This is a genomic window from Flavobacterium sp. (assembly GCF_040402955.1).
In the GTDB taxonomy this organism is placed as follows: Bacteria; Bacteroidota; Bacteroidia; order Flavobacteriales; family Flavobacteriaceae; genus Flavobacterium.
The window spans coordinates 1-51,976 of the sequence record NZ_JBBALQ010000010.1; the positions used below are offsets into that span (position 1 = coordinate 1).

The following is a 51,976-nucleotide window of genomic DNA, read 5'->3' on the forward strand; positions in this document are numbered from 1 at the left end:
ACTGTAATCCAGAAACGGTTTCCACAGATTTTGATACGGCTGATAAATTGTATTTCGAACCTGTTTTTTGGGAACATATATACGATATTATTCAGCACGAAAAACCAGAAGGTGTGATTGTGCAATTAGGTGGACAAACGGCTTTAAAATTAGCTGAAAAATTATCGAAATATGGAATTAAAATTTTAGGAACTTCATTTGATGCTTTAGATTTAGCAGAAGATAGAGGAAGGTTCTCTGATTTATTAACGGAATTAAAAATACCATTTCCACAATTTGGAATAGCTGAAAGTGCTGAAGAAGCCACGCTGCTTGCTGACACATTAGATTTTCCATTATTGGTTCGCCCTTCTTATGTGTTAGGAGGTCAAGGAATGAAAATTGTAATTAATAAACAAGAATTGGAAGAACACGTAATTGATTTATTAAAATCAATACCAGGAAATAAACTTTTATTAGATCATTATTTAGATGGCGCCATTGAAGCTGAAGCCGACGCTATTTGTGATGCAGATGGAAATGTTTATATTATTGGAATTATGGAGCATATTGAGCCTTGTGGCGTCCATTCTGGTGATAGTAATGCTACCTTACCTCCTTTTAACTTAGGTGAGTTTGTAATGCAGCAAATTAAAGATCATACAAATAAAATTGCAGTAGCTTTAAAAACGGTTGGATTAATTAATATTCAATTTGCGGTTAAAGACGATATTGTTTACATTATTGAAGCAAATCCTAGAGCATCTCGTACCGTGCCTTTTATTGCAAAAGCGTATGGAGAACCATATGTGAATTATGCAACGAAAGTAATGCTTGGCGCAAATAAAGTAACCGATTTTACTTTCAATCCGCAATTAAAAGGATATGCGATAAAACAACCGGTTTTCTCTTTTAGCAAATTTCCAAACGTAAACAAAGCTTTAGGTCCAGAAATGAAATCAACAGGTGAGAGTATTTTATTTATTGATGATTTAAAAGATGATCAATTTTATGACTTGTACGCAAGACGAAAAATGTATTTAACGAAATAAATAAAAAAATCCCAATCGAAAGATTGGGATTTTTAGTTTATGCTATTTTTTCTTTATTCTATTTTCTAACTGGAATATTCTCTAAAATTTCTAATACAAATTTCCAATATTTTTGAGCGGATGCAATACTTGCTCTTTCATCTGGACTGTGTGCGCCTTTTATGGTTGGTCCGAAAGAAATCATATCCATTTCTGGATAATTTATCCCTAAAATTCCACATTCTAAACCAGCATGACAAGCTACAACGTGAGCTTTAGTTCCGTTTTGTTTTTCGTATATTGAAGTTAAAACATCTAATATTTCTGAGTTGGCATTTGGCGTCCAACCTGGATACGAACCACCAAAAGTCACTTCGCAACCCATTAATTCAAAAGCGGAGCGTAAAGCGTTTGCTAAATCAAATTTTGAGGTTTCCACAGAAGATCGTGTCAAACATTGCACAGTTAATTTCCCATTAGCAACTGTGATTTTTGCGATATTATTTGAGGTTTCGACTAAATTATCAAAATCGGCACTCATTCTATATACACCATTATGTGCTGCATAAATGGAACGAACCATATAAAACTGAGCCATTGGAGGCATCACTTTAGTTGGAGTCGTCGCCGATTTCTCAATCACAATTTCTAAATTGGGTTCTGTAGTTTTAAACTCAGCTTTTATTTCATTGATAATTTCTTGCATATCAAATGTAAATGCTTCATCGTAAATAGGAGCAATGGCTACTTCAGCTATACTTTCTCTAGGAATGGCATTGCGCAAACTACCACCATTAATAGTTGAAATTTGTAAGCCAAAATCTTCAAAACCATTAAATAATAAACGGTTCATAATTTTGTTTGCATTACCTAAACCTTTGTCGATATCCATACCTGAATGTCCGCCATTTAAACCTTTTACGGTAATGGTATAACCAACAGCATCAGTAGGAGTATCTTCTTCATTGTATTCTGCAACTGCCGTAACGTCTACACCGCCTGCACAACCAATATCAATTTCATCGTCTTCTTCGGTGTCTAAATTTAAAAGGATTTCACCTTCTAATAAGCCACCTTTTAATCCCATTGCGCCTGTCATACCAGTTTCTTCATCTATCGTAAACAAAGCCTCAATGGCAGGGTGAGGAATTGTAGTGCTTTCTAAGATTGCCATAATTGTGGCAACACCTAATCCGTTATCGGCACCTAAAGTAGTTCCTTTGGTACGAACCCATTCGCCATCAACATACATTTCAATACCTTGTGTGTCGAAATCGAAATCCGTATCATTGTTTTTTTGATGCACCATATCTAAATGCGATTGCATTACAATGGTTTTACGATTTTCCATTCCAGCAGTAGCCGGTTTTTTTATAATTACGTTTCCAACTTCGTCTTTAATGGTTTCAAATCCTAATTTCTGACCAAATTCCATCATAAATGCAATAACACGTTCTTCTTTTTTAGATGGACGTGGTACAGCATTTAAATCGGCAAATTTGTTCCAAAGTACTTTTGGTTCTAAATTTCTTACTTCTTGACTCATTTATGAATTATCTTTTTATATTATTTAATAAGATTTTTTTTGAAATACAAAGTTACAAAGTTTAATTTCTTAATAAATGAAATTGTAGTTATATTTACAATTTAAATTCAATCTGTGAATAAGTTATACTTTTTAATTATTCAAGTTATTCTGATTAACGTGCTTTCACTTTTTCCAGACTTTACAGAGCGCTTTTATAGCAATGGTTTGTATTTGTACATCTCTAAAAGTAGTCGAATTATTTTTGGTTGGATTCCTTTTTCTGTGGGCGATTTATGTTATACGTTATTGTTTTTCTTTATTTTTAGATGGATTTATAAAAATAGAATTGGCTTTTTTAAAAATTGGAAAACAAACGGCTTGACTATTTTGAGTTTTATTTCGATTTTGTATTTCTTTTTTCATTTTTTGTGGGGATTGAATTATTACAGAATTCCGTTGCATAAAAAAATAGGTATTGAAAAAGAATACACCATGGAACAATTGCAAAATTTGACGTTAAAATTAATTGCCAAAACAAATCAGTTGCAGCTTCGAATAGAAAAAGAACAGTATAAAAAAGTAGTTTTTAATTATTCGGAGCAACAAATGTATGAAATAGCACCAAACGGATATGCTAATTTACCTAAACCGTTATCGCATATTCAATATCAACATAAAAGTATCAAATCCTCAATTTTTAGTTTGCCATTGAGTTATATGGGATTTGGTGGATATTTAAATCCGTTTACCAATGAAGCGCAGGTAAATTATTTAAAACCAAAATATACTTCACCATTAACAATTTGTCACGAAATGGCGCATCAAACCGGAATTGCATCTGAAAGTGATTGTAATTTTGTTGGATTTATAGCCGCTTCGCAAAATAAAGATGTGTATTTTCAATATTCGGCGTATGCTTTTGCTTTAAATTATTGTTTGTATAATTTAGAGCTTTTTGAAGAAGGAAGTAGTAAAATGTATAAAGTATTTATAAATAAAGGTGTTTTGGAAAATTTTAACGAAAACAAAACCTTTTGGAAACACTATCATTCGTGGATTGATACTTTTTTTGAATACATTTACGACACATTTTTAAAGATGAACCAACAAAAAGACGGAATGGAAAGTTATAGTAAATTTGTAGGTTTGTTAATTAATTACGATTTAAAACACCAGATAATTCATGCAAATTAACCCATCAATTAACGGTTGGATTGAAAAGTTCCTAAATCAGTATGGTACAGATGTGTCAGATTACACAACTGATGAATCCTTTTTTTTGGCATGCCAGAAAAGTGGTTTAATCTATGGTTATGTCGTATATTATCATCTAGAAACAGAATTAGAAGACTCAAAATGGGATACTGAAGAAAAGATGAAAGTCGGTTTTTTAGCTACGCTTTTTGCTTTGTATAAAACAAAAAAAGAAGCGGATTATCAACTATTTATTGAAGATTTATTTCAATTTTATAATATAGTATCAAAAGGAAATTTTAGTTTTTTAAATATTGTTTTGCCATATTCTAATACCTATCAAAAATTAGAAAGCATTATCAATGAACGTTTACAAACTAATGATAATATTGTTACCAAAAATTTCACACATATGGTTACCAATTCCATGTTGTATATAGATATTTTGGCTTTTGAATATTATTTGAATTATAAAACAATTAATCTTGATTTTTTTAAGAATTTAGAACGTAAATGTTTGGCATTAATTATGTTTTCATTGAATGTGAAAAAACATAAATCGGAGTACGATATAATGCTTCTAAAAATGTTCGAAAATTCGTTGCGATATTCTAAGGTTTCTAAAATAAATAATAACGAAATTATTGATATTGTTTTTGAAGGAAGTCGGTCTGAATTAGAAAGTTTATATCTATACGAAATTGCTCACATGACCTTGTTAAGCGATGGTGTAGTATATGAAAGCGAACAGGCTTTTCTTACTGAATTTACTTTAAAATTAGGTTTAAATAAAAACAATCAAAATACTGGTTATGAACTAGTTGAATTTATTAATAAGTATAAAAAAAACCTGCCTTTTTATAATTTGAATCATCCCGTAAAACAGTTTTATACAAACACCCAAGATAATATTGCAAAGTTAGTAAGCAGAAATAAAACTAGGTTACTTAAAGAACTTTCTGAAAGTAAAGAATTGGTAAAATTATTGGGAAAATCAACTCAAAATGAATTGAGTTTTGAAGAAAAAAAGAAAGTAAAAAAACAGTTATTAGACATCTGCAAAAGCATTCCTTCGCTTACTATTTTTTTACTTCCGGGGGGTGGTTTATTATTGCCAATTTTAATAAAGTTTATCCCACAATTATTGCCTTCTGCTTTTAATGAAAATTTAAAAGATTAATAATTCGAAATCCAAGAAAAATATTCGTTTTTAATTTCTTCGTGGGCGGCATTTATGTGTTTTAGATAAGCATTTGCGACTGGACTAAATTTTTTCCCTTTTAACCAAATTAATCGCCAACTAGAAACAATTGGTAATTTTTTTACTGGAATTATTTTAAGATCACCTTTGTCTAATTCATTCTTCAGTCCAATTAATGGCATTATCGAAAGTCCTAATCCTGCAATTACAGATTGTTTTACTGCTTCATTTGAAGTTAATTGGAGTTTCATATTTGGTTTAATTCCGTTTTGATCTAAATAATTTTCCATTGTAATTCTTGTTGCAGATCCAGCTTCCCTATATATAAGCGGGTAATTTGCAGCGTATTCAGCTAAATCATTTTTAGGATTAATATCTACATATTTATTTCCAATCAAAAACAGCTTGTTTTCTAAAATAATTTTCGATTCAACTTCTATATCTTTTGGAAGTATTGAAACTAAAGCAAAATCAATTTCATTATTTTTTAACGATTTTAAGACTTTTGTTTTGTTTGTTACATCCATTTCTAGTTCTACTTCTTTGTTGTTCATTAAAAAATCACTCAAAAAATAGGGGATAACATATTTTCCTGTAGAAACTACTGATAACTTTAACCTACCTGATAATTGTCCTTTGTAAGCTTGTGTTTTATAGTTTATTGCATACACTTCATTAAGTATAACTTCAGCGGCGGCTGCAATTTCTTTACCAAAATCCGTAATATAAATTTGTCTGCCGACAATTTCTGTTAATGGAATATCAAACTGGTTTTGAAAATTTTTTAATTGTATTGAGACAGCTGGTTGAGTAAGAAACAATTCTTCAGCAGCTTTAGTAATACTTAAAGTTTCTGTTATTTTATAAAAAACCTGAAGTTGATGTAAAGTATATTTCATAAATATATTTTATGGTTTACATTACAAATATAAATAAAAATTTATGAATTAAAAGTTTCAATTTTGCAACGTAAAATAATTTTAATACATAAAACAATAAAACATGGAAAAAGTACAAGATTACAAATTTATTGATGGCGTTTTTACTATAGATGACGCGGACAAACTTTTAATTGCTTTATTAAATTATAAAATTGACTATCATAACAGAGAAGATTTTAGTAATCATATCCGATTTAATCATGAAATAGCACATTCGAAAGTTCGTATTCAAGAGCTGTTGGCAACTAAAGATGAAGTAAAACATCTTATTGACAGTGCAAAAGAGAAAAATAAAAAATTGGTAATTAATAGTACGCTAACCATTCGTTTAGAAGAATAATATGTTTGCAGGTCGAAAAGTACTAATTGCTACAAAGCATAAAAAAGAGCTTGTTATGGCTCCCATTCTTAAGAAAGAACTTTCGATTTCTAGTTATGTTTCTGAACAATTTGACACGGATACTTTAGGGACATTTTCAGGTGAAATTGAGCGTAAAGATGATGCCTTAGTCACATTAAGAAATAAATGTATCCTTGCTGCAAATACTACAAAATCTGATTTTGTAATTGCTAGTGAAGGTTCTTTTGGAGCACATCCATCGATTTTTTTTGCGCATGCCAATCAAGAATTAGTAATGCTTAAAGATTTTAAAAATGATCTTGAAATTATAGCCAAAGAAATTAGTTTGGAAACCAATTTTAATGGTCAAAAAATTTCTAATGAAACAGATTTGCTGACTTTTGCTAAAAAAGTAAATTTTCCGTCTCATGCACTAATTTTAAAATCAGATGAAGTAAATTTTTCAACTATTTTCAAAGGCATACAATCTGAAAAAGAATTATTAGAAAAATTTTATGAAATACAAAAAAAGAATGGTTGTGTTTATGTAGAGACGGATATGCGAGCAATGTATAATCCAACACGTATGAAAGTAATTGAAAAAGCAACTTGGCAGTTAATTGAAAAAATAAAATCACTTTGTCCAACTTGTCAAACACCGGGTTATGATATTATTGATGCTGTTTCAGGTTTACCGTGTGAGCTATGTAAAAATCCAACCCGCTCCACTTTATATTATTTGTACCGATGTAAAAAATGCCAATATAGTAATAAAAAAATGTTTCCTAGAGGAATTACTTATGAAGACCCAACATATTGTGACACGTGTAACCCATAATTTATGATTCAAATATCAAAAGATTTAGATTTAGCCAAAAATCTGTTAGAGAATGATGAAGTAGTAGCTATTCCAACAGAAACGGTTTATGGTTTGGCAGGAAATATATTTAGCGAAAAGGCAATAAAAAAAATATTTGAAACAAAAAAAAGACCATTTTTTAATCCGTTAATCGTTCATGTGCATTCCTTAACTTGTTTAGAAGCGGTATGTTCAGAAATTCCTTTAAAAGCGAAATTATTAGCTAATAATTTTTGGCCTGGTCCGCTAACGCTTGTATTAAAAAAACGAAATTCTATTTCTGATTTGGTTACTGGCGGAAAAGATACAGTTGCGGTTAGAATCCCTAATCATTATTTAACTTTAGAATTATTGTCTAAACTTAATTTTCCATTAGCAGCTCCAAGTGCAAATCCTTTTGGTTCTATTAGTCCGACTACTGCAGAACATGTAGCAAATTATTTTTCAAATACACTTTCATTGGTTTTAGATGGCGGTAATTGTTTGAATGGTATAGAGTCTACAATAATTGGATTTGAGAATGAAGAACCAATTTTGTACAGACTAGGGGCTATTTCAAGAGAAGAAATCGAAAGCGTTATAGGTTCGATTTTAATTAAAAATAAAAATGAGAAAGCACCAGTAGCACCAGGAATGCTAACCAGACATTATGCGCCCTTAACAAAAACTATATTAGTTAGTGATATAAAAAAAGAGTTTGAAAAACATCCAACCAAAAAAATCGGTTTTCTATTATTTAAGAACCAAGTCTTAAAAAATGAAAATGTAGTAAAAGAAATTCTTTCTGAAAAAGGAAGTTTAAAAGAAGCTACAGCTAATTTATATGCGGCAATGCATAGGTTAGATTCTCAAAATTTAGACCTAATTATTGCTCAAAAGTTTCCTGAAATCGATTTAGGAAACTCTATTAATGATCGTTTGGAACGAGCTACTAAAAACTAAAAAATGAATTTAGATTTATTATTTGAAAACCTTACAAACCCAGCGTTACTTTTTTTTATTTTAGGAATTATTGCTGTTAAAGTAAAAAGTGATTTAGAAATACCACCCAATTCTTCTAAGTTCATCTCGTTATATCTTTTATTCTCTATCGGATTTAAAGGCGGACAAGAGTTAGCTCATAGCGAATTTACATTGGAAATTGTTTGGTCTGTATTGTTAGGTGTAGTTATCGCATTGATTATTCCGATATATTCCTTCTTTATTTTGAGAAGAAAATTTAATGTTTTTGATGCCGGTGCAATTGCCGCCGCTTATGGTTCAGTAAGTGCAGTAACTTTTGTAACTGCTGCTTCATTTTTAGAGATTCAACACATGGCGTTTAGCGGGCATATGGTTGCTGTTATGGCGTTGATGGAAGCACCAGCCATTATTGTAGGTGTAATATTAATCCGAATGTTTGATAAGAAAAAAGAAACGAATACATCGATTTTGTCTTTGGTAAAACATTCGTTTACCAATGGAAGTGTACTCTTAATTTTAGGAAGTTTAGTAATTGGCTTGTTAGCTAGCGAAGAACAAGCTTTAGGTATTAAACCATTTACAAATGATTTGTTTAAAGGTTTTTTAGCTATATTTCTTTTAGATATGGGTATTGTAAGTGGTAAAAAATTAGGAGACTTTGTAAAAAGCGGCTGGTTTGCCGTATTTTTTGCTCTTATTATTCCTCTATTTAACGGTTGTATAGTGGCTTTATGCAGTCAAATAGTTACTGATGATATAGGAAATCGATTTATTTTAGCAGTTTTAGCAGCAAGCGCCTCATATATTGCTGTGCCTGCTGCTATGAAAATTGCCGTACCAAAAGCAAATCCAGGGTTGTTTTTGCCCATGGCATTAGCAGTAACATTTCCTTTAAATATTACTATAGGTATGCCAATTTATTTAACGCTAATTAAATGTTTGTAACTATTTTTAGTTCGAAAACTTCAATTGATAGACTTCATCTAATTCTTCATTAGAACTCATGTTTACACCTAAATCGGTTACATAACCTGAATTTAAACCGTAGGTCCAACCATGAAGTGTAAGTTCTTGTCCATTTCTCCATGCATTTTGAACAATTGAAGTTTTTGCTAAATCAAATACTTGTTCTTGTGCATTAATTTCAACAAACTTATTAAAACGTTCTTCTTCATCTTCGATTGAATTTAAATACGTATCATGTAAACGATATACATCTTTAATATGACGAATCCAGTTATCAATTAATCCAATAGATTGATTACCCATAGCAGCTTTTACTCCACCACAGCCATAATGTCCACAAACAATAACGTGTTTTACTTTTAATACATTTACAGCATAATCTAATACACTCAGCATATTCATATCACTATGAATAACCATATTTGCAATATTTCTATGAACAAAAACTTCACCTGGTTTTGCTCCAATAATTTCGTTAGCCGGCACACGACTATCTGAACAGCCAATCCATAATAAAGGCGGTTGTTGTCCTTTAGCTAAATCTTTAAAATATTCTACGTCAATTGCTAATTGATTTTCAACCCATTTTTTGTTGTTGTCTAAAATCTTTTTGTAAAAATCACTACTCATTTTTCTATATTTTAATTATTATTTCTTATTATTTCTACTTTTCGTTTCAATGCATTGTATTTTTTTTCAAAAGTTACAGTGCTTTTAAAATATTCATTATTTTCTAAATTATATGCTTTTTTAAAACCTTCTAATTTCACATCAATCTTTAATTCTTTTGCATTAACTTCTGCAAATTCTGTAATCATAGTTAAAATATCGTGTGCAATATAAACAGTATTTGATGCATTAATGGTTACAAAAGCATTTTCTGGTATTTCAGATAATGTTGTTTTTATAGCCGCTTTATTCAAAAACGAAACTTCCTGTGCTAAATCGATATGAATAATGTCGCCATCCTGATATTCTTCTTTTTTGAAATGATAGGCACGTTTCATATTTCCTTTTAAAACAAATATAACACTAATAATCATTCCCAAAGCAACACCTTTCAATAAATCAGTAAAAACTACTGCACCAAAAGTAGCTATAAATGGAATAAATTGGTATTTTCCTTTCTCCCAAAAATGTTTAATTGTTGCAGGATTTGCCAATTTATAACCCACTAATAATAAAACTGCTGCCAAAGTTGCTAACGGAATTTTATTCAATATTGTTGGAATTGCTAAAACGCTCACTAATAAAAGCACACCGTGAATTATTGCTGACATTTTTGATTTTGCTCCAGCAGTATTATTTGCAGTAGTTCTAACTACTACAGAAGTCATTGGTAAACCACCTAAAAGTGAACTTAAAATATTACCAATTCCTTGTGCTTTTAATTCCACATTTGTATTGGTATATCTTTTTAAAGCATCCATTCTGTCAGAAGCTTCAATGCATAATAAAGTTTCAATTGAGGCAACGACAGCAATAGTTATCGCAACAATCCAAACTTTTGAATTTGAAATTGCAGTAAAATCTGGAGTTACAATGATATTTTTGAATTCTTCTAAAGTCGTTGGAACGGGTAAACTAACCAAATGCTCTTTTGTAATTGCGAAATTACTTCCAGATTGTATAAAAAATTCGTTTAATAAAATACTTACAATAACTGCTACTAAAGCTGGTGGAATTAGTTTTATTTTCTTTAAAACATCAACTTTATTCCATAAAATTAATATCGCTAACGAAATTGCAGCTATAACTATCGAACCCAATTGAATATGATTAAATATATTGAAAATTTCAGAAAAAGTATTTTGTCCATCCGGTTGAAAAAAAGATTCATCACCTTCAAAATCTGGATCATAACCAAATGCGTGAGGAATTTGTTTCAATATAATAATCACTCCAATTCCAGCCAACATTCCTTCAATAACATTGTTTGGGAAATAATTTGAAATACTTCCAGCTTTAATAAAACCTAGTATTAACTGAATTATTCCAGCAAGTAAAACCGCTAAAAGAAAAGTATTAAATGAACCTATATCTGTTATGGCGGTTAAAACAATTGCAGTTAATCCTGCAGCTGGACCAGAAACACTTAAATGCGACTGACTTAAATATCCCACTACAATACCGCCAACAATACCCGAAATAATACCTGAAAATAATGGTGCTCCACTTGCTAATGCAATACCGAGACACAATGGCAATGCCACAAGAAAAACCACTAAACCTGAAGCAAAATCAGATTTTAGGTTTGCAAAAAGATTGATTTTTTTTGACATACTAAAATATAAATTTAATAAATTATTTGTACGATGTTAATTTAAAAACATCGAAAAGCAAAAATATATTAAACTATATCTGGAGGTGGCGAAAAAATTTCTCTAAATTGAGAAGTATGATTACTTAGAAAATGAAATAAATTTACTACATCATCATTAATTGAAGTTTTGAAATAAATTTTTTCTGTAAATATTATTTTGTCAAAAAAATCCAGTTCATTTTTATCTAATTCTTTTTCTTCAGAATTATCAAGCTCTTTTTCAGATTTATCGATGTCACAAAATGAATAGCATTTTTCAACATCCTTAACAAACCAACTAAGTGTAGGCATCGTTAATGATGTTACGAAAATAAAAATTACTATTTGTGCTATGATTTTCAATGTATTAAATAAATTTATAGCAAATATAAGCAATTATTATGCATTTGTTTCATTTTTATAATAAAACATATTGCAGGTTTGTAACTTCTCAATTAAATTATTTATACTTTTGTAATCATAAAACAAACAAAATGACTACTTCACAACTTATTGAGCAAATTCGAACTAAAAAATCGTTTCTATGTATTGGCTTAGATGTTGATTTAAGTAAAATCCCAGCACATTTATTAACAACAGAAGATCCAATTTTCGAATTTAATAAAGCGATCATTGATGCTACGCACGATGTATGTGTTTCTTACAAACCAAATACGGCTTTTTATGAAGCTTATGGCATCAAAGGTTGGCAATCGTTACAGAAAACAATCGATTATATAAACAATAACTATCCAAATATTTTCACAATAGCCGATGCAAAACGAGGTGATATTGGAAATACATCAACAATGTATGCTAAAGCTTTTTTTGAAGATTTAAATTTTGATTCAGTTACTGTTGCGCCTTATATGGGAAAAGATTCTGTAGAACCTTTTTTGGCTTTTGAAAACAAACATACTATTATGTTAGCTTTAACGTCAAATGAAGGTGCTTTCGATTTTCAAACGTTAGATACAAATGGGCAAGAATTATATAAAACGGTTTTAGAAACGTCTAAAAATTGGAAAAACAGTCAAAATTTAATGTATGTTGTAGGGGCTACAAAAGCAGAATATTTTACAGAAATTAGAAAAATTGTACCAAATAGTTTCTTATTAGTTCCAGGTGTAGGAGCTCAAGGCGGAAGTTTAGCCGAAGTTTGTAAATATGGAATGAACGAAAATGTGGGCTTATTAATTAATTCTTCAAGAGGTATAATTTACGCTTCTAACGAGACTGATTTCGCAGAAAAGGCAAGGGAAGAAGCGTTGAAGTTGCAACAAGAAATGGAGCAAATTTTGTTCCAAGTTTAAAGTTTCAAGTTTTCCAAAGAAACGAATAAGTAAATTGAATTTTTAAACCTGAAACTTGAAACTAAAAAAATAAAACTTGAAACAAAAAACTTTCACAGACCAACTTGGCACCATTCACTCTTTCGAAAACGCACCAAAAAGAATTATTTCTTTAGTGCCATCACAAACGGAGTTGCTTTACGATTTGGGTTTGGAAGATGAAATTGTTGGTATTACGAAGTTTTGTGTGCATCCCTTTCGTTTTAAATCAACTAAAGAAATTATTGGCGGTACGAAAACCATTAAATTCGATAAAATAAAAGCCTTACAACCAGATATAATTATTGCCAATAAAGAAGAAAACACCAAAGAAATTGTAGAGCAATTAAGAACTATTTGTCCAGTTTGGGTGACAGATATTGTTACTATTGCCGACAATAATAAAATGATTGAAGATTTCGGAAATCTGTTTAATAAAAGAACCAATGCACAAAAGTGGATTGATAAAATTAACTTCGGATATCAAAAACTCCAAACTCTTGTAGCTTCAAAATTTGAAGAAAATGCCAAACAAAAAGTAGCCTATTTTATTTGGGCAAACCCATATATGGTTGCTGCTGGCGATACATTTATTAATGAGATGCTAAAATTGAATGGATTAGAAAATATTTATGATACTAATCCAAAATATGAAGGAAGATATCCTGAAGTGGTTATTAATAAAATGCGAATACAAGGTGATCCCGATTTTGTGTTTTTATCTTCTGAACCTTTTCCTTTTACAGATGAACACGCTTTCGAGTTAGGAAGACATACACACCACGCAAAAACTATTTTTGTTGATGGCGAAATGTTTTCTTGGTATGGAAGTCGTTTAGTTAAAGCATTCGATTATTTCACTTTGTTGCAAGAAAAGCTTTACATTTACAAATAAAAATGATAGCTTATACCACATACGAAAATAAAAACACGACTGAATGGGTAACGTTTGTCCATGGCGCAGGTGGTAGCTCCTCAATTTGGTTTAAACAGATAAAGGAATTTAAAGTGCATTTTAATGTTTTATTATTAGATCTTCGTGGTCATGGCAATTCCAAAGAGAAAATTACTAAAAAATATACATTTAAAGCCATCGCTAATGATGTTTTAGAAGTTCTCAATCATTTAAATATTCAAAAATCACACTTTATCGGAATATCTTTAGGAACTATAGTTATCCGACAATTTGCAGAAATGTACGAAAACAGAGTGCAAAGTATGATTATGGGCGGCGCTATTTTAAAAATGAATTTTCGTTCACAAATTTTAATGCGATTAGGCAATATGTTTAAATATGTTTTGCCTTATTTGGTTTTGTATCGTTTTTTTGCGTTTGTAATTATGCCAAACAAAAACCATAAGCAATCTAGATTGTTATTTATCAATGAAGCAAAAAAACTCTATCAAAAAGAATTTATAAAATGGTTTAAGCTAACTGCTGAAATTAACCCAATTTTAAAATGGTTTCGTCAAGTGGAATTGTCTGTTCCTACACTATATATAATGGGTAATGAAGATTATATGTTTTTACCTTCCGTAAGAAAAGTAGTGGAAAGTCATTATAAAACATCTCAATTAGTAGTTGTTGAAAATTGTGGACATGTTGTAAATGTTGAACAATCAGATATATTTAATTCTGAAGTGATTCGATATATAAATAATCAGAAAAAACAAAAAAAAAACAACTGAAAACTAAATCTCAGTTGTTTCTTAACTAAAAACTAACCTTAAAAAACTATTTATTTATATGCAAATATCAGTATAATAGTTATTTCATACTGTTAAGATTTTGTTATAATTACACAAATTATTTTTTATCTTGCAAGGCGAAAACTTTTTTTAACAAATCAGAGTTTCTTGAAGTTAAATTAGTTCTAATTTCCTTTTCTTCCAAAGCAATCATTTTATAAACTCCTACTAAGGTTTTATTAGTTGTGTACTCTGCTAAATCCGGATTTATTTTTTTAACCAATGGAATGCCGTTGTACTTGGTAATAATTTGATTCCAAATTTTCTCTGCGCCCACTTTTGCAAGTGAATTTTTAATAACAGGATTAAATGAAGCATACAAAGCGACTGAAGTAGTACTTTGCAAATAATTTGTAGCTGCATTTTCTTGACCTAAAACAATATTTTTTGCATCAGTAAATGTCATATTTTTTATGGCATCTACAAAAATTGGTGTTGCTTCTTTTACTGCATCTTCGGCAGCTCTGTTTAATAATAAAATGCCTTCATCGGCTAAACTTGACAACCCAATTTGTCTTAATCGAGTATCCACTTTTTGTAATTCTTCAGGTAATACTATTTTAACTAATTCATTTTTGTAAAAACCATCTTCTTGAGTAAGTTTTACAACTTGTTTTTTAATTCCTTTATCTAAAGCTTCTTTTAGAGCATTAGAAATATCAATTGCAGAAACTGTAGGTGTTTTTGAAATTGCTTTTTTAATTGTGTTTTTTAATTGAGCACTACTGATGGCTGGCATAATAAGTAGCAATAAAATAATTTTTTTCATTTAAATAAGTTCAGTTTCCTTTCTACCACACAAAATGCATACCACATCTTTCAAATTTGCTATTTTTTTAAATTTTGTTGATTTTTTACATCATTTAAATAGAAATAAAAATTATTAAATTCGTAAATTGCACTCTTTAAAACGAATTAAAATTACAGATGGAACCACAAATACCCTATATTCCTATTAATAAAGTAAGAATTGTAACTGCAGCCTCACTTTTTGATGGACACGATGCAGCCATAAACATTATGCGTAGAATCATCCAAGCAACAGGTGTAGAGGTAATTCATCTTGGACATGACAGAAGTGTTGAAGAAGTTGTAAATACTGCCATTCAAGAAGACGCGAATGCGATTGCAATGACTTCTTATCAGGGAGGTCATAACGAGTATTTTAAATACATGTACGAGTTACTTAAGGAAAAAGGAGCTGGTCATATCAAAATATTTGGCGGAGGCGGAGGTGTAATCTTACCTTCAGAAATTTCAGAATTACACGAATACGGCATCGAAAGAATTTATTCTCCAGATGATGGTCGTGCTATGGGATTGCAAGGGATGATTAACGATTTGGTCAAACGTTCAGATTATCCAATTGGAGATAAATTAACTGGTGAATTATCGCACATAGAAGAAAAAAATCCAACTGCAATTGCACGATTGATTTCTGCAGCTGAAAATTTTCCTGAAATTGCTAAGTCGGTTTTCGAAGAAATTCATAAAAAGAATGAAACGTCCAAAATCCCAGTTCTAGGAATTACCGGAACGGGTGGGTCAGGAAAATCATCTTTAGTAGATGAATTAGTACGTAGATTTTTAATTGATTTTCCAGAAAAAACTATCGGATTAATTTCGGTTGACCCTTCTAAACGTAAAACAGGCGGGGCTTTATTAGGCGATAGAATTCGTATGAATGCGATTAACAATTCTCGCGTATATATGCGTTCGTTAGCAACACGTCAATCGAATTTAGCCTTGTCAAAATATGTGGCTGAAGCGATTGAAGTACTGAAAGCCGCTAAATACGATATCATTATTTTAGAAACGTCTGGAATTGGACAATCGGATACGGAAATTATGGACCATTCTGATGTTTCGTTATATGTAATGACACCTGAATTTGGAGCAGCAACGCAGTTAGAAAAAATTGACATGCTTGATTTTGCGGATTTAGTGGCGCTGAATAAATTCGACAAACGTGGTGCTTTAGATGCGATTCGTGATGTGAAAAAACAATACCAACGCAATCATAATTTATGGGATGTAGATACCAATATCATGCCTATTTTCGGGACAATTGCATCGCAGTTTAACGATCCAGGAATGAATACACTCTACAAATCAATTATGGATAAGATTGTAGAAAAAACAGGAGCTGATTTAAAATCGACTTTTGAAATCACACGTGAAATGAGTGAGAAAATTTTTGTAATTCCTCCACATAGAACACGTTATTTATCTGAAATCGCAGAAAACAATAGAAAATACGATGAAACGGCACTTTCTCAAGTAGAAGTGGCGCAAAAATTATACGGAATTTTTAAAACGGTTGAATCGGTTTCGGGAACCAAACCAATGTTAACCAAAGCTGGAATTGACCATAATTTTGTCATTCCGAAGGAATCTCAAGTTTTTATGAATTTACTTTTAGATCAATTCGATAAAGTAAAAATGAACTTAGATCCTTACAACTGGGAAATCATTTTAACTTGGGACGAAAAAGTCAATAAATACAAAAATCCGAATTACAGTTTTAAAGTTCGAGATAAAGAAATTAAAATTGCTACGCATACTGAATCGTTATCGCATTCGCAAATTCCAAAAGTAGCGTTACCAAAATACCAAGCTTGGGGCGATATTTTAAAATGGAATTTACAAGAAAATGTTCCTGGAGAATTCCCTTTTACTTCCGGATTGTATCCGTTTAAAAGAGAAGGCGAAGACCCAAGTAGAATGTTTGCAGGAGAAGGCGGACCAGAACGAACCAACAAGCGTTTTCATTATGTTTCTGCCGGATTGCCAGCAAAACGTTTATCTACGGCTTTTGATTCGGTGACTTTATATGGAAATGACCCGCACATTCGTCCTGATATTTATGGAAAAATTGGAAATGCAGGAGTTTCAATTTGTTGTTTAGACGATGCGAAAAAATTGTATTCAGGTTTCGATTTGAGTCATCCTATGACTTCTGTATCCATGACGATAAATGGACCAGCACCAATGTTGTTGGGATTCTTTATGAATGCAGCTATCGATCAAAACTGTGAAAAATACATTATTGAAAATGGTTTACAAGCTGAAATCGAAGCTAAAATTAATGAAATTTATAAGAAAAAAGGGGTTACCCGCCCATCTTATCAAGGCGATTTACCAGAAGGGAATAATGGTTTAGGTTTAATGCTTTTAGGGGTGACAGGTGACCAAGTTTTGCCATTAGATATTTATAATGATATCAAAGTTAAAACGTTAGCACAAGTTCGTGGAACGGTTCAAGCGGATATATTAAAAGAAGATCAAGCACAAAATACGTGTATTTTTTCTACGGAATTTGCTTTACGATTAATGGGCGATGTGCAAGACTATTTCATTAAAGAAAACGTTCGTAATTTCTATTCAGTTTCTATTTCAGGATATCATATTGCTGAAGCAGGAGCGAACCCAATTACGCAATTGGCGTTCACTTTATCCAACGGATTTACTTATGTAGAATACTATTTGAGTAGAGGAATGAACATTAACGATTTTGGACCGAATTTATCGTTCTTTTTCTCCAACGGAATCGATCCTGAATATGCTGTTATTGGTCGTGTTGCCCGAAAAATTTGGGCGAAAGCCATGAAAAACAAATACGGAGCCAACGAAAGAGCGCAAATGTTGAAATACCACATTCAAACGTCTGGGCGTTCGTTACATGCGCAAGAAATTGATTTTAATGATATTCGTACGACGCTTCAAGCTTTGTATGCGATTTACGACAACTGTAACTCGTTACATACGAATGCGTATGATGAAGCTATTACTACACCAACCGAGGAATCCGTGCGAAGAGCTATGGCGATTCAGTTGATTATTAATAAAGAATTAGGTTTAGCGAAAAACGAAAATCCAATTCAAGGTTCGTTTATTATTGAAGAATTAACCGATTTAGTGGAAGATGCTGTTTTACAAGAATTTGACCGAATTACAGAACGTGGCGGTGTATTGGGTGCGATGGAAACCATGTACCAACGTTCTAAAATTCAAGAGGAAAGTTTGTATTATGAAACCCTGAAACATACGGGTGAATTCCCAATTATTGGAGTAAATACGTTCTTAAGTTCAAAAGGTTCTCCAACAGTTATCCCAGCTGAAGTCATTCGTGCAACAGAAGAAGAAAAAGCGTATCAAATAAAAATGCTTACGAATCTGCAACAAGCAAATGCAGATACAGTTTCTAATCAAATTGAATTATTACAAAATGCAGCAATTAAAAACGAAAATATATTTGCCTTATTAATGGAAGCTACAAAAGTGTGTTCGTTAGGACAGATTACTAGTGGATTGTTTGAAGTAGGAGGTCAATACAGAAGAAATATGTAATTTCAATAAATAATTTGAGATTTAAAATAAAAGAAATCTTTCAGAAATGGGAGGTTTCTTATTTTGCTTTTTGTTTTTTATGATAAAGAATTGTCAGTATTGTCAGTAAGACAAATGGAATTGTAGAAATTACAATCTTATAGTTTAAACTTATTAATCCAACAAAAAGCAAAAAGTATACTAACAAGCCTAATCCAAAAATACTAATATAAGTTAATTTTTTGCTGGCTGATTTTTGGAACAAAGTAACCAATAATAAAAATTGCGAAATTATAGGTAAAATTATAAATGGATGAATTACAGGTTTTACAAATAATTTAGATAAAATTTCAATTTCTGCTTCAAACAAAAATGTATGATTATTTCCACTCCATTCCAAATAGCCAATTAGTGAGAAAATGATTAGAAGAAAATTTAGTATTTTACTTTTCATTTTATTAATTATTCATTCGGTTCAATATGAATTAAAACATGACCTAATTCTAAAATCTTAGTTCTTAACGTGTCTTTTAATTTGTGAGCCAAATCGTGTCCTTCTTTAACGGAAATTTTCGCATCTACAATAGCATGTAAGTCAACATGATATTTCATTCCAGCTTTTCTGATAAAGCATTTCTCTGTACCGATAATTCCATCAACTTTTAAAGATTCCTTACGAATATTTTCTACCAAATCGTCATACCGATGTTCGTCCATAATTTCACCTAAAGCCGGTCGGAAAATTAAATAACTATTGTAAAGAATAAAAAAAGAAGCAAATAAAGCTGCCCAATCATCAGCTGCTTCGTAGCCTTTTCCTAAAAGTAAAGCAATAGAAATTCCTATAAAAGCGGCAATTGAAGTAATAGCGTCGCTTCTATGGTGCCAAGCATCTGCTTTAAGTGAAGAACTATTGGTAATAATACTTTTTTTCATTACGGTTTGAAACGAATATTCTTTCCAACAAATTATTAATACTAAAACAATTAGTGTCCAAGATTTTGGTAAATCATGAGGCGTCCCAATATTTAATATACTTTCATAGGCAATAATTGTAGCAGAAGTAATTAAAAATCCAACTACAAGAAAAGTAATTAAAGGTTCGGCTCTTCCATGTCCGTAGGGATGATTTTCATCTGCAGGTCGGTTAGAATATTTAATACCAAATAAAACTAAAAACGAAGCAAAAATATCAGTTGTAGATTCTATAGCATCCGCTAATAACGCATAAGAATTTCCAAAAAAACCAGCCAAGCCTTTAATAATCGCCAAGCTTGTATTCCCAATAATACTAAAATAAGTGGCTTTTATAGCCGTTTGTTCGTTTGTCATTTTTTAGTTTTTGTTAAAAAGTTACGTTTACCTTATTAGTTTTTCCGTCTCTAATAAAAATAACTTCTTTCGTTTCACCGGAGTTAATTTTGGATAAACATTCCATATAACTGTAAACTTCTTTTACTTCGCAATCTCCAATTTTTGTAATAATATCACCTTCTTTAATTCCAGCTTTAATGGCTGGACGGTCTTCAGTTACGCCATCTACGTGTAAACCATCTCCATGTTCAGCATAATCAGGCATAATACCAAGTGTTACTTTGTATTTTGCCATTTTCTTTTCGCTGTTTATTTTGGTTTTGGTAAATTCAATATTTTCTTTATCGGCCAATTCATTTGCAATTCTAAACACATAATTTACAATATTGGTTACGCCATAATAATTAATTTTTTCTTCATCATCACTTGGTTTATGATAATCTTCATGCGTTCCTGTAAATAAAAATAGTACAGGAATATCTTTTAAGTAAAATGAAGTATGATCAGATGGTCCAACTCCGCCAGTTTCTTCTGTAACTCCAAATCCCGCAGGTTTGTTACGTTGAATTAATTCTGAGAAAACAGGTGAGGTACCGGTTCCGCCAACTATAAGACTTTTCTTATCGTCTAATCTTCCAATCATATCCATATTAATCATAGTAATTACATTTGGATAAAGTGTTTTTATTGATTCAGCCATATGTTTCGAACCAATTAAACCATCTTCTTCACCAGAAAATAGAGCGAAAATGAAATTCACTTTTTCTTTTGTGTTATTTTTTGCATAGATACGAGCCAAATCTAACACACCAGCAACACCAGAAGCATTATCGTCTGCACCATTATGAATCATTCCTTTTGAAAAAGGTTTGGTAGAATTATTATGTTCGTTTCTTCCTAAGTGGTCATAGTGTGCACCAATTACAATGGTTTTATTTGCACCATTATCTAAATAAGCAATTACATTATTTGAATTTAATAAATCACCTACAACTGTTGAATCTGCATGTGGATTGGTTTTGTAGCGATATGAAAAAGGTTGTAAATATGTTTTGTTGTATGGTTGTAAACCTAATTTTTTAAATTCACTTTCAATGTATTTTGCTGCTGTTTTCTCAGCTTTACTTCCAGAAAGTCTTCCTTCTAAAGCATCAGAAGCTAAATAGGTAATGTGTTTTTTTAAGTTTTTACTATCCGCATTTTCAACTTCATCTGTTTCAACCCAATCCGCAATAAAAACATTTGTTTCACGCGCTTTATCTTGTTGACGATTACTTGAAAATACTAATTTTTTTCCGTCAGGCGAAAATTGTGGAAACGCATTAAATTCACTTTCATAGGTTATTTGTTTCAATCCCGTACCATCGATATTAATCATATATAATTGAAAATCATATCCTTTAGTAGCGTGATGGTTCGATGAAAAAATAATTTTTTTGTCTGATGGATGAAAAAAGGGCGCCCAATTGGCCTTTCCTAATTTGGTGATTTGTTTTAAATCTGAACCATCAATATTACACGTATAAATTTCCATATTAGTTGGCATCACTAAATTTTCTGCCAATAAATCTTTGTATTCTTTAATATCTTTTTCAGTGGTAGGACGAGAGGAACGAAAGACTAATTTTTTACTGTCGTGTGAAAAGAAACATCCGCCATCATAACCCAAACCAAACGTAATTTGTTTCAAGTTACTTCCGTCAATATCCATGGTGTAAATTTCTAAATCACCAGAACGAATACTTGTGAAGGCTATTTTTTTTCCCTCAGGAGAAACCACCGCTTCCGCATCATAACCTGGAGAATTAGTTAATTTTTTTACAATTCCACCAGATTTAGTTGCCATATAAATTTCAAATTCTGGATAAATCGCCCATAGGTATTTTCCGTCTTTTGGTTTTGGTGGGGCAGGACAAGCTACATTTGCTTCATGTGTAGAAGCATAAATAATGTGTTTTCCATCTGGCATATAATAAGAACATGTGGTTCTTCCTTTACCTGTAGATACTAATTTCAGATTGTTAAAATCAGTTATGGGTTGTGTCAAATCTAAAGAGTAAATTTGATCGCAAGGCACACCAAATTGAGTATTGGTAACTTGCATGGTTAAGTTTTTACTATCTGGACTAAAATAAGCCTCAGCATTATCACCCCCAAAAGTTAGTTTTTTAATATTTTGTAAGTTTCTTTCTTGTCCTTGAACGGTTAATGAAAGAAATAGAAACGAAAGAAATGCGTATTTTTTTATTGCCATTTTATTTTTTATTTATTTTTTAAGATTCTATCTGCTTTTGACTTTTAACTTTTAGCTTTTAGCCATGTACAGTAACACCTTCACCATATTTAGCGATTACACTCGCTTCGAATGCTAACCAAGCTTTCCAGCGTTTTTCTACATCGATATTTCCAGCGTATTTTCTGGCTAAGTTTATAAAAGTGGTATAATGAGCGGCTTCACTTTCCATTAAATCTCTATAAAACTGAGCTAATTCTTCGTCTTTTAAATTTTCAGAAAGTACTTTAAATCGTTCGCAACTTCTGGCTTCAATCATAGCTGCAAAAAGCAAACGTTCTATTAAGCCACACGCCCGACTTCCATCAGAAGATTGCTTCATAAATTTGGCTAATTCGTTTACATAATCGTCTTTTCGTTCTCTTAAAAATTCGTAACCACGTGCCTTAATAATATCATGAACCATTTGAAAATGTTGCATTTCTTCAATAGAAATCGCAGTCATTTCTGTAACCAAATCTTCTTTTTCTGCATTGTTAATAATAAGCATTATGGCATTTGTGGCTGCTTTTTGTTCGCACCAAGCGTGGTCACTTAAAATATCTTCTAAGTTTTCTTCTACTATATTTGCCCAACGAGGATCTGTTGGTAATTGCAATCGTAAAATAGACATATTGTTGAAGGTTATGAGGTTTATAATGTTTAATAAAGGCATTATGATTGCTACATAACACCTTTTTTATTTAGTTTACTATATATCTGTCAATTAAAAAACAAACATGGCTCTTTCGCCCATAAGTTCGTTAACTTCTTCAGCTACTTCTTCTATTATAGCTTCATTAGTGTAATTCATTAATACTTTATCAATTAAAGCAACAACTGTTTCCATATCTTCTTCAACTAATCCACGAGTTGTAATTGCTGGTGTTCCAACACGAATTCCTGAAGTTACAAATGGAGATTTGTCATCAAACGGCACCATATTTTTATTTACAGTAATTTCAGCTTTTACTAATGCATTTTCAGCATCTTTACCCGAAATATTTTTGTTGCGTAAATCAATCAACATCATATGATTATCAGTTCCTCCAGAAATTAACTTATACCCTCTTTTATTGAATGCTTCTGCCATAGCTTTTGCATTTTTTTGCATTTGCAACGCATAACGGAAAAATTCATCTGTTAACGCTTCACCAAACGCAACTGCTTTAGCAGCAATAATATGCATTAACGGACCTCCTTGATTTCCAGGGAAAACAGACATATCTAATATATGACTCATCATTCTAATATCACCTTTAGGAGTAGTTAGTCCCCAAGGGTTTTCAAAATCTTTTCCCATCATAATTAATCCCCCACGAGGACCACGTAATGTTTTATGAGTTGTAGTAGTTACTATATGGCAATATGGAATTGGGTCGTTTAATAATCCTTTCGCAATTAATCCAGAAGGATGAGAAATGTCAGCTAATAAAAGTGCCCCTACAGAATCTGCAATTTCACGGAAACGTTTAAAATCCATATCACGAGAATAAGCGGATGCACCTGCAATAATCATTTTAGGTTGCTCCTTTGTTGCTATTTCTTGAATTTTATCGTAATTTAATAATCCAGTTTCTTCTTCTACACCATAAAAACTTGCAGTATATAATTTACCTGAAAAATTTACTGGAGATCCATGCGTTAAATGCCCACCGTGAGCCAAATCGAATCCTAAGATTTTATCTCCTGGTTTTAAACATGCTGCAAAAACAGCTGTATTTGCCTGCGAACCAGAATGTGGTTGTACATTAGCATATTCAGCTCCAAATAATTCTTTTACTCGATCAATAGCAACTTGTTCTACAATATCTACTACTTCACAACCGCCATAATATCTTTTTCCAGGATATCCTTCCGCGTATTTATTGGTTAAACATGAACCAGCAGCTTCCATTACCTGGTCGCTCACAAAGTTTTCTGAAGCAATTAATTCAATTCCATGAATTTGTCTGTCTTGCTCGTCTAAAATAAGGTCAAAAATAAGTTCGTCGCGTTGCATTTGAATGTAAATATTAAAGTTTTGTCAAAAATACAAAAAATGTTTGGTAAATTGAATCTATAGTTTAATTTTGATTGCTCAATTATCAACAAAATAATTTAAGAAATAGATATGCCAAATTTAGCTAATGACCCAAGTAGAAAATCTTGGTTAGATATTAAAAAAGATAGCGATTTTCCAATCCAAAATATTCCATTTGGAGTTTTTATTACGAAAGAAGATGTAATAACTATCGGAACAAGAATAGGTGATTGTGCTATTGATATGGGAGCTTTACAACAATTAGGCTATTTTGAAGGCATTGAACTAACCGACGATATGTTTATGCAAGATACGCTTAACGATTTTATTTCTGATGGTAAGAAAACTTGGCGTTTAGTAAGAAATAGATTATCTGATATTTTTTTAGATACCAATCCAAAATTAAGGGATAATGATTCACATAAAAATATTGTTATTTTTAAAATAGATGATGTTGAAATGTTATTACCAGTTCAAATTGGTGATTATACCGATTTTTATTCAAGTAAAGAGCACGCTACTAATGTAGGAAAAATGTTTCGCGATCCAGAAAATGCATTATTACCAAACTGGTTGCATATTCCAGTAGGTTATCACGGAAGAAGTTCTACAATTGTTCCAAGTGGAATTCCAGTTCACAGACCGTACGGACAAACGTTACCAAATGGCGAAACTCAACCTGTTTTTGGACCTTCAAAATTGGTAGATTTCGAATTAGAAACTGCTTTTATTACTACGGATGCAAATTTGATGGGAGAACCTGTTTCTGTAGCAGATGCAGAAGAATGTATTTTCGGAATGGTTTTGTTTAATGATTGGTCGGCAAGAGATATTCAAAAATGGGAATACGTGCCACTAGGGCCATTTTTAGCGAAAAACTTTGCTTCATCCATTTCACCTTGGATTGTTACTTTAGATGCTTTACAGCCTTTTAAATGCTCATCACCCGAACAACAACCAACACCATTGCCTTATTTACAACAAACCGGTAATCATTCTTACGATATTAATTTGCAAGTAGCTATTCAGCCAGAAAATGCTGTTGAAACTATTGTGTCAAACTCTAATTTTAAATACATGTATTGGACTATGAGTCAGCAATTGGCACATCATACAATTAATGGTTGTAGAGTAAATTCTGGAGATATGATGGGAAGTGGAACGATTTCAGGGCCAACACCAGATTCTTTCGGTTCGATGTTAGAATTGTCTTGGGGGGGTCAAAATCCAATTAAAATGAATGATGGTTCAGAACGTAAATTTATAAACGATAATGACACCGTAATTATAAGAGGATATTGTCAAAATGACCAAATTAGAATTGGTTTTGGAGAAGTATCAAGCAAATTACTTCCAGCAATTGAATTGAAATTTTAAGCTTAAGAACTAATATTTATAAAAAAATACTCCTAAATTTATTAGGAGTATCTTTTTTACGTAAATTGTTTCAAATCTTCTGCAGAGATACTATCGTGTGATTCATTAAAAACAGCTTTTCCATTTCTGATCACTACTATTTGTGGCGATTGATGTACTACGTTATATCTGCTTGCAATTTCATTAGATAAATCTCTGTGATTTAACAAATCCAATAAATACCAATCAATTTTTTCTTCAGGATAATTAAATTCGGCATCAAATTGTTTTAAAGCCATTCTACTGATGCTACATCTTGTACTGTGTTTGAAAAGGACAACCGGTTTCGTTTGAGAAATTTCATCTATTTTATCAAATTGTTCTATTTTATCTAAGGTATAAAATTTGGCTGTCTCATTTACTTCTTCCTTTGAAGAATTTACATTTTCTTTAAAGATATTTTTGAAAAAACTCATATTTGTTTGTTTTATTAGACAATTTGTCTTTATAATTTACATTAACTTATTTTTACAAATATACTACAACTTAAGTCGAATTAAAAAGTTATAAAATAATAGTATATTTGAAAATAATTTTTCATCATATTTTGAATAAAATTAATGAACCTACTCGAACTCTTCTCACAACACGACATTTCAATACTTATTTTTATGGCTATTGCCTCGCTTTTCGCAGGTTTTATTGATGCTATCGTTGGCGGTGGCGGATTAATTCAATTTCCAACTTTTATGATTTTATTTCCAAATTCAAGTATTCCAACTGCTTTTGGAACGAATAAAATCGCTGGATTTTCAGGTACTTCAATAGCCGCGGTGCAATATGCTAAACGAGTAAAATTTAATTGGAAATTATTATTCATTACTGCTTTTAGCTCTTTTGTTTTTTCTTTTATTGGCGCTAAATTAGTGAGTCGAATCGATGTGAATATTCTGAAACCTTTTATCTTTTTTATGTTAATTGCTATTGCCATTTATACGTTTAAAAAGAAAGATTTTGGTTCGTTTGCTACAAAAGTTTTATCCGATAAAAAAAAGTATTTATTTGGATTTTTATTAGGTGTTACCATTGGTTTTTATGATGGTTTTTTAGGTCCAGGAACAGGAAGTTTTTTAGTTTTAGGATTTGTAGCACTTTTAGGATTTGAATTTTTAGAAGCTTCCGCATATGCAAAAGTAATTAATTGTATTACCAATATTTCTGCCCTTTATGTGTTCCTTTCGCAAGGAAATTATATTTTAGAAATTGCAATTATTATGGCAGTTTTTAATGTTTTGGGAAGTATAATTGGTACCAGAATGGCTATTTTAAAAGGCAATCAGTTTATTCGAAAATTATTTTTATTGGTTGTAGTCCTAATGATTTTTCGTTATGGATATGATGTTTTTTTTAGTTAGATTTGTTTTTCATTATAAAATCCCAAATTTATGAAGAACATTTTAATCCTTTTCGGTACGCTATTTCTATTTTCTTGCCAATCTACCAAGAAATTTAATCAGCTATTAACACAACCTATTGCAGTAGCTCAGCTTCAAAAAGACGTTGATTATTCGTATAAAAAACTCAAACAATTACATCCAAAATTGTATTGGTACATTTCTAAGGAAAAATTAGATTATAAGTTTGATAGCTTAAAAAAATCTATTCAACAACCTATGACGGGTTTGGCTTTCTATAAAGAATTGAGCCAAGTGGTTAAGAATGTTGGACAAGGGCATTTAAGCGTTTCACCAAGTTTGCTGAAATCTACAAAAAAAGAAGCAAAGGCACTAAATAAAAAAGGAAAATCACCTTTTTCACAATTTGATTTTGAATATATCGACAACAAATTAATAATTTTAAAAAATCGCTCGCGTCATACTATTTTAGCGAATACCGAAGTTGTTTCCATAAATTCTGAAAAACCATCCGATTTAATTTCATTATTTTCTAAAAGAATAGCTTCGGATGGTTATAATACAACTTTTATTAATAGATATTTAGGAAAATATTTTGGTGCGTTTTTTAATTTAGATAAAGGAAAAGTACACGATAGTTTACATCTACTCCTAAAACTTGAAGGTAAGGATTCTCTTTTTGTTGTGAAACGAGACACATTTGGTTCAAATTCAAATCAAAAAAAGCCGAAATTATCAAAAAAAGAAAGAAAAGAGAAAGCCAAATTTAATAGTAAATACGGTTTTAATAGTGATACTAAAACATTTACAAGAGAATTAAAATTTTTGGATAAAGATAGTATCACAGCAATGATGTCAATAAAAGGGTTTTCAAATGGTAATTCGCACGATTTTTATGAAGATACTTTCAACGTATTATCTGTAGCAAATACTAAAAATTTAATTATTGATTTACGTTATAATGGTGGCGGAAGATTGAATGAAATTGCTGATTTATATAGTTATTTAGTTTCTGAACCTTTTGTCTTTATTGACGATTACGAAGTGGTATCAAAAACCAGTTTTTTGCATATGAATTATTTTAAAGGAAGTGGTTATGTTACTAAGTTTTTTAAGATTTTAGGCGCGCCTATTTTTTATCCTTTATTTTATTTGAAAACAAGAAAAGAAGCAAGTGGTACCTATTTAAGTAATCGTCATTCTAAACAAAGTAAGCCAAAACCGAATAATTTTAAAGGAAAAATTTACGTGTTAATTAATGGTGGTAGTTTTTCGGCATCAAGTATTATTTCTTCAAATTTAAAGTCAAATCAACGTGCTTTCTTTGTTGGTGAAGAAACTGGAGGTGCTTATAACGGAACGGTTGCTGCTCAAATGCCTTTGGTGCAATTGCCAAATAGTAAAGTGAATTTACGAATAGGTTTAGCTTTGGTAAGTGCCGCGGGTAAAACAAATATTGAAGGAAGAGGTGTTTTTCCTGATAAAGAAATTTTGCCTACTTTAGAAGATAGAAAAAACAACATTGATCCAGAATTGAATTGGATTTTAGAGGATATTCGAAGAGAAAAAGAAGTAGAATTATTAATTAAACCCAAAAATAAATAGGTACAACACAGATTTTAGAAATTATTAAAATTTAGAAATCAATAAATCCCTGCTAGCCTTGCGAAAATCTTTGCGAACTTTGCGGTTAAAAAATAAATAGGTACAACACAGATCAAAGAAATTATTAAAATTTTTAAAATCTCTTTAATCTGTGTTTAAAAAAATACAAAATGATAGTTACAATTTTAAACTCAACTTTAACAGCAACCATAAATACACTGGGTGCAGAATTAATTTCATTAGTTAAAAACAATAAAAATTACATCTGGAATATCGATGAAACGTATTGGAATAAAACCTCACCGGTATTGTTCCCCATTGTCGGACGATTGAAAAATGATAGTTATTCATTAAATGGTAAAACCTATCAATTACCACGACACGGATTTGCCAGAAATATGGAATTTTCTTTTGACAAAAAAAGCGATTCTCAAGTTATTTTTGAACTTAATGAAACCGAAGAAACAAAAGCAATTTATCCTTTTAGTTTTAAGTTATTAATGGCATACACATTGATGGAAAACGAATTAGTTATTGAATACTTTGTACGAAATCAATCGGATGAAGTACTTCCTTTTTCTATTGGAGCCCATCCGGCCTTTGCAATATCAGATAAACTTGAAAATTATTCGTTAGAATTTAATGCAGCAGATACTTTAGAAACGCACCATTTAGAAAATGAAAGTTTTAATGGTAAAACAACTTTGGTTGATACAAAAAACAATGCTATTGCTTTAAATTATGCTTTATTCGAAAAAGATGCGTTGGTTTTTAAACAATTAAATTCAAATGAAGTTACTTTAAAAAATAATGACAAAGCGATTTTAAAAGTAAATTACGATCATTTTCCATATTTAGGAATTTGGACCAAACAAAATGCTCCATTTTTATGTATTGAGCCTTGGTGTGGTTTAGCAGATAGCATAAATAATAACGGAAATTTAGAAGAAAAAGAAGGAATAAATCATTTACCAGCTGGCGAAGATTTTTTACGAGCAATTCGAATTGAAATTTTAGAATAATTAAATCCAATAAATTTGTGTTCCAATCAGGCGTCACAAACGTGGGTAATTTTTTTTAAAATACGAATTAAATTATCCTTTGTAATTCTTTCTTATTGGTAATTGTAATTTTTTTGCCTTGCAAAGAAATCCAACCTTCTTTATTAAATTCAGATAATAATCTAATACAACTTTCCGTGGCGGTACCAATTATTCCTGCAATTTCTTCTCGAGATAGTTGGATTTTTAAACTTCCATCTTCGTGAATACCAAAGTCGGTTTCTAATTTTATTAAAACTTCTGCCAAACGTTGTTTTACTGTTTTTTGTGCCAAATTTACCATGTTATCATCAGCATCTTTTAAGTCACCACAAACAGATTTCATCATATTTAATGAAAACTGATTATTTTCATTAAAAAACTGTAAAATTTCTTGTTTTGGAATATAACAAACTTGCATGTCTTCAATTGCAATGGCACTTAAATTAGTAGATTCTTCGCTTATCAAAGAGCGTTGTCCTAAAAGTTCTCCTTTTTTTACGAGTTTCACAATTTGATCTTTTCCGTTATCGCTAAGTTTTGATAATTTACAAACGCCATCTTTAATACAATAGATACCATTTAAGGCATCACCTTCGTTAAAAATTGGTTCTCCTTTTTTTACGGTGTATGATGTTTTACAATCGGCAATTCTCAATAATTCATCTTTGTTTAATGCCTTTATAGCACTAAATTCTCTTACAATACATTGTTCACATTTCTCCATAAAAACAAAATTAGTTGAAGTTGGCACAAATTTACAACTTGTATGACAAATATCATATTTTACTTATGAACAAAATTTAACCTTTGTTTAAGGTAAAATGAGCATTATTATGGAAATTAAAAATTGTTTTCATTGTGGTAAGGAATATACTGCAAAAGAAGAAATACAATTTGACGAAAAATCATTCTGTTGTGTGGGATGCAAAACAGTATATGAAATATTTAGTCAAAATGATTTAACGTGTTATTACGATTTTCAAACGGCTCCTGGAGCCACACCATTAGAAATTAATGGTAAATATGATTTTTTAGATGATGAAAAAATTCAATCCAAATTGTTGGAATTTCAAGAAAATACAATTTATATTGTTTCCTTATACATACCACATATTCACTGTAGTTCATGTATTTGGATTTTGGAAAATTTACAAAAACTTCAAAAGGGAATAAGTACTTCTCAGGTTAATTTTACCCAAAAAAAGGTTCGAATTACCTATAATTCAGAACAAACCAATCTAAAAAACATAGTTTATTTATTGTCATCCATTGGTTATGAACCTTATATTAGTTTAGAAAACTACGAAACAAACACGAAACAAATTGATAGAAGTTTAATTTATAAATTAGGAATAGCTTTTTTCTGTTTTGGAAATATTATGCTGTTGTCATTCCCAGAATATTTTGAAGTAGATGAATTTTGGATTAATAAATATCGAAATTTCTTTAGAACGTTGATTTTCTTTTTATCCTTACCTTCTTTTTTATATTCGGCAAGTGGCTATTATATTTCTGCATATAAAAGTATTAAATCTAAAATGTTAAATATCGATATTCCAATAGCTTTAGGAATAATTGTAATGTTTGTGCGAAGTGTAATTGACATTACTTTCGATTATGGACAAGGATTTTTTGATAGTTTGACAGGATTGGTTTTCTTTATGTTGTTAGGAAAATTATTTCAACAAAAAACCTACGATTTCTTGTCATTTGAACGCGATTTTAAATCTTATTTTCCAATTGCTGTGAAGAAAATTAATCAAAATGGAGATGAAGAACCTTGCCAAATATATGATGTAGAAAAGGGTGATAGATTAATTATCAGAAATCAAGAATTAATTCCAGTTGATGGCATATTAATTTCACCAAAAACAGCTTTAGATTATAGTTTTGTAACCGGTGAAGCCATACCAATTGAAAAAAAGTCCGGCGATAAAGTTTTTGCAGGTGGTAAACAAATAGGCGGTATAATTGAAATGGAAGTATTGTTTTCCGTTTCGCAAAGTTATTTAACGCAACTTTGGAGTAATGATGTTTTTCAAAAAAAAATAGACCAAAAACACAAATCGATTACAGATAAAGTAAGTCAATATTTTACTCCGGCTTTGCTTATATTGGCTTTTGGATCCTTAATTTTTTGGTTGTTTATAAATGCGTATTTAGCGTTTAATGTTTTTACTGCGGTATTAATTGTTGCTTGTCCGTGCGCATTAGCATTAACAGCTCCTTTTACTTTAGGAAATGTATTGCGTATTATGGGAAACAAAAAGATGTATTTAAAAAACGCCCAAGTTATCGAACAAATGGCAAAAGTAGATACAATTGTTTTTGATAAAACAGGAACGATTACCTCATCTTTAAAATCTAATATTGAATATATAGGTGAAACATTATCGCAAGTAGAATTTGCCAAAATTAAAAGTATTGTCAGAAATTCAAATCATCCTTTAAGTCGAAAATTATATGAATTTTTACCGCAATCACAATTAGCTGAACTTACTAATTATGAAGAAATTGTGGGTAAAGGAATGTTAGCTGAAGTTGATAATTTAATTTTCAAAATTGGCTCACTACAATTATTAGAAAAAAAAGAAGATTCGGAATTAGAAAAAAGCACAAAAGTGCATGTAGAAATTGATAAGGTGTACAAAGGCTATTTTGTATTCAATCATCAATATAGAGAAGGTTTAAATTCATTATTCCAACAGTTGGAGAAAAACAATTACAAAACTGTGGTTTTATCGGGTGATAATGATGGCGAAAAGGATTATTTACAAACCGTTTTACCTCAAAATACCACATTGGTATTCCATCATAAACCAGAGCAAAAATTAGATTACATTCAAAAACTTCAAAACGAAGGTAAAAATGTAATGATGGTTGGCGATGGATTAAATGATGCTGGCGCTTTAGTTCAAAGTAATATTGGAATTGCACTTTCAGAAAATGTTAATGTTTTTTCACCAGCGTGTGATGGTATTATGGATGCTTCGCAATTTCAAAATTTGTTTTATTATATTCAATATTCTAAGAATGCAATGAAAACTATTTATATGAGTTTTGGGCTGTCGTTACTATATAACTCAGTAGGATTAGCTTTTGCTTTAACAGGTAAATTATCTCCTTTGTTTGCAGCGATTATAATGCCAATGAGCGCCATTACTATTGTAAGTTTTGTTACAATAGTAACCAAATTTTATGGTAAAAAAATCAAGCTGTAATTTGTAATTAAAGATAAATTCAATACATGACTAATATCATATTTAATTGAATCACACTAATCTAATTTTGTTTAAAACTTATAGAGGTATGAGTATCATATATTTTCTTATAACCATTAGTATCTTAATAGCAATTGTGTTTTTAATCACGTTTATTTTCGTTGTAAAAAGCGGACAATATGATGATGATTATACACCGTCGGTTCGAATGCTTTTTGACGATGAATTAAAAAAAAACTAAAACTAATAAACAATTAATTATGGAAATGCAACAATTTCGTTATGATAATAAAATCGTTCGTAATTTTATTTATGCATCGCTACTTTTTGGAGTAGTTGGAATGTCAGTAGGACTACTTGTGGCTTTGTTTTATCTTTTTCCAAATTTAACGGACGGTATTCCGTGGTTAAGTTATGGGAGACTAAGACCGTTACATACCAACGCAGTTATTTTTGCGTTTGTTGGAAATGCTGTTTTTGCAGGAGTATATTACTCTTTACAACGTTTGCTTAAAGCAAGAATGTATAGCGATTTTTTAAGTCAGGTTAACTTTTGGGGTTGGCAACTTATTATTTTAGGTGCGGCTATTACATTACCGATGGGAATCACTACGTCAAAAGAATATGCCGAATTAGAATGGCCTTTTGATATTGCTATTGCCCTAGTTTGGGTAGCGTTTGGAGTAAATATGATTGGAACTATTGTTAAGCGAAGAGAACGTCATATTTATGTTGCTATTTGGTTTTATATTGCCACTTTTGTTGCAGTTGCCTTATTACACATTGTAAATAGTATTGCAATTCCTGTTTCATTAACAAAAAGTTATTCTGTTTATGCAGGTGTACAAGACGCTTTGGTACAATGGTGGTATGGTCATAATGCGGTAGCGTTTTTCTTAACCACACCGTTTTTAGGATTAATGTATTATTATTTACCTAAAGCGGCTAACAGACCGGTATATTCATACAGATTATCAATTATCCACTTTTGGTCGTTAATTTTCTTATACATCTGGGCAGGTCCACACCATTTATTATATTCTACATTACCAGATTGGGCGCAAAATTTAGGCGTGGTATTTTCAATTATGCTGATTGCTCCATCTTGGGGAGGTATGATTAATGGACTACTAACTTTAAGAGGTGCTTGGGATAAAGTAAGAACTGATGCCGTTTTAAAATTCTTCGTAGTTGGAGTTACAGGTTACGGAATGGCCACTTTTGAAGGTCCTATGTTATCGCTTAAAAACGTAAATGCGATTGCACACTTTACGGATTGGATTGTTGCTCACGTTCACGTTGGTGCATTAGCTTGGAATGGTTTTATGACATTTGGTATGATTTATTGGATTATACCAAGAATTACAAAAACAAAATTATATTCAGAAAAATTGGCCAATTTTCATTTTTGGATTGGAACATTAGGTATAATTTTATATGCTTTACCTATGTATGTTGCAGGTTTTGTACAGTCATTAATGTGGAAACAGTTTAATGAAGATGGCACTTTAATGTACGGTCAGTTTATGGATACCGTTATTGAAATTATGCCAATGTATGCTATGCGTGCCATCGGTGGTGTGTTATATTTAGCAGGTGTTTTAGTTGGAGTTTATAATGTGATTAAAACAGTTAAAGCAGGTTCAGCTGTTACAGATGAAGAAGCAGAAGCAGTTGCATTGCCAGTAATCGCATCAAGCCGATTGAGAAATGAAAAATTACACGCTTGGTTAGAACGTAAACCAGTTCAATTTACAATTCTTACAGTTCTTGCTGTTTCAATTGGAGGATTAATTCAAATTGTACCGATGTTAATTGTTAAATCTAACATTGCTACTATTACAAGTGTAAAACCATACACGCCATTAGAATTAGAAGGTAGAGATTTATATATCAGAGAAGGTTGTAACAATTGTCACTCTCAATTGGTTCGCCCATTTAGAAGTGAAGTAAAACGTTACGGTGAATACTCTAAATCTGGAGAATATGTATATGATCATCCCCATTTATGGGGTTCAAAAAGAACAGGTCCCGATTTAATGCGAGTAGGTGGAAAATATCCTCATAGTTGGCACTTTAGCCATATGTGGAATCCACAAGCTACCACAACGGGTTCTATAATGCCGGCGTATAAATGGATGTTTGATAATAAGAAAATGAAGCATGACGACATTCAGAAAAAAATGAGTGTTATGAAAACGTTAGGTGTTCCTTATACGGATGCTGAAATAGCTAATGCATTTGTTAGCATTGAAAAACAAGCTACTGAAATTGAAAAGGGCTTAGAAACCGATCCAAATTTCTCTAAATCGTATGCAGCAAGTAAAGAAAAAGCAAAAATTACAGGTGAAACTTTCGTACAAATGAAAGATAGAGAAATTGTAGCTTTAATTGCTTATTTACAACGTTTAGGAACAGATATTAAAGTAAAAAAATAAGGACATGTTGAAATTTGTAAAACACAACTTAGAAGGAATTAATGGAGTAGAGATTTATCCAATAATATCGTTAGTAATTTTCTTTGTCATATTTATTTCCTACTTAGTGTATGCTTTGTCTTACAGCAAAGAACAAGTGAAAATTATGAGTGAATTACCTTTTAACGAGAAATAAAACACAAGATTATGAGAAAATATATTCCAGTTTACATTAGGTTTCCGTTTTTTTACCTAATTGTTTTTGCCTTATCAGAATATTTTATCGATTCTGGAGACCGTCCAGCTTTTGTAAAATATCCAATAGTGCCATTAATGCACGTATTATTAATTTTCATTTTTATTGTAATAGAAGTGATACTGAATGCAGTTGACAATGTGTCATATCAATTATTATCAGATGAAGCTAAAGTGCAATTTGATATTGATAAAGCTAAACCATTTACACAATCCGAGTTTTATAAAAAATGGGTGTTTAAAATTTCAGCTTTAAAACCAATCGAAGATGAGAAAGACATCCAATTAGATCATGATTATGATGGAATTAAAGAACTAGATAATGGTTTGCCACCCTGGTTTACGGGTTTATTTTATGCTACAATAGTTTTTGCATTGGTATATTTAGTTCGTTTTCATATTGTTGGAGATTACACACAAGACCAAGAATATGTAATGGACAATACTTTAGCCGAGAAGCAAGTAGAAGCATATAATAAAACAGCTCCTGATTTAATGAATAAAGATAAAGTAACATTACTTACGGAGCCAGCTGCTGTTGCAGAGGGAAAAGCAATTTTCACAACCAATTGTGTGCTTTGTCATAAAGCTGATGGAGGTGGAGCAATTGGTCCTAATTTAACAGATACAAGTTGGATTTTAGGTGGTGGAATTAAAAATTTATTTAAAACAATTACCGAAGGTGGTCGTCCAGGAAAAGGAATGGTAGCTTGGAAAGAAAGTTTAAAACCTACAGAAATTCAAAAAGTGGCAAGTTACGTTTTATCGCTTCAAGGGACTAAACCAGCCGTTGGAAAAGCACCAGAAGGTGACGTGTGGTATGAAGATGGAGCCGCAAAATCAAACACTGCCGAGTTGATTGTAACCGATACTATTGCAAAAAAATAATAACAGTTTGGATTCATTAGTGTGCCCAAATTTGTTTCAGCAGAATGCTAAATACAAATATAAATGCCAAATATTGAAGAGGATAGTTTTCGTGACTCCATTGGAACTATAAATGAAAAAGGAAAGAGAAAATTTGTTTTTCCAAAGAAACCGCAAGGAAAATATTACGATAGGAGAAAGTTACTAAGTTATTTATTATTAGCGTTTTTACTTTCAAGCCCGTTTATAAAAATAAATGGAAATCAGTTCTTATTATTTAATGTATTAGATCGTCGGTTCAATATTTTCGGAATGCCTTTTTGGCCTCAAGATTTTTATTTGGTTGTAATTTTAATGATTACAGGTGTAGTTGGATTAACCTTATTTACTGTAGCTTTTGGTCGAATATTTTGTGGTTGGTTTTGTCCGCAAACTATTTTTATGGAAATGGTTTTCAGACGAATTGAATATTGGATAGATGGCGATAGAGGTGCTCAAATAAAATTAGAAAGTCAAGAATGGAACGCAGAAAAAATTAGAAAACGTGTATTAAAATGGTTTGTGTTTTTAATTATTTCCTTTGGTATTGCCAATGTGTTTTTAGCATATTTAGTTGGAAGTGATACACTTGAAGCAATGATTGTTGAAGGGCCGCTAAGTAATGTAAAAACCTTAATTGTGTTATCCATTTTTACAGGAATTTTCTATTTTGTTTTTACTTGGTTTAGAGAACAAGTTTGTATTATTGCGTGTCCGTACGGAAGGTTACAAGGTGTTTTATTAGACAATAAATCCATTGTAGTGGCTTACGATTATGTTCGAGGAGAAAGTGAAAATGGAAGAGCTAAATTTAAGAAAAATGAAGACCGAAAAGAACAAAAAATTGGTGATTGTATTGATTGTCATCAATGTGTAAATGTTTGTCCTACGGGAATTGATATTCGTCATGGTACGCAATTAGAATGTACCAATTGTACAGCTTGTATGGACGAATGTGATTTGATGATGGAGAATGTTAATTTACCTAAAGGATTAATTCGTTATGCAAGTGAAGTGGAAATTTCAAAAAAAGAAAAATTCCAATTAACCACAAGGATGAAAGGTTATATCGCTGTTTTAGTAATATTAACAACCGTGATGGTTTCAATGATTTTATTGCGAACAGAAGTTGACACGAAAATTTTAAGATTATCAGGTCAGTTGTACGAAGAAAAAGGAAAAAACATCAGTAATGTATATACGTACAGAATCATCAATAAAACGAATGATAATTTAAAAAACATCACATTTAAGTTGATTCATCCCAAACAAGGAACATTAAAATTAGTTGGGAATGCAACGTTGCACGTTGAAAAAGCTAATGCTGCAACAGGAACTTTATTTGTTGAAATTCCATTGATTTTATTGGAAACGGATAATACAAAAATTAATATTGAAGTACATCAAGGAAATAAAGTTATAGAAACTATTACTACTAATTTCTTAGGTCCAAGAACATTTAATTAAAAATATAAATAAAATAAAACAAATATGAAATTTAACTGGGGAACAGGCGTAATTATAGGCTTTGGAAGTTTTATGACTTTTATATTATTTTTTGTGTTTTTGGTGCAATCAAATTCAAAATATGATAATGAATTAGTTGCTGATGATTACTATAAACAAGAAAGTAAAGTGCAAAGTGATATTGAAAGTCAAAATCTTTCAAACGCCTTAAAAACAAAATTAAAAGTAATAAAAACTTCAGAAGGCATTCAAGTATATTTTCCTGAAGATATAGATTATAAAAAAATAAAAGGAACTATTTCCCTATACAGACCGTCAAATCAAAAGTTGGATTTTGAAATGAAAATTTCTTTATCAAGTCCAATAATGCTCATACCTAATCATAAATTGATTGGCGGTCTTTGGGAAATATCTATAAATTGGAAAGTAGATGAGGTTGCTTATTTAAATAAGGAGACGATTTATTTTTAATTTACGATTATAAAAAAAAATGCTTTATTCTGCACTAATATTTGGGTTTATAAGTAGTTTGCACTGCGTAGGTATGTGTGGGCCAATTGCTATGATGCTCCCAATAGATCAAAATAATTCATTTAAAAAATGGATCCAAATTGCTACTTATCAAATGGGTAGAGTAGTGGCTTATGCTTCTTTAGGTTTGCTATTTGGTGTTTTAGGTTCTGGTTTTTTCTTTGCTGGATTTCAACAGCAATTATCTATTTTGGCGGGTATTTTTATGATTTTAATTGCCATTATTCCTGAAAAAAAATTAGCACAGTATAATTTTTCAAAACCCATATACAAACTAATTTCTAGTGTTAAAACGCAATTAGGATTACAATTTAAAAACAAAAGTTATAAATCGTTATTTCTAATTGGACTTTTTAATGGGTATTTGCCTTGCGGAATGGTATATGTTGCTCTGTTTGGCGCTATGGCTATGAATCACGTTTTTTTAGGAAGTTTGTATATGATTTTGTTTGGGTTGGGAACCATTCCACTAATGGCTGTTTTTGTAAATTTTTTTAAAAGTACTTCGTTTACTTTTTACGCTAAATTTCAAAAAGCAATTCCTGTTCTTATGATTTTAATGGGCATATTATTTATTGTAAGAGGTTTTGGTTTAAATATTCCATACGTTTCTCCAAGTTCTATGAATTTACATATTCAGTCAGAAGTAAATTGCCATTAAATTGTTGCCGACAAGACATAATGTTACGAAGTTGTTTTTTGCAATCGCTTTGAAATGATTTAGGATTACATTTAGTTAGCTTGTTTGTTATGCTATAAGTATCTTACGTAAATAATTTTTAGACCTGACAGGTTTCTAAAACCTGTCAGGTCCTTAGTTAAACCGTCATTGAAAACAATTCTGTTTGTGGAGCCGCTCTTTTTAGTCTTAAATCGAAAGCCATACAAATATTTCTAACATACGCTTTTCCAAAATCGGTTACAGTTAATTTATTAGTTTCAATGTAAAGTAAGCCATCTAATTGCATTTCGTATAAAGAATATAAAACATCATATATTTCTGGAAAAAAGGTGTCTTTGTTATCCCACGAAGTTTCAAAATGACACATTAAATTTAAAATATGTTTCCTGATTATTACATCTTCAGAAGTTAAATTATGTCCTCTAAATACAGGTAAATTATTGGCATTAATTTTTTGATAATAGGTTTCTAACGATTTTTCATTTTGTGCGAAACTATTCCAACTATCACTAATAGATGACACACCTAGACCAATCATTAGCTCCGTTTTCGTAGCGGTATATCCCATAAAATTCCGATGCAATGTTTTGTTTTTAAATGCCAAATACATTTCATCAGAAGGTAAAGCAAAATGATCCATACCGATTTCAATATAACCCATTTCAAGCAACATTTTCTTGCCTAATTCATATAATTTTCTCTTTGTATCACTTTGAGGAATGTCTTCATCATTAAACCCTCGCTGGCCATTTCCTTTTAACCAAGGTACGTGCGCATAACTGTAAAACGAAATTCTATCGGGTAAAAGCGATTTTGTTTTTAAAATAGCATCTTTAATATTTTCCAAGGTTTGAAAAGGCAATCCATAAATTAAATCGTGCCCAATTGAGGTATAGCCTATCTCTTTCGCTAATAAAGTTATTTTTGACACATTATGAAAAGATTGAATCCTATGAATAGCTATTTGTACTTTTTCACTATAATCTTGTACGCCAAAACTTACTCTTCTGAATCCTAAATTATATAATGTTTGCAAATGTTCTTTTGTAGTATTATTGGGATGTCCTTCAAAACTAAAAATATAGTTTTCTGCTTTATTTGCTGTTTCAAAAATACCTTCAAGTAATAAAGTTAAATTTTCTGTTGAGAAGAATGTTGGGGTGCCTCCTCCTAAGTGAATCTCTTTTATATTTGGTTTTCTTGAAAATAAATTGCAGTACAAACGCCATTCTTTTATTACGGCTTGTATATAAGGTAATTCTAACTCATGACGTTTCGTAATGCGTTTGTTACATCCACAAAAGGTACATAGACTTTCACAAAAAGGCAAATGAATATATAAACTTATGCCTTCTGTTTGGTTCGAAATTTTAAACGTTTCTGTTAGATTTTGAATCCATTTTTTTTCTGAAAACGCATATTCTTCCCAAAAAGGAACTGTTGGATAACTTGTATATCTGGGACCAGGCACATTATATTTCTGAATTAAAGATGTCATAACTTTATGAATTTATCACAAAAATATGGGTATTTATACTAAATATTTATGATAAATATCATACGAAGAAAGTAATGTTAATTTGAAATATAAAATAGATTTAGAAATCCAATTAGGTATAAGAACAAATTAATTCTTTAATTAACATTCTAATTTGAGGTTCGGTATTTTTGGCTGCTTTTAGTACTTCTTCATGTGAAACACCTTCTATATTTTGTTCATTTCCCATATCGGTAATAACAGAAATTCCAAACGTTTCCAAATCCATATGTCGTGCAACTATTACTTCAGGAACGGTACTCATACCTACACAATCGCCACCAATATTTTTTATCATTTTATATTCGGAAAGCGTTTCATAAGTTGGACCTTGTAATGCTACATAAACACCTTCTTCTACTTCTATATTTTTAGCTCTTGCAATTTCTTTTGCTTTTGCAATCATATGGTGGCTGTATGGTTCACTCATATTTACAAATCTTGGCCCTAATCGCTCGTCGTTTATTCCTCGCAACGGATGTTCAGGCATCATGTTAATATGATTTGTAATCAAAACAATGGACCCTACTTTATATTTTGAATTTACGCCTCCAGAAGCATTAGAAACAATTAATTTAGAAACACCCAAATATTTCATCACCCGAATTGGAAAAGTAACCTCCTTCATGCTATGTCCTTCATAATAATGAAATCGGCCTTGCATTGCAATAACTTTTTTAGTTCCTACCTTTCCAAATAGTAAAGCACCTTTATGACCAGCAACAGTTGAGGTTGGGAAATTTGGTATCTCCGAATAAGGAATGGTAAATTCAATAGAAATATCTTCTGCAAAATCCCCTAAACCGGAGCCTAAAACTACTCCGTATTCTGGTGTGAAATTTGTTTTTGCTTTTATGAATTCACAAGTTTCATATATTTGATTTAACATGTTTTGAAGTATTTATTTACTCAAATATACGAAAATAATGGTATTTTTTATTTAAAAACGCATGCTATTTTGTAGGAATCATTCTACAAAAAAATATCATTTATTATATTTAAATTTGAGAAATGTTTTTGCCCCTAAATTGATTATTATAAAATTCCCCCAATTTTTATAATAAAAACAGAAACATTAATGCTAGATTTTTTCAGCATAGTTTTGTTAAAAGACTTCAAGAATACTTGAAGTCTTTTTTTTGTTTAAATTTAAATAGTTTAGAATTAGAATCACCTTTTTTGTTATTAATTAAATCCCAAATCGTAACTAAAACCAAATAATATTTGTGAATCGGTATTTTTAATTTCAATGTAAGGTGTAGAGTGAAAACGATACCTAATTGTGGTATATATTTTAAAATGCTCAAAACTATAAACTATTTTAGGTTCTAAATACATGCGATAATCTTTAAAATCTTCCGAATTAAGCTGGTAATAAAATACGGTATTGTTTTGTAAATTATCAGTGATTTTAAAGTTAAAAAAGGAACTAAAACTATATCTGTAATTTATAATATGTACTTCCTCTTTACTATTTTTTAAATACATTTCATTTTCATAAAATGGACCAAAGGCAACATCTAAGTAGTTTTTATCTTTTTTAAAAATATTTTTACGATAGCCAATTCCTATTAAATACCGACTATTCAAAGATAGAGAAACCGCTTTTTGGCCTTGAACAAACGTATATACAGAATTGTTTTTTAATGCATAACTATATCGTAACTGACTTGTATAATCAGATGAAATTACCTCTTTGTCTTGTGAAATATATTCATAATTAAAAAATAACCGAACTAAGTTTTTATCTTTTTTAAAAGCAAGTTGATTGGCAGAATTAATCTGTATTAAATCTATGTTTCCAGAGGTATAATCCCCATCAAAACTTGTTGTAAACACAAATGTACTATCTAACTTACTAGACATGCTCTCTGTATTTACAATAGATTGCGCCCTTGCAAGTGTAGCAAAAAGCATTATAAAAATGAACCTGATATTATTTTTCATATAAAATTGTAATTTTAGACCACACCACCTTTAAAAATATTTGCAAAATCTGAAATATATTGATAGTATTCCACTCCGTTTGATTTTAAAATAGAGACATTAATATGAAGCAGTAATACATCATTTTTAGTGTCACTATGAATAAAATTTGCTACGTGATTTTTTTCTGGTTTACCAACCGTAGCGTGTTTTGCAATTAACTTCTCGTACTTGTCAGCAATTAGCTTAGCTTTGTTGTAATATTGATCTAATTTTTCTTTATCGGAAAAATAAATACCATTATCAAAACTAGTATCCCCCTTTTCACTTCCGATATTAAACTGCATTAAATAGTCATTATTACCTGCATTTACCATAAATATACAAACCCCATCATCCTGCATAATTGTAGAAATATCATTTTTGATTTCGTTTAAAGCGGGTAATGATACAGATTCTTCGAAGTAATTTTCATTATTAATCATGTTTAATCTATTCTCCTCTAACAATGTAAATTGCCCAAACTTTTCATTTGATATATAATTGGCTTGAAGAAGTTCTGAAATTGCTAATCCAAAATGCCCAAAATAAGGTTGTGTAAAAGGGTAGAGGTTGACTATTGTTAATTTAGAATTCCTGTTAATGCATTGGCCATAAGTTCTGTTTAGATTTATGTACTCTAACCCAACAGTATTTATACCATCCAAATTTACATTAGTTATCTTAAACTTTTTTGAAAACTCACATACTTGTAAAACAGTACTCTCAGATATTCCCATTTTGTATTTAATGTCACTTATACTCAACCATTTTCTTGGCAAATGTGATACATTTAGTTCTCTTTTAATTTTTATTACAGGCGCTAAGTATTCTACAGTAAAAGCACTTTCTAATTTGGCTTCGAGAGCTATTAATTTTTTTAATAATTTATCATTTTCTATTTCTTCAATAAAACCCGACGCAATAATACCTGCTGGAAGCGCAAACATTCCAACTCCAAGAATAGCTATTAAACCGGATAAAAATTTACCAGCAGGAGTGATAGGATTTATATCTTCACCACCAGTAGAAGTAAGGTATTTATCAATTCCCCACCACAATGAAGTATATAAATTTTCAAATGATTTAGGTTGCGCCTCGTGTTCTAAAAAATACATTAGTACCGATGCAATGATAATTAAAACCAAAATCATTCCTAGTGATACACTTAGTTCAGTTTTCTTGTTTTTTATTGCTTTTATCATGAATTTTAGGTGCTATAAGTTATATCGAATTGGATTTGCTGCACCAGGTTTTTTTACATGCGCAATTGATTTATTTAAATAAATGTCTTTTATTTCTTTTGGTGCATCTACACCGTTAAAACCCCATCTGTTATTTATTTTATTATTTTCTGTTGCTGCGGCATACCAACTGTTTATTTTAAAAACCCCTATAATTATTCCTTGAAATTCAGATAATGCATATTCTAATTCATTAATTCGGTTTTTATTAATTACCCAGGATTCTTTAGTAGCTGCGTAAATGGCATTATTTGAGTTTTTTACTTTTGCATATTGTCTGTTTATGTTAATAATCACCACATTATGTAATAAATTTTCAAGTTTTGGCGCATTATATTGTCTAATTAATTCATCAGTAGTTTTAATACCATAAAAACCACTATCGTGACCTGACACTTCGTTTGTTAATGTATTATAATTAAAATTATGATAATCAATTAAGGTGGCTTCAACTAAAAACGCCTCTTTTTCTGTAAGGCCATGTCGGATAATAAGATGTTGAATATCTAATTGTTTGTCTAAAATTTCCTTAATTTCAGTTTTTTTCAACGAATTAATTTCACTTTTATTTTCAAGAACTTCTTGTTTATGAGCAAAAACTCTATTGTCAATTCCTTTACCGATGTAAAAGACGTTTTTAGTTAATGGATTTACCAAAGCATATACATAAAAGCCTAATTTAGTAACGGTTAAATTATCAAACATATTTAATTGATTTGGTTAGTATTCTTGAGTAATTAATTCCCATTAACTTTTTTTCATTATTTGTAATTTAATGATAAGAAGTCTTTTAACTCTGCAACGTTTAATTCCTTTGAAACTTTGAAGGCAACTTTTTGTTTTTCTTTGTCTTTAATTGCAACAAAAATCAATCCTTTAGGTAAATTAGAATGGTCTTTCACTCGCACCAATTCAATTCCTACAAGTTCAGTATTTTTTGGTGGATTGTTTAAGTAACCAAAATCAAATCTAATAGAACTACTCATGATTTCGTGTTTCTTTCCAGTTTCTTCTGAAAAAGATAAAAAGGTATCGAATAAATTTTGATACGTTTTTAATTTTATTTCAAGTCCTTCTTTTTTGGCGCCGTTAGTAATTAATTCTTGTTTAATAGTTTCAACTTTAGTTTTTATATCAGAAAAAACAGTTTTATTTCCTCTTTTTTCAATTACACCTTTCAAATTCACATCGTCATCAACATTGGTTATTGAAGCAAATTTTAGAGCCATAATAATTTTTTCTTCTAAATCATCTATTCTATCTTTAAAATTATTTCTTAAATAATTAAATAACTCTAAGATGTTAAATACTTTTGATTTTAAATACACATCATTTTGACAAGCACCATATATAATTTGTTCCCAGTCTTCATCTAATTTATCATTATCACCATATTTTTGAATATCTAGTTTAACGGCGTCTAAATTGATGTTGTTTTTATTTGCAAACCCTTTATCCCAATCATAAATATCAGGCATTTGAGTAATTAATCTAAAAATTTTAGGATAGGATATTTGTACTCCAATCATTGCAAATAGAATCAAATCATCTTCAGAGTCTGGAGCGTTGTCTCCAAAATCTGATGCATCATTTTCAAAATCAGAGTTTCTTAAATTTCTTAATAACGAAAATGAATTAATATATCTTTTTAAACTTCTTGGATTAAATCCAATAGTATATTTTACAACATTTGTATATGAATCATTAAGTTCTTCCGGAATTCCGATAGATAAGGAACTTAATTTTTCAGACAGTAAATTTCCCATATCATAAGTCCCTGTTGGCATTGAAAATGGCACTTGGATTATTTTATCAAAAAAGGAACGAAATTCGCGTTCATTTTCTTCGGTTTTTTTACCAAATTTCGATTCTAAACCTTTTACAACTACATCATAATCAATTGCCAATACAAAAACACAATTAGGTACATCAAATAAGTTTTTCAAACTTTCTAATACTTCTACAGCTTGATCTGGCGGGATACGATCTAAATCATCAACAAGAAAAACCACTTTTTTATAATCATTATTTGGATCCTCTATTAATTTTGCAATAATATTTTCAATTTCTTTTTTTATCTCAGCAATTTCTGCTTGCTCTCTGTTTGCTTCTTCATGAACCATAGCGCCTTTTATATCGACACCTGTTTGGTTTGCTATTACTTGATTGGCCACATTTCCAAAAAATGAAAAAACTTTTTTCATACCATCTTCAGTCTTCTTTTCGATAGTCCAATTTTCTCCACAACTTAACTTTAAATTGGTAAGCATACCTTTTAAAATAGCAGGCGTAGTTTCAGCTGGATTTCTAAACATACTATATTCCCAGGTGTTTACCCAAGAAGTAGCTATATCTTCGCGTTTAAAATGCTCTAATAACATATAAAGCATGGATGTTTTTCCGGTTCCCCATTCGCCTTGCAGACCAACAGTTAAAGGTGTATCGCCTTGTTTGATGAAATTTGATAAAACAGCACTATAACGAGACATTTTTAATTTGTCTTCACTATTTTTTTCAATTGGTTTGTCGGTAATACAAGATTTTAATTCCATAATTTTTTTTTGAGATTTATATAGTATGTAATGGGTGTTTTTAATTGAAAGCCCTCTTTTATTTTTGTATGCGATATCTAATTTCGTAGTGAAATGTTTTCTCATAAAGTGCCACTACATCTAACCAAACATAGGTGTTAGAGAATGAACTTGTAGATTGAAGACCTATGTAAGAAAAACCAGAATAAGGTTTTTTTATTAGTCCAACGCGACTTTGAGTAGACAAAGCACTATTATTTATATCATACTTAAATGCGCTTGCATATTGCTTGCCTGGGTATTGCAAGAATTTTTTAATTTCTTTTTGTTTATCAAAAAAGAAAACATTTAAAGTGTAGTCTTCATCTTTTTTAGGTGGAAAAAGTGAATTTAGTATTTCACGGCTTAAACTAGAACTTTTTTCTTCTGATTCCCAAAGTGGTATTCCTAAAACTTTTACTTTTTTAGAAATTCTATTTACGTCATTAAATAACTTTCCATCTTCTCTTTCTGTTTCGTCTTCACCCGATATTCTTAGTGTGTAAATAAATTCTTTCGTATTTTTTGGTATTTCTATGGGTGCATAAACTTTGCTTTCCCCAGACATGGTAAAAGTACTTGAAACTACAAACTTCTTAGGTTGATTAAATACTTTTTCAAAAGCCATTGTGGTTCCAATTTTACTTTTATTGGTTTTTTTACTAACCACAACAGAGTCTCGAACTAATTTCGCATTACTTAAATAATTGGCTACACTTCCAGATTTTCTAGAAACGTCTAAATTATAATAGGATTCTTTTGGAAAATAAATTTTAACAGAAAACGGGTTATCAAAGAACACATCATAAGTAAAATTAACATCAGAGGTTTTTTTGTATGTTTTTACAATTCGGCCACTGCGTTGCTCTACGATTGAGAAAAACTTTACTTGATTGTCAGAATTAAATTTAATTTGAATGGTATCTTTACTTAAACCGAAAAAATCTTTTACAATAAAACTATCAGCTGCTGCCAATTCACCCTGATTTGAAATAACATTTTCGAACTTTAAATCTTTTTCAGTAATTTCCTTTTCTGCAATTGCAGTTTCCGTAGGGGTTTCTTTTTCTTTGTTTTTAGGAGTATTATTTTCGTTTTTTCCTCCGCATGAAATTAGTAATAAGAATAGTACTAAATGTAGTGTGTTGTTTATTTTCATGGTTTTTAGTTTTTATGTTTCAAATTAATATTCAAATTTAAATTAAAATTTATTATATTTAGCCCAAATATAGCCCATATATGCATAACGATTATTTTCAATTACTAATTGATATTCAAAAAAAATCTAATATTACTGTAACTTCTATTAGAGATGTAAAGTATTTAAAGGAAGAATTAGATGCGGTTACAAACAAACCGCTTGGTTTTAATACATTAAGAAGATTATTTGGTTTTTTAGACAAAACAGTCCCTTCAATTACAACCTTAAATTCGTTATCCATTTATCTTGGTTTTTCATCGTTTTCTAGCTATAAAAACCATCAGGCCAATTATAGCGAATGGTATTTTCAACAGAGTTTATTGCGTATGCAAAAACTAAAAAAAATTGGCAAAGAAGAAATAAATAAAATAAACATTGGATTACTAGACGAAAAAAACATTATATATCTATCTTATTTTTTATCTTTTCAAGTCGAAAAAAATAATATAGAAATTTTAAATGCTGTTTTTAAATATGTTGATTTTAAAAATATCACAGGCACTCAGTTTCACAAATTTTCTACGACTATTTCCTTAAGTCTTACAGATATACCAGAGAAAAAAGCATTGTCTATTTATGAAACACTAATTCCCTATGATACTTTTAGAAATAATATTCCATTGCTTTTTATAGACTATACTAATCTAAATTCGAGGTATTATAAAATTCTAAATATTATTGAAAAAAACGCAGCAAATGAATCAGATATATTCTTTGTTTCATTAATGCGATTTTATAAAAATTATTATTCTGAAAACGCGTCTCATTTAAATTTTCAAATAAACAAGCCAACAGAATTTTCTAGTTTTTATTCGGTATTAAAAGGTAGATTTTACGGATATTGTATTCTTAAATCACAAAATGTTAGTGAAAGTTTAAAAAATGAAATAGTAAAGGAATGTACAACAGTTCGTGTAAGTTTTTTCTTAGAAGAAATCGTTCCAGCATTAATAATTAAAGAGGAATACGACTTTTTAAAAGAAATAATGGATAAATATTATGAAGAGCTATTTGAATCTGATATTTGGTCATCCACTACAACTAGTGCTATATATTTGATTGGATTGTCCAATATAAATTGGCATTCCGGATTTTACTCTAGAGCGAAAAGAAATTTAGAATTGGTGGATTTGGAGTTAGTTGAAATAGGATATTATGATTATTTAGCCTTGTTTTATTATTTTACCAAACTAAAGATCAGTTTTTCTGAAAAAGATTTTTTAGCCAATAAAGATGCATTTGGAAAATTAAAGGAACATGCTAAAAAAACAGGTTTTAAATTATTTATATCATTAGCTAAAGTTTTTTGTATGAGATAATACCTTAAACTTGAACTAACTTGAACCAAAACTTTCATTTATATTTTTTATTTTTATAAAAAAATCTGCTTATGTATTACGATAAAATTTTGCTTGATAAAATTTTCAACAAAACAGGCGTCTATATTACAAATAAAAACGAATGTAAATTGCTAAGTCAGATTATTGCAAATGAAAAAATAGGTTATTTATCAGAATCTACCTTATACCGTATTTTTCTAAATCCAAATAGCAACCACAAGCCATATAAAAACACGCTAAACATATTAGCTCAATTTTGCGACTATAGTTCTTGGGATGCTTTTATTAATTATTGCGACAGTGTGTATTTGTTTACAGATCCCACTTTTTTGAACAAGACTTTCGATACTATAATTACTGATTTTGTAAATCAACAAAAATTCAATTCGTTAATTGATGTTTTTGATAGTGTAGCTCATGAAAACTACAAAACAAAAGAATATATTGGTCTCAGATCCTTTATGTCTTTTCAAAAGACGACTTCATTTTCCAATTTCATAAAAAATTATGGCACACATGATTTTGTTCGGAATATTCTTTTAGAAGCTTTATATGATCCTTTTCATCGAATTCAAGGCTATACAGATAGTTTTCAATATTATTTAGAATCAACGCATCCAAGTGATACTAATTATTTGCAAGATTATATTTTTGCGAATGCAGTTTTGTTTCGTTATTTTTATTTTAATGATATTTTAAAAGCCAAGGAAATTGGAAAAAAGCTTTATGAGTTTCCTATGAGTTCCAATGAATTTGATACCATTTATATATTTCCAAAAGCTAGATATATAGCATATAAAATGTGGTATTTACATCTTAAAGAAGCTAAGAAAAATACTTTAATTGATTATTTAGATGAAGTGTATTATTTTATTGAAAATGAATTTAATAAATCAAATTTAATTTTAGAATTAAATATAGTTTATGAAAACTTTATTGAAGTTGTTCAGCAGTTGAATTTACTGCAATTTGAACAAAAGATTAATGCATTATATGAAATGAAATTAAAATCGCTTAATATTAGTAATTTAGTTGCAATAAAATCGTTACATTCTAATGGATTATTAAATATTTTAAAATAATGTTGTATATTTTACTATCCATATTGTTATTTTCATTTAATAATATTTTGTGGAAAAAAAATTTAGAAAAACTCCCAGTTACTTTTTTGGTAGCGTATCGTGCTTTTTTTACTAGCACAATTGCATTATTTCTTTTTTTTTATTTCCATAACGAAACTCCAGTTGGTTATCAACTTATTATAAGAATAACCAGCGGCTCAATTTTTGGAGTAATAGGTTTGTTTTCTATGCTTTCTGTAATCCAAAAAGTGTCGTTACAATGGTTGGGTATTTATAATTTGTTGGGTATAGTTTTTACTTCTTTGTATTTATGCTTTTTTGAGAAAGTTACGTTTACGCAATCTATTTTTGGATTGATTTTAATTCTTATAGGATTTGTTTTTTTTATTTATAACAACAAAGAAACTCATATAAAAATTAATAAAAAACAACATGGATTATTACTTTTAATGACAGTAAGTTTTTCAATATCTTCATTAATTCATTGGAAAAATTTAACAAGTGACATTCCGCCATTATTAATTATTTCTAATCAGGAAATTGTTGTTTTTATTTTCGCTTTTATCTTCACTTTTTTCAAGCATAAAACGATAAATATTAGTGAAGTTTGTAAAAATTACTTTTTGAGAGTCATACTAATGGCGCTTATTATTTTTCTTGCTCTATTTTTTAGTTTTTTAGGATTGAAAATTACGAATCCTATTGTTTCTAGTGTCTTGTTTTTGGCTAGTCCGTTAACTACTATTTTATTATCTACGCTTATCTTTCGTGAACAACTTACTGTAAAAAATGGATTGGCTATCTTCATCATTGCATCAGGTGCGTTTATTTTGCATTATTATACCGTATAGTTTAGTTATTAATTATCCTTAATATAGTTTACATACACTATCCATACACTATCTATACACTATCTACGGAGTATCTATACACTATCTCCTTTGAAATGACACTTTTTTTATAGTCGATTTTGGTAGTAAAGTTTACTTTTCGGCGAAATATACCCTTTTGTGCAATTGGACTTTGGTATTAGGGTTTTACCTAAACTCGAACCAACTTAAACCAAAACGATATTATTTTACTACTTATTTTTACTTTTAATAAATTTAAAATAGTGGAGACCAGAAACCACTAAAAAATAAACGGGGCGTATTCTGAAAAGCCACAAGAGTAGGAATAAAAATTCAAATATTATGGCAGATATTACAGTTAACGGTAGAATTAAAGTAAAAACTTTTCAAGCTTCATTTTTAAAGAAATTTCCTTATCTAGTTCCAACTATGAGAACTCCAGATGGAAGAGGAATTGACAATGAATTAACTATTGCAGGAGCTAGAGTGAAAGCAGTAGGCGAATATAAACCATCAGGAGAATCTGAATTATCAATCAATGGAAATCTTACTGTTGGAGGTTTTGAAAAACGATTTAAAGCTGCATTTGGTATGGATTGTGAATTATGTTATAAATCTGTTGGTGGAAAAACAATGAAAACCAATTCAGATCATGATAGTTTAACTTTGTCAGGCTTAAATGCAAAATTAAAAGAAGATGGTTGTCAAACAATTACTTTATAATTTTATAAAATAATCTAACTATGTTTAATTTTATATCCAATTTCACTGATAAATTTAAAGCAAAAGATTTTCATTTATCGCCAAACAAAAAAATTAAAAGTATTCAAGCAGAATTTAAAAATAATTTTGGACTTACTTTAAGAGTTTATAAAGGAAAACAATTCGCAGATTCTGAATTGACGCTAGCGTGGAAAATCCGGTCAAATTGACCACCACTTTCCAGTTTAAATTGACCACCATTTC

At 30.3% G+C, this 51,976-nt stretch carries 47 protein-coding genes; 27 read left to right on the forward strand and 20 right to left on the reverse strand.

What is annotated here, in order from left to right:
* Positions 1–1,031, forward strand: a 1,031-nt coding sequence (locus tag ABWP78_RS06120) for an ATP-binding protein (RefSeq protein WP_353169895.1), incomplete at its 5' end; no start/stop codon positions are given.
* A gap of 58 nt (positions 1,032–1,089) precedes the next feature.
* Here the strand turns inward: ABWP78_RS06120 and ABWP78_RS06125 are convergent.
* Positions 1,090–2,556: an aminoacyl-histidine dipeptidase gene (locus ABWP78_RS06125; protein WP_353169896.1), complete on the reverse strand. Its 1,467-nt coding sequence runs from the start codon at positions 2,554–2,556 to the stop codon at positions 1,090–1,092.
* Between the two features lie 114 nt (positions 2,557–2,670).
* Between ABWP78_RS06125 and ABWP78_RS06130 the strand changes: the two genes are divergently transcribed.
* The gene (locus tag ABWP78_RS06130; protein WP_353169897.1) at positions 2,671–3,732 is read left to right on the forward strand and encodes a DUF3810 domain-containing protein; all 1,062 of its coding nucleotides are present in this window, start codon (positions 2,671–2,673) and stop codon (positions 3,730–3,732) included.
* Positions 3,722–4,912: an LETM1-related biofilm-associated protein gene (locus ABWP78_RS06135; protein WP_353169898.1), complete on the forward strand. Its 1,191-nt coding sequence runs from the start codon at positions 3,722–3,724 to the stop codon at positions 4,910–4,912. The genes ABWP78_RS06130 and ABWP78_RS06135 overlap by 11 nt, the downstream gene beginning before the upstream one ends.
* Here the strand turns inward: ABWP78_RS06135 and ABWP78_RS06140 are convergent.
* Positions 4,909–5,832, reverse strand: a complete 924-nt coding sequence (locus ABWP78_RS06140; protein ID WP_353169899.1) for a LysR family transcriptional regulator — start codon at positions 5,830–5,832, stop codon at positions 4,909–4,911. The genes ABWP78_RS06135 and ABWP78_RS06140 overlap by 4 nt on opposite strands.
* Before the next feature lie 103 nt (positions 5,833–5,935).
* Between ABWP78_RS06140 and ABWP78_RS06145 the strand changes: the two genes are divergently transcribed.
* Genes ABWP78_RS06145 through ABWP78_RS06160 form a run of 4 tightly spaced genes read left to right on the forward strand, consistent with a single transcriptional unit; the run spans position 5,936 to position 8,981 of the window.
* Positions 5,936–6,214 carry a hypothetical protein gene (locus tag ABWP78_RS06145; RefSeq protein WP_353169900.1) on the forward strand — a complete coding sequence of 93 codons (279 nt, stop codon included), beginning with the start codon at positions 5,936–5,938 and terminating at the stop codon, positions 6,212–6,214.
* Positions 6,215–6,269: 55 nt separating this feature from the next.
* Positions 6,270–7,052, forward strand: coding sequence for a DUF6671 family protein (locus ABWP78_RS06150; protein ID WP_353169901.1), 783 nt, complete (start codon positions 6,270–6,272; stop codon positions 7,050–7,052).
* A 3-nt stretch (positions 7,053–7,055) separates the two neighbouring features.
* Complete coding sequence (locus tag ABWP78_RS06155) at positions 7,056–8,015, forward strand: L-threonylcarbamoyladenylate synthase (protein ID WP_353169902.1); 960 nt, start codon at positions 7,056–7,058, stop codon at positions 8,013–8,015.
* Positions 8,016–8,018: 3 nt separating this feature from the next.
* Entirely contained in the window at positions 8,019–8,981 is a 963-nt protein-coding gene (locus ABWP78_RS06160; protein ID WP_353169903.1) for a sodium-dependent bicarbonate transport family permease, read from the forward strand.
* Between the two features lie 6 nt (positions 8,982–8,987).
* Here the strand turns inward: ABWP78_RS06160 and can are convergent, their stop codons facing one another.
* The 3 genes from can to ABWP78_RS06175 all read right to left on the reverse strand — a co-directional run bounded on the left by can (position 8,988) and on the right by ABWP78_RS06175 (position 11,667).
* Complete coding sequence (gene can / locus ABWP78_RS06165; protein WP_353169904.1) at positions 8,988–9,632, reverse strand: carbonate dehydratase; 645 nt, start codon at positions 9,630–9,632, stop codon at positions 8,988–8,990.
* An 11-nt stretch (positions 9,633–9,643) separates the two neighbouring features.
* Positions 9,644–11,284, reverse strand: coding sequence for a SulP family inorganic anion transporter (locus ABWP78_RS06170; protein WP_353169905.1), 1,641 nt, complete (start codon positions 11,282–11,284; stop codon positions 9,644–9,646).
* 68 nt (positions 11,285–11,352) lie between these two features.
* Positions 11,353–11,667, reverse strand: a complete 315-nt coding sequence (locus tag ABWP78_RS06175) for a hypothetical protein (RefSeq protein WP_353169906.1) — start codon at positions 11,665–11,667, stop codon at positions 11,353–11,355.
* Positions 11,668–11,798: 131 nt separating this feature from the next.
* Here ABWP78_RS06175 and pyrF point away from each other — a divergent pair, with 131 nt between their 5' ends.
* The 3 genes from pyrF (at position 11,799) to ABWP78_RS06190 (ending at position 14,324) form a co-directional block, all read left to right on the forward strand.
* A complete protein-coding gene (gene pyrF / locus ABWP78_RS06180; RefSeq protein ID WP_353169907.1) occupies positions 11,799–12,617 on the forward strand; it encodes an orotidine-5'-phosphate decarboxylase in 819 nt (272 codons plus the stop codon).
* A gap of 76 nt (positions 12,618–12,693) precedes the next feature.
* Positions 12,694–13,530, forward strand: a complete 837-nt coding sequence (locus ABWP78_RS06185) for an ABC transporter substrate-binding protein (RefSeq protein ID WP_353169908.1) — start codon at positions 12,694–12,696, stop codon at positions 13,528–13,530.
* Positions 13,531–13,532: 2 nt separating this feature from the next.
* The gene (locus ABWP78_RS06190; RefSeq protein WP_353169909.1) at positions 13,533–14,324 is read left to right on the forward strand and encodes an alpha/beta fold hydrolase; all 792 of its coding nucleotides are present in this window, start codon (positions 13,533–13,535) and stop codon (positions 14,322–14,324) included.
* Positions 14,325–14,442: 118 nt separating this feature from the next.
* Here ABWP78_RS06190 and ABWP78_RS06195 read toward each other — a convergent pair whose 3' ends face one another.
* Entirely contained in the window at positions 14,443–15,153 is a 711-nt protein-coding gene (locus ABWP78_RS06195) for a DUF4197 domain-containing protein (RefSeq protein ID WP_353169910.1), read from the reverse strand.
* Positions 15,154–15,311: 158 nt separating this feature from the next.
* Between ABWP78_RS06195 and ABWP78_RS06200 the strand changes: the two genes are divergently transcribed.
* A complete protein-coding gene (locus ABWP78_RS06200; protein ID WP_353169911.1) occupies positions 15,312–18,734 on the forward strand; it encodes a methylmalonyl-CoA mutase family protein in 3,423 nt (1,140 codons plus the stop codon).
* 58 nt (positions 18,735–18,792) lie between these two features.
* Here the strand turns inward: ABWP78_RS06200 and ABWP78_RS06205 are convergent, their stop codons facing one another.
* The 5 genes from ABWP78_RS06205 to glyA all read right to left on the reverse strand — a co-directional run bounded on the left by ABWP78_RS06205 (position 18,793) and on the right by glyA (position 24,301).
* Entirely contained in the window at positions 18,793–19,167 is a 375-nt protein-coding gene (locus ABWP78_RS06205; RefSeq protein ID WP_353169912.1) for a hypothetical protein, read from the reverse strand.
* A gap of 8 nt (positions 19,168–19,175) precedes the next feature.
* Positions 19,176–20,045: a cation diffusion facilitator family transporter gene (locus ABWP78_RS06210; protein ID WP_353169913.1), complete on the reverse strand. Its 870-nt coding sequence runs from the start codon at positions 20,043–20,045 to the stop codon at positions 19,176–19,178.
* A 13-nt stretch (positions 20,046–20,058) separates the two neighbouring features.
* Complete coding sequence (locus tag ABWP78_RS06215) at positions 20,059–22,281, reverse strand: M20/M25/M40 family metallo-hydrolase (RefSeq protein WP_353169914.1); 2,223 nt, start codon at positions 22,279–22,281, stop codon at positions 20,059–20,061.
* Between the two features lie 58 nt (positions 22,282–22,339).
* Positions 22,340–22,927: a MiaE family protein gene (locus tag ABWP78_RS06220; RefSeq protein WP_353169940.1), complete on the reverse strand. Its 588-nt coding sequence runs from the start codon at positions 22,925–22,927 to the stop codon at positions 22,340–22,342.
* 99 nt (positions 22,928–23,026) lie between these two features.
* Complete coding sequence (gene glyA, locus ABWP78_RS06225; protein ID WP_353169915.1) at positions 23,027–24,301, reverse strand: serine hydroxymethyltransferase; 1,275 nt, start codon at positions 24,299–24,301, stop codon at positions 23,027–23,029.
* Between the two features lie 111 nt (positions 24,302–24,412).
* Here glyA and fahA point away from each other — a divergent pair, with 111 nt between their 5' ends.
* The gene (gene fahA, locus ABWP78_RS06230) at positions 24,413–25,699 is read left to right on the forward strand and encodes a fumarylacetoacetase (RefSeq protein ID WP_353169916.1); all 1,287 of its coding nucleotides are present in this window, start codon (positions 24,413–24,415) and stop codon (positions 25,697–25,699) included.
* 56 nt (positions 25,700–25,755) lie between these two features.
* Here the strand turns inward: fahA and ytxJ are convergent, their stop codons facing one another.
* On the reverse strand, positions 25,756–26,154 hold the full coding sequence (gene ytxJ, locus ABWP78_RS06235) for a bacillithiol system redox-active protein YtxJ (protein ID WP_353169917.1): 399 nt from the start codon (positions 26,152–26,154) through the stop codon (positions 25,756–25,758).
* 144 nt (positions 26,155–26,298) lie between these two features.
* On the opposite strand from ytxJ, the gene ABWP78_RS06240 reads away from it, so the two are divergent.
* The 3 genes from ABWP78_RS06240 to ABWP78_RS06250 all read left to right on the forward strand — a co-directional run bounded on the left by ABWP78_RS06240 (position 26,299) and on the right by ABWP78_RS06250 (position 29,720).
* Positions 26,299–27,093, forward strand: coding sequence for a sulfite exporter TauE/SafE family protein (locus ABWP78_RS06240; RefSeq protein ID WP_353169918.1), 795 nt, complete (start codon positions 26,299–26,301; stop codon positions 27,091–27,093).
* A gap of 30 nt (positions 27,094–27,123) precedes the next feature.
* The gene (locus tag ABWP78_RS06245; RefSeq protein ID WP_353169919.1) at positions 27,124–28,698 is read left to right on the forward strand and encodes a S41 family peptidase; all 1,575 of its coding nucleotides are present in this window, start codon (positions 27,124–27,126) and stop codon (positions 28,696–28,698) included.
* 170 nt (positions 28,699–28,868) lie between these two features.
* Complete coding sequence (locus tag ABWP78_RS06250) at positions 28,869–29,720, forward strand: aldose 1-epimerase family protein (protein ID WP_353169920.1); 852 nt, start codon at positions 28,869–28,871, stop codon at positions 29,718–29,720.
* Between the two features lie 67 nt (positions 29,721–29,787).
* On the opposite strand, the gene ABWP78_RS06255 is transcribed toward ABWP78_RS06250, so the two are convergent.
* Positions 29,788–30,465: a Crp/Fnr family transcriptional regulator gene (locus ABWP78_RS06255; protein ID WP_353169921.1), complete on the reverse strand. Its 678-nt coding sequence runs from the start codon at positions 30,463–30,465 to the stop codon at positions 29,788–29,790.
* Positions 30,466–30,574: 109 nt separating this feature from the next.
* Here ABWP78_RS06255 and ABWP78_RS06260 point away from each other — a divergent pair, with 109 nt between their 5' ends.
* The 8 genes from ABWP78_RS06260 (at position 30,575) to ABWP78_RS06295 (ending at position 39,199) form a co-directional block, all read left to right on the forward strand.
* Positions 30,575–32,962: a heavy metal translocating P-type ATPase gene (locus ABWP78_RS06260; protein WP_353169941.1), complete on the forward strand. Its 2,388-nt coding sequence runs from the start codon at positions 30,575–30,577 to the stop codon at positions 32,960–32,962.
* 88 nt (positions 32,963–33,050) lie between these two features.
* Positions 33,051–33,203 (forward strand): cbb3-type cytochrome oxidase assembly protein CcoS, encoded by a 153-nt coding sequence (ccoS, locus tag ABWP78_RS06265; protein WP_353169922.1) that lies wholly within the window; start codon positions 33,051–33,053, stop codon positions 33,201–33,203.
* Between the two features lie 19 nt (positions 33,204–33,222).
* The gene (ccoN, locus tag ABWP78_RS06270; protein ID WP_353169923.1) at positions 33,223–35,400 is read left to right on the forward strand and encodes a cytochrome-c oxidase, cbb3-type subunit I; all 2,178 of its coding nucleotides are present in this window, start codon (positions 33,223–33,225) and stop codon (positions 35,398–35,400) included.
* Positions 35,401–35,404: 4 nt separating this feature from the next.
* Complete coding sequence (locus tag ABWP78_RS06275; protein WP_353169924.1) at positions 35,405–35,575, forward strand: CcoQ/FixQ family Cbb3-type cytochrome c oxidase assembly chaperone; 171 nt, start codon at positions 35,405–35,407, stop codon at positions 35,573–35,575.
* An 11-nt stretch (positions 35,576–35,586) separates the two neighbouring features.
* On the forward strand, positions 35,587–36,522 hold the full coding sequence (locus tag ABWP78_RS06280; protein WP_353169925.1) for a cbb3-type cytochrome c oxidase N-terminal domain-containing protein: 936 nt from the start codon (positions 35,587–35,589) through the stop codon (positions 36,520–36,522).
* A gap of 63 nt (positions 36,523–36,585) precedes the next feature.
* Positions 36,586–38,007 carry a cytochrome c oxidase accessory protein CcoG gene (gene ccoG, locus ABWP78_RS06285; RefSeq protein WP_353169926.1) on the forward strand — a complete coding sequence of 474 codons (1,422 nt, stop codon included), beginning with the start codon at positions 36,586–36,588 and terminating at the stop codon, positions 38,005–38,007.
* 24 nt (positions 38,008–38,031) lie between these two features.
* Positions 38,032–38,478: a FixH family protein gene (locus ABWP78_RS06290; protein WP_353169927.1), complete on the forward strand. Its 447-nt coding sequence runs from the start codon at positions 38,032–38,034 to the stop codon at positions 38,476–38,478.
* Positions 38,479–38,497: 19 nt separating this feature from the next.
* Positions 38,498–39,199 carry a sulfite exporter TauE/SafE family protein gene (locus ABWP78_RS06295; RefSeq protein ID WP_353169928.1) on the forward strand — a complete coding sequence of 234 codons (702 nt, stop codon included), beginning with the start codon at positions 38,498–38,500 and terminating at the stop codon, positions 39,197–39,199.
* A 157-nt stretch (positions 39,200–39,356) separates the two neighbouring features.
* Here ABWP78_RS06295 and hemN read toward each other — a convergent pair whose 3' ends face one another.
* The 7 genes from hemN to ABWP78_RS06330 form a co-directional block, all read right to left on the reverse strand.
* On the reverse strand, positions 39,357–40,718 hold the full coding sequence (hemN, locus tag ABWP78_RS06300) for an oxygen-independent coproporphyrinogen III oxidase (RefSeq protein ID WP_353169929.1): 1,362 nt from the start codon (positions 40,716–40,718) through the stop codon (positions 39,357–39,359).
* Between the two features lie 112 nt (positions 40,719–40,830).
* Positions 40,831–41,646 carry a purine-nucleoside phosphorylase gene (locus tag ABWP78_RS06305; RefSeq protein WP_353169930.1) on the reverse strand — a complete coding sequence of 272 codons (816 nt, stop codon included), beginning with the start codon at positions 41,644–41,646 and terminating at the stop codon, positions 40,831–40,833.
* A 296-nt stretch (positions 41,647–41,942) separates the two neighbouring features.
* On the reverse strand, positions 41,943–42,623 hold the full coding sequence (locus ABWP78_RS06310) for a DUF481 domain-containing protein (protein ID WP_353169931.1): 681 nt from the start codon (positions 42,621–42,623) through the stop codon (positions 41,943–41,945).
* 95 nt (positions 42,624–42,718) lie between these two features.
* Positions 42,719–43,927, reverse strand: coding sequence for an ion transporter (locus ABWP78_RS06315; protein ID WP_353169932.1), 1,209 nt, complete (start codon positions 43,925–43,927; stop codon positions 42,719–42,721).
* A gap of 12 nt (positions 43,928–43,939) precedes the next feature.
* Positions 43,940–44,671 carry an LEM-3-like GIY-YIG domain-containing protein gene (locus ABWP78_RS06320; protein ID WP_353169933.1) on the reverse strand — a complete coding sequence of 244 codons (732 nt, stop codon included), beginning with the start codon at positions 44,669–44,671 and terminating at the stop codon, positions 43,940–43,942.
* A 56-nt stretch (positions 44,672–44,727) separates the two neighbouring features.
* The gene (locus tag ABWP78_RS06325; protein WP_353169934.1) at positions 44,728–46,623 is read right to left on the reverse strand and encodes a KAP family P-loop NTPase fold protein; all 1,896 of its coding nucleotides are present in this window, start codon (positions 46,621–46,623) and stop codon (positions 44,728–44,730) included.
* Positions 46,577–47,695, reverse strand: a complete 1,119-nt coding sequence (locus tag ABWP78_RS06330) for a hypothetical protein (RefSeq protein ID WP_353169935.1) — start codon at positions 47,693–47,695, stop codon at positions 46,577–46,579. The genes ABWP78_RS06325 and ABWP78_RS06330 overlap by 47 nt, the downstream gene beginning before the upstream one ends.
* An 80-nt stretch (positions 47,696–47,775) precedes the next feature.
* On the opposite strand from ABWP78_RS06330, the gene ABWP78_RS06335 reads away from it, so the two are divergent.
* From ABWP78_RS06335 to ABWP78_RS06350, 4 genes are all read left to right on the forward strand, one after another.
* On the forward strand, positions 47,776–49,056 hold the full coding sequence (locus ABWP78_RS06335) for a hypothetical protein (protein WP_353169936.1): 1,281 nt from the start codon (positions 47,776–47,778) through the stop codon (positions 49,054–49,056).
* Between the two features lie 71 nt (positions 49,057–49,127).
* Positions 49,128–50,159 carry a hypothetical protein gene (locus ABWP78_RS06340; protein ID WP_353169937.1) on the forward strand — a complete coding sequence of 344 codons (1,032 nt, stop codon included), beginning with the start codon at positions 49,128–49,130 and terminating at the stop codon, positions 50,157–50,159.
* Positions 50,159–51,010 carry an EamA family transporter gene (locus tag ABWP78_RS06345; RefSeq protein WP_353169938.1) on the forward strand — a complete coding sequence of 284 codons (852 nt, stop codon included), beginning with the start codon at positions 50,159–50,161 and terminating at the stop codon, positions 51,008–51,010. Before ABWP78_RS06340 ends, ABWP78_RS06345 begins: the two co-directional genes overlap by 1 nt.
* Positions 51,011–51,352: 342 nt before the next feature.
* A complete protein-coding gene (locus ABWP78_RS06350) occupies positions 51,353–51,733 on the forward strand; it encodes a hypothetical protein (protein ID WP_353169939.1) in 381 nt (126 codons plus the stop codon).
* Positions 51,734–51,976 lie beyond the last annotated feature (243 nt).

What these genes read in the sequence shown, in the direction of transcription:
- ccoS (WP_353169922.1), top strand. Translation starts at nt 33,051, where the DNA reads ATGAGTATCATATATTTTCTTATAACCATTAGTATCTTAATAGCAATT.
- glyA (WP_353169915.1), bottom strand. Translation starts at nt 24,301, where the DNA reads ATGCAACGCGACGAACTTATTTTTGACCTTATTTTAGACGAGCAAGAC.
- ABWP78_RS06160 (WP_353169903.1), top strand. Translation starts at nt 8,019, where the DNA reads ATGAATTTAGATTTATTATTTGAAAACCTTACAAACCCAGCGTTACTT.
- ABWP78_RS06340 (WP_353169937.1), top strand. Translation starts at nt 49,128, where the DNA reads ATGTATTACGATAAAATTTTGCTTGATAAAATTTTCAACAAAACAGGC.
- ABWP78_RS06295 (WP_353169928.1), top strand. Translation starts at nt 38,498, where the DNA reads ATGCTTTATTCTGCACTAATATTTGGGTTTATAAGTAGTTTGCACTGC.
- ABWP78_RS06170 (WP_353169905.1), bottom strand. Translation starts at nt 11,284, where the DNA reads ATGTCAAAAAAAATCAATCTTTTTGCAAACCTAAAATCTGATTTTGCT.
- ABWP78_RS06290 (WP_353169927.1), top strand. Translation starts at nt 38,032, where the DNA reads ATGAAATTTAACTGGGGAACAGGCGTAATTATAGGCTTTGGAAGTTTT.
- ABWP78_RS06325 (WP_353169934.1), bottom strand. Translation starts at nt 46,623, where the DNA reads ATGAGAAAACATTTCACTACGAAATTAGATATCGCATACAAAAATAAA.
- ABWP78_RS06135 (WP_353169898.1), top strand. Translation starts at nt 3,722, where the DNA reads ATGCAAATTAACCCATCAATTAACGGTTGGATTGAAAAGTTCCTAAAT.
- ABWP78_RS06245 (WP_353169919.1), top strand. Translation starts at nt 27,124, where the DNA reads ATGAAGAACATTTTAATCCTTTTCGGTACGCTATTTCTATTTTCTTGC.
- ABWP78_RS06195 (WP_353169910.1), bottom strand. Translation starts at nt 15,153, where the DNA reads ATGAAAAAAATTATTTTATTGCTACTTATTATGCCAGCCATCAGTAGT.
- hemN (WP_353169929.1), bottom strand. Translation starts at nt 40,718, where the DNA reads ATGACATCTTTAATTCAGAAATATAATGTGCCTGGTCCCAGATATACA.
- ABWP78_RS06310 (WP_353169931.1), bottom strand. Translation starts at nt 42,623, where the DNA reads ATGTCTAGTAAGTTAGATAGTACATTTGTGTTTACAACAAGTTTTGAT.
- ccoG (WP_353169926.1), top strand. Translation starts at nt 36,586, where the DNA reads ATGCCAAATATTGAAGAGGATAGTTTTCGTGACTCCATTGGAACTATA.
- ABWP78_RS06190 (WP_353169909.1), top strand. Translation starts at nt 13,533, where the DNA reads ATGATAGCTTATACCACATACGAAAATAAAAACACGACTGAATGGGTA.
- ABWP78_RS06350 (WP_353169939.1), top strand. Translation starts at nt 51,353, where the DNA reads ATGGCAGATATTACAGTTAACGGTAGAATTAAAGTAAAAACTTTTCAA.
- ABWP78_RS06305 (WP_353169930.1), bottom strand. Translation starts at nt 41,646, where the DNA reads ATGTTAAATCAAATATATGAAACTTGTGAATTCATAAAAGCAAAAACA.
- ABWP78_RS06315 (WP_353169932.1), bottom strand. Translation starts at nt 43,927, where the DNA reads ATGATAAAAGCAATAAAAAACAAGAAAACTGAACTAAGTGTATCACTA.
- ABWP78_RS06215 (WP_353169914.1), bottom strand. Translation starts at nt 22,281, where the DNA reads ATGGCAATAAAAAAATACGCATTTCTTTCGTTTCTATTTCTTTCATTA.
- ABWP78_RS06280 (WP_353169925.1), top strand. Translation starts at nt 35,587, where the DNA reads ATGAGAAAATATATTCCAGTTTACATTAGGTTTCCGTTTTTTTACCTA.
- ABWP78_RS06145 (WP_353169900.1), top strand. Translation starts at nt 5,936, where the DNA reads ATGGAAAAAGTACAAGATTACAAATTTATTGATGGCGTTTTTACTATA.
- ABWP78_RS06210 (WP_353169913.1), bottom strand. Translation starts at nt 20,045, where the DNA reads ATGACAAACGAACAAACGGCTATAAAAGCCACTTATTTTAGTATTATT.
- ABWP78_RS06140 (WP_353169899.1), bottom strand. Translation starts at nt 5,832, where the DNA reads ATGAAATATACTTTACATCAACTTCAGGTTTTTTATAAAATAACAGAA.
- ABWP78_RS06125 (WP_353169896.1), bottom strand. Translation starts at nt 2,556, where the DNA reads ATGAGTCAAGAAGTAAGAAATTTAGAACCAAAAGTACTTTGGAACAAA.
- ABWP78_RS06345 (WP_353169938.1), top strand. Translation starts at nt 50,159, where the DNA reads ATGTTGTATATTTTACTATCCATATTGTTATTTTCATTTAATAATATT.
- ABWP78_RS06335 (WP_353169936.1), top strand. Translation starts at nt 47,776, where the DNA reads ATGCATAACGATTATTTTCAATTACTAATTGATATTCAAAAAAAATCT.
- ABWP78_RS06205 (WP_353169912.1), bottom strand. Translation starts at nt 19,167, where the DNA reads ATGAAAAGTAAAATACTAAATTTTCTTCTAATCATTTTCTCACTAATT.
- ABWP78_RS06200 (WP_353169911.1), top strand. Translation starts at nt 15,312, where the DNA reads ATGGAACCACAAATACCCTATATTCCTATTAATAAAGTAAGAATTGTA.
- ABWP78_RS06240 (WP_353169918.1), top strand. Translation starts at nt 26,299, where the DNA reads ATGAACCTACTCGAACTCTTCTCACAACACGACATTTCAATACTTATT.
- ABWP78_RS06260 (WP_353169941.1), top strand. Translation starts at nt 30,575, where the DNA reads ATGGAAATTAAAAATTGTTTTCATTGTGGTAAGGAATATACTGCAAAA.
- ABWP78_RS06255 (WP_353169921.1), bottom strand. Translation starts at nt 30,465, where the DNA reads ATGGAGAAATGTGAACAATGTATTGTAAGAGAATTTAGTGCTATAAAG.
- ABWP78_RS06250 (WP_353169920.1), top strand. Translation starts at nt 28,869, where the DNA reads ATGATAGTTACAATTTTAAACTCAACTTTAACAGCAACCATAAATACA.
- ytxJ (WP_353169917.1), bottom strand. Translation starts at nt 26,154, where the DNA reads ATGAGTTTTTTCAAAAATATCTTTAAAGAAAATGTAAATTCTTCAAAG.
- can (WP_353169904.1), bottom strand. Translation starts at nt 9,632, where the DNA reads ATGAGTAGTGATTTTTACAAAAAGATTTTAGACAACAACAAAAAATGG.
- fahA (WP_353169916.1), top strand. Translation starts at nt 24,413, where the DNA reads ATGCCAAATTTAGCTAATGACCCAAGTAGAAAATCTTGGTTAGATATT.
- ccoN (WP_353169923.1), top strand. Translation starts at nt 33,223, where the DNA reads ATGGAAATGCAACAATTTCGTTATGATAATAAAATCGTTCGTAATTTT.
- pyrF (WP_353169907.1), top strand. Translation starts at nt 11,799, where the DNA reads ATGACTACTTCACAACTTATTGAGCAAATTCGAACTAAAAAATCGTTT.
- ABWP78_RS06320 (WP_353169933.1), bottom strand. Translation starts at nt 44,671, where the DNA reads ATGTTTGATAATTTAACCGTTACTAAATTAGGCTTTTATGTATATGCT.
- ABWP78_RS06150 (WP_353169901.1), top strand. Translation starts at nt 6,270, where the DNA reads ATGGCTCCCATTCTTAAGAAAGAACTTTCGATTTCTAGTTATGTTTCT.
- ABWP78_RS06275 (WP_353169924.1), top strand. Translation starts at nt 35,405, where the DNA reads ATGTTGAAATTTGTAAAACACAACTTAGAAGGAATTAATGGAGTAGAG.
- ABWP78_RS06155 (WP_353169902.1), top strand. Translation starts at nt 7,056, where the DNA reads ATGATTCAAATATCAAAAGATTTAGATTTAGCCAAAAATCTGTTAGAG.
- ABWP78_RS06330 (WP_353169935.1), bottom strand. Translation starts at nt 47,695, where the DNA reads ATGAAAATAAACAACACACTACATTTAGTACTATTCTTATTACTAATT.